Below are 47,490 nucleotides of genomic sequence, written 5' to 3' on the forward strand. Positions count from 1 at the left end.
TGTGTATGTAGTGACATAGGTATTTGGCCATTTACCTGGCTTAAACTAACAGCGTGCTTTATCCATAAAGGGACGAGTATATGCGCAACTTCAAACAGCTAAGATCATTGAAAGCCTGTACTCTAGGTACTCTTTCTGTCTTGCTTCTTTCGTTGTCATTTCCAGCTTCATCTGATAACCAGTGGCATTCATCAACGATAAAGAAAGTTTACCCTTTCCAAAATGGTGCTTTCGCAATCATTTTCGATGAACCTTCCAGGTGCAATAAAGACAACGGCTATCATACTGTTAAAGCGGGGTCAAATGGAGTGACGGAGGAAGCGGTTGATCGCTTTTTGTCAGTGGCCTTAACGGCGGGGTCATTGGGCAATAAGTTGTTCATTTACTACGATGATACTCACCCGAACTGTGCGGTTCGAAGGCTTAATGTTGCATTTTAACATAAATATACACTTTAGTTTAAGAAGGCATTTTGTCACCCTCTTTGCAACTGTCAGACAAATTTGAAAAGAGGATTTCGTTATGCCGATTCGCTGTATTAGATCTCTACGATCGTCACTTAATGAAATTCTAAATGAAAGTTGACGAATTCATTGAGGGTCGGGTTTTGTCAGTAGTAAATAAAATAAAAGTGATCGCAACTGTTCGGCCCGCGGTAACGGGGAAGTTGTTTGTCGAATCTGTTTCAAAAAAAGCTTTTCGGTCATTCTTTATATCTCGATATGAAACTGCTTTATTTATGCCCAAAACGGGCAGATCGTCCGGCTAGGAGGGGGGCGCCCTGTTAGGCCGATGATGAACAAACTCTATGTGGAAGTGCAAATAGATCATGAAAAAGTTTCCAGCGATATTAATAGTTATGCTTACTCCCTTAATTTCGGCATGTGAGAAGGTGGTGGATCTAAGTTCATCTGAAAAAGCCCAAAATGACTATATTAATAAGCTTTTCTGTACAACTAGTAATCTATTTTTGTATGAGGGTAGTACGGCAGGAAGGGACGACAAGAGGCTGGGAAGTCACTACTTAGCTAGCTATCGCGGAGATCCTGAGGAGTCTTTAGATGAACACATTGATCTTGCGTCGAAAGGAGGGGGGTTTGATAAGAGTCGCATAGTTAAGATGATAAAAGAAGGGGCCTACGTGGATATAGAAAAGCTTTTCTTCTATAAAACAATTGGTTGTTGTTCGGGCTATGTTCCTGTTGGGAATGTCGAAGGCTTTGGAAAAGAAAGAGTTGATATGAGTGTTTTGTTTGTGTCTAAACCTAGCTCCTCATCTTCACCGTTCTCTGATTACGGGGTCGAATCGGATTTAAAATATAGCTCCATGTACGTTAGGCCATGCAACTAGAAGAGGAACTTGATTGGTGCTGAATCCACGTACAGTGAACCAGTGAGTTTTTTATGAAAAATGGCGATGATGTAGAATGTTGTTTATGTCTGAAAGTAGAGTGATGTTTTTCATTGCAGCCTTTTGTTTGAGGCGATAACTAATAGTTTGGGGGTGATTTATGTTTTTGGGCACTTTTAAGTGGTTTTTAGTTTTCTGGATCTTTCTTGTAAGTTCAGCTAACGCTACCTCGGAGTACTGGGATGTTCCTAAGCCCGAAGGGTCTGGTCTACCGCTCCCCGATACTATTCAAATTCCAACAAGTGAGACTGGCCTGATCCCCATTTCTGTCGGGTCTGTTATGTTCTTCGTCCCTAAAGCCTATGAAGATGATGGTTCTGTTCGTGGTGGTGATGACGATGGAGACGGTGTAAGGGAGGGGGTTCTGGCTGCTATAAATCGTGAGTATCAGGGTGATCCGGTTAGTAGAAAGCATGCGTTTATTCTCTCTAAAGCTATAGGAGAGCTTCTTTCAGGATCTTATAATTTGCCCGCTCGTAAGCGCCTTCTAGGATATATGGATTCGATCGACAGGTGCATAAACGAGAGGGGTGGCGTCTCTGGAAAGGAGTTTGTGATGCGAGCTCAACTAAATAACTCAGCCCGAATTAGAGCGTTTCTCGAGCTATCATATGCTGCGCTGAAGGGTCCTAATAATGTTCCCAGGTTCTTTCTTGAATGCAAGTAATCGGTAAAGGATACTTTTGTGAAAATTCGATTAATTCTAGTTGTGATGCTTCTTTTATCTAGTGGTTTTTCGGTCGCTCAAATCGAAGGGTATGAGATATATTTTATTAATGGAATGTGGAACACTGAGCCTCAGGCGGAAGCAGCCACTATTAACTTAAGTGATTCAACAGGGCTTCCAGTAACTTGGCTGAGAAATGATAAGCGAGGGTGGTATGGATGGATGGATCTGGTGGATGTTCTCAAAGAGAAAGCTTCAGAAAGCCCCTACACTAGAGTCGATAAGTTTCTTGCCGAACACTTTTGGAGTTTGTACTTTGGAAGAGATGATGCAAAGTACTGGGTGGAGTATTCTGAAACTCTGATGAAGTATAACGACGTTGGAGTTTGGTCTAGAGGGAATTTTCTTTCTATGAGATCTCGAATATTAACTGATATAGGGCAGCAAAAGCGAATTATTCTGGTAGGGCATTCTCAGGGAAATTTTTTTGTAAATAGTCTTTACAATGATCTTTTGAACAGTGACTACTCGTACGAAGCTGATAACTGTATTGGCAGTGTGGGCATAGCCAGCCCTTTATCGAACAAGCCTGGAATGTACTTCTATGTGACAAACACAAAAGACTTAGTGATAAATGCAATTAGGCTACGTTACTCTGTCCTAGGGGCGAATATTAAATTGCCTTATACGAGTGACGATAAAACGGGCCATCAACTGTATACGTACTTGGAGCGATTTGCGGCGTCAAGAGACGCAGTGTCTGCGCATATCTGGGATCATTTGGACTATTTGAATCAGACATGCTTTTACAAATACAATATTGACATTTCCGTTGACCAGAATGACCCTTTTTACTTGAGGGTTGAGAATAATGATGATAGAGACTTGAAGGGGCCCGCGACAATCGAAATAATCCGCCCTGACGGGGAAAAGGATATTTATAATTATCCACGGGATAACTTGATAGTTGATTCAGGTAAAGCCTATGTAATGAACACAGGTGGTTTTGGAAGCACAAAGCTTGATAGTCCCGATACTCATCGAATTACTTTGAGAGTTAGGGATCCAAAAGATAAAAATAAGATATTGGCAGAAGAGACGATCTCTCATGCCCCTGGCGCTGATCCAGATCCTGAGCCGTGCCCAGAACCGCTATCCACTTCCGGGGGTATTGAGGGCTATGATGGCTGGCTTGACTTGGGGGAGGAGTCGGGTTGGGTTTATGGAATGTTTGAAGCGTTTTTAATCCCAGATAATATTGCGGTATTTAGTGAATCCGGTAGAAAGCTTTGGTCAACCGCACAGTTCTTCAGGGGAAGGAAGGAGGTGATGTTTCACCATGATCCAGATGAGGAAGGGAGATATGTGCGCGTTCAAGTGTACGCAAAATATACTAATACTGAATGGGAATTAGAGTTGGATTGTCCTTCAGTCTATTGATTATGGAATCGACAACTTGTGGAGCTGGGGTATCGTGTGTATCTTTAAAGTTATGCTGTTTGTAGGGTTGTTTGGATTGTCTTTTTTTGTTGAGGCAGGATCATACGTAGAGGGGAGGCAGGTTAGGTCGGTCTTTGGATCTGGAGTCATCAAGTTCGGTGTTAATAATCCGCCGTCCGATACATGCGATTATTACAATCGGACGTTTAAGTTTGACTCTAGAACGGAGAACGGAAGGACTATACTAAGCATACTCCTCGCGGCAAAAATGGCCGGAAAAGATGTCAATATTTGGTACTCTCCAAGCCCGAAGCCGGGAACCAGCTCGGAAAATGGCTGCAGTATTGCCGATATGGCGACAATAAATGAAATTGGCATTGATTAAGTTTCTCGGGGAGTTTCTGAATAAAGTTGCTTCAAAGTTTATAAGTTTCGTTTGGTTTTAAAGGATATGTATGAAAAGTTCTCTGATAATTGGTGTGTTCTTTACGGTTCTGTCGGCTGTTGGTTCGGTTTCTGCTGCGCAGTGGACGGATAAGGTAAGTGTTTCAAGTATGACTGGAAGCCGAGTGGATGCTGAGCAGTCGATTAGTATCTCTGGTACCTGCGTTCAGAGTCAGTTAGCGTTTATTAGCCCAAGTCGGTCGAATCATAAGGAAATGGTGTCTTTACTGTTGGCGGCGATGATGGCGGATAAAGAGGTTAAACTGTATTGTGATGATTCCTGCGCAAGCGGCAACCGTTGTAATGTACTAAAGGTAAAGATTTTTAAATAGTCTGAGTGCGCGAATTCGTAGTGTTAAGCTGTAAGAATCGAGTTGGCAAGTTTGGTGTGCGATAGGGAAGGTGCGTAAAAAGCGTAGTGTAAACATTCACTGTTCGCTCCTTTATCGCACGCAAGGGCTTTGCGTCATTTTTTAAATATAGTTATTTTTTAGGCGCGGCAGCATCGCGTTTATCGCGGTGTTGTTGGAGATTAATGGGAAGCCTTATGAGAATCCTTTTAATTTTGCTGTTTCTGTCTTCTGGTACGATGGCAGCGGAAGTAAAAATTCACAGTGCCATTGATTCTATTAAAATTGTTTCTAATGGTAATGTTCACGTTATTTTGTCGGAGCCGACAGGCGCGAATTGCTACAGCAGTGGAAGAAAGTTGAAGATCAACGAAGGCCAAATGGGCGTTACCGCAGAAGGACTGGACCGAATGTTGTCTATACTCCTTACGGCTAAGGCAACGAATAGCCCGGTCAGGTTGTGGTTTGATGATAGCAATCGAAACTGTACGGTAGGCAGTATGGAGCTTTGAATTAGTAGGCATTTTTTCGGTGATTGGCAGTGTTTCCTACGGGCAGAATAGTAGTCGTCTCAGTTGAAATAAGGACGGCCACGGAGTATTACTTTTTAAGAGTGCAGTGCCGCCGTTTTCCGGGGAATTACGTCAATCTAGAGCCTAACTGTAACCTCAAGGGACCGATAAGAAGAGGCGTTATTGCATTCTTGCTTTGGGTGGTTGCAGAACGTCCAGAAGTTATTTAGCCATGTCAATAGGAGCTGGTTTAAAGTTCGCGTAGGGAATCATTTTGGCCTAGAGGGTAGGAGATAATATGAGGTTTACTTTTATGCTGGCTATGCTAGCCGTTTTATACACATCAACCGTTAACGCAGGAACCACCACCGGGTCAATTCAAAGAGTTGATATGCATGGAATGAATGCCAAGGTGTTCTTTACTATTGAATCCTCACAAGAGAATTTCGCAGACTGCGCAACAACAAAACGCTATGTTGTGAATACAGATACCCAACAAGGAAAAAACATAGTTTCTGCAGTTTTAGCTGCAAAGGCTGCAAATCAGTCCGTTACCGTCGAGGGTTACTCGTCCTGCAGTCTTCACGGAGATTCAGAAGATATTAAAGTCTTTAAGGTTCTTTGAGTTAATTAATCAGTGTGCTGGCTAGGTATTATGGTAATTAACCAGCGGGTTTCATGGCGGTTTGTTTTTGTTCTTTCCGGGTTCGGCTTTTCCAGTTCCGGTTTCTTAGTGCATCTTGGTGCTATTGCTGAAGGTTGAGTGCATTAACTGTTGGATTAGTGTCGTTCAAGCCCTTCGGCGTTTTCGGGGTGGCGGCGGAGCCGTTGAGCTAATCCCTTAGCATAGTCTTTTAACGCTTCAATCGTTCTTAACTGGCTCCTCCGCGAAGGAATATTTTCTTACGGCGTGGAGGCTATGTTAAGAAACAATAGTATTCATCAATGAGAGGAACTCTATGAGTATTCGATTTGGTTTTGTGTTAGCCCCGTTATTAGCTGCATCCGTTGCCAATGCGGCGACTAGTATCAATAGCGCAAGGGTGGTTGACGTTGTTCCTGATGTAGATTACGGGGTGGTCTATGTTAAGTTTGATGCCGACCAAGCAGGAAGTACTAGCTGTGTTCAGGATAAATACAAGAGTCAGTACCAGATTTCCAATCTCGGTACCCCTATTGGTGATGCTCTCCTCTCTACGGCGTTAACAGCCTTGGCCATGAATAATGAAGTACGGGCAGTAGGGAGGGGAGTTTGTGATGGACGTGAAGGGATGGAAACGTTGCGATTAATATCATTTCAGCCACAGTAGCTTCCAGGCGACTACCTGCAGTAGCGGTCTGTGATCAATTCTTGGGTATGATCTGATTGGTGGAGAGGACCCAGTGGAATAATTCTGGCGCATTAATGCTCAACAGTGTAGAGGGACCACATGACGATGGTGATACTTTCGACCGCGGAATGCACGTCCAAGCCCCAGCTCACCCCCCCCTCGATGGAATACTCAAAGGCGAACTTTTGCAAGTGCCAGCTAACACCGCCGAGCGGAAAGCTGTCAGAGAACCTGGATCAAAATTAAACGTCTATGTAGGGGGCAAGCGGTCGGACGCAATAGCTATCTACGGAAAGGGACTGTACAGAGACCTTTAGAAAATTAGCCGTCAAAAGGATGTAATGTTGAATGGTGAAGGTTTCAAAAGTAGCTTCTTGGGTAGAAGGTGGCGTGAACCGAATGTGTCTGGCGTCTTAGTTTTTATCCGGGGAGCTTTCATTCAAAAATTCAGTTAATTGGGGTTTTATTGTGTACAAGAGGAAAGTCCTATGAATTATTTTATAAAATTGGTTTTTGGCCTAATGATCACTTGCAACGCTAGCGCTGCGACAATTATTCACACAGGGAAGGTAACTGACATACGCGTGTTCTCGAAAAACTATGGCACATATAGCGTTAGCGATACTGGAATGGCCGTGGTCTACGTTGAAGGGCTCGCTGGTGCTTGCGGAACAAATGAGGGTCGTATAGCGATCACTTCTGATCATCCCTTGTACCAGTCTGTCCTCTCAATAGCTCTTGCAGCGAAAATGTCACAATCAGACGTAGAGGTGGCGTACATTGATAAATGTACTCAACGCCCGAGTGCTTGGGATTTCGCTGTTTTAAGGCTTAAGTAGCTGCGTAAGCAAGCCAATAACGGCGACCGCTAACGCGGCGCGTGTTGGCTGCCGTTAGGCAGCCAAGTACCGCAAGAGAATGACGCTTAAATAACAGTATTGTATTACAATATGGGGTTTCGTAGAATACCTGACTGAATACTACCCCTATAATGACAACGATCTGAAGGTACTGTTTATGACAAGCACCACTCCACTGCGGCGACTGTTCGCCGGGGGGCTGCTGGCAGTCTCCGCCCTGGGCCTGCTGGCCTGCTCCGAGACCGAAGAAGGCGCCCCCTCCGCCGAGCCCCAAGGCGACACCACCTCCGGTTCCGAATATAATGTGCCCCTGGTTGAACACGGCGCCGACCCCTGGATTCATCGTACCGAGGAGGGGACTTACTACTTCATTTCCACTGCGCCTGAGTTTGACCGGATCGAGCTAGTGGCGGCCGATACGCTCAATGGCCTGACCGACGCCGAGCCCAAGGTAATCTGGCAGCGCCCGGAAGAGGGCGAAATGGCCGGAAACGTTTGGGCGCCGGAGCTGCATCGTATTGATGGTGTTTGGTACGTCCACGTGGCGCTGGGCGACGGTGACGAGCCGTTCCGCATGCGCATGCATGTATTGGCCAATGAGAGTGAGGACCCCACAACAGGCGAATGGAGCCATGTGGGTCAGATTGAAACGCCGTGGGACAGCTTTGCGCTGGATGCCACCACGTTTGAACATAACGGCACCCGCTACCTGATATGGGCTCAGGGCGACCAGGAGCAGAAGTACAACTCCGCGCTCTATATGGCGGAAATGGATGGCCCGGCCTCTATTACCGGCCCGGTAATCACCCTGAGCGAGCCGGAGCTGGATTGGGAGCGCGTCGGTCACGAAGTGAACGAAGGGGCCGCCGTGATCAAGCATGAGGGCCGAATCTTTGTCACCTATTCGGCGGCGGCCACCGATCACAATTACGCCATGGGCCTTCTGTGGGCGAACGCCGACGCGGACCTGATGGACCCGGGTAGCTGGAAGAAGTCGCCGGAGCCGGTGTTTTCCTCCAACGCCGAACTTGAGCGTTTTGGCCCCGGCCACAATAGTTTCACCAAGGCCGAAGATGGCGAGACCGACCTGCTGGTTTACCACACCCGCCGCTACAAGGAGCTGAAAGGCTCACCGCTGTCCGACCCCAACCGCCACGCCCGCGTGCGGGTGCTGGAGTGGGACGCCAACGGCTTCCCGGTCTTTCACCAGGACCGCGCCGACAACTACCACCTCGACCAACAGGCGAGCACGGCGAAGGCCGACGACAACTACGGCCCGGCTTATTTGAACAAGCAGCCGTTCGGTGAACTGCCGGATGGTCGCGAAGTGACCCTCTATACCCTGAACAACGGTGAGGGTATGGAAGTGAAGCTGATGAACTACGGCGGCGTTATTACCCATGTATTTACGCCTGACAGCGAAGGCGAACTGGGCAACGTGGTGCTTGGCTTCGATACCCTGGAAGATTATTTGGAGCAGAACCCCCCGTATTTCGGCGCGTTGATCGGGCGTTATGGTAACCGTATCGCGGGCGGTCGTTTTGAGTTGGATGGGACCGTCTACGAGCTGGACCAGAACGATGGCGACAACCACCTGCACGGCGGGGTCGTTGGCTTTGACAAGAAGCTCTGGGACGCGAAGTTTGTGTCCGACGAACGCGGTCTGGCGGTGGAGCTGTTCCTGTTGAGCAAAGACGGGGACCAGGGCTACCCCGGCAACCTGGAAGTGACCACCCGCTATGTGCTGACCGACGAAAATGCGCTACTGACGGATTTCAACGCCGTGACTGACAAGGCCACGCCGGTGAACCTGACCCAGCACACGTATTTCAATCTGTCCGGCAAGGGTTCTATTCTGGACCATGTACTGCAAATCAATGCGGACCGTTATACGCCAGTGGACAGTGGGCTGATTCCGACGGGTGAACTGGCGCCGGTGGAAGGCACGCCCATGGATTTCACCGAACCCAAGCCCATCGGCGAGGATATTGATGCGGACTTTGAGCAACTGGAGCTGGTCGGCGGTGGTTACGATCACAACTATGTGTTGAACCGCTCTGACGAAGAAGGGCGCATTCTGGCCGCCCGTGCAGAGGACCCGAATACCGGTCGAGTGTTGGAGGTGCTGACGGAAGAGCCGGCCATTCAATTCTATTCCGGCAATTTCCTGGATGGGTCCCTGAGCGACGGCGAACGGACGTTCGAGCTGCACGGCGGCTTCTGCCTGGAGCCCCAGCATTACCCGGATTCACCCAATCAACCGGATTTCCCGAGCACGATTTTGGAGCCGGGCGAGGTGTACGAGACGAGCATGAGCTTCCGGTTTAGCGTTCAATAAACCAGAGCGCTTTTAAGCTCCACAAAAAACCGCCCAAGGTTCGGCCTTGGGCGGTTTTTTTGTGGGGGCTTGGTGGCGGGTGCTACGTTTCAAGACGATCAAGGTAAAAGAATGATTTTCACGTAGGGTAGGTCGGTCCGACGCATCGGAGCGAAGCGCCACCTACCAATAAAAGAACACGCACCCGCTCCATGCCATCGGCAGCCTTTGGCATCGGCAGATGCGCTGGCGCTTATTTGCCCTACGTTAACTTCTTTGCCACTCTCCCGGGTGGGCAGCAATGGTAGGTGGCGCTTCGCTTACGCTACCCTACGCGAATCCGAAGCTCTTGGTACGACGGCCTAACCCACTACCTCTAGCTCGGTCTATTTCGGCACAACCGCACTCCAATGCGAAGTAGCTAGCTCTAGTAGGCGATGGAAACACACAAAAAAACGGCCCACCAAAAGGCGGGCCGTTTCGCGATGTCTTGTTGGCATCCTTGCCAAACTATCGATTACCAGAACCGGACGTAGATGAACGCGGTAATCCCGAAGATGATCAGTGTGTGGATGATATCCCACTTGTCGATACCGGCGCGGATTTCCGCCCGTTGTTCTTTGCTGATCGAGCCGTAGGTCAACCCCGCCACCTGCTCGTCACTGGCCTGCTTGGTGAAGAAGCTCACGCCGATCACCAGCATTGAAACAAAGATAAACAGGATAGAGCAGAAGTACAGCCAGTTCAGGTCAACCATGCCCAGCCAGATACTGCCCTCCGGCAGGCTGTCCTCGAAGATGGTGAGCACCAAACGGGTCATGCCGATGACAAAGCCCGCCACCAGACCGGTGAAGCCCGCCGTGGGTGTAATGCGGCGGAAGAACACGCCCAGCAGGAATACCGCGGCAATGCCTGGGGCGATCAACGACTGCACCAGCTGCAAGTACTCGTACAACACATCGGCAATCAGCTGCATCACGGGAATCCAGAGAATACCCAGCGCCACAACCGCGACTGTGGCGTAGCGGCCCACTTTCACCAAGTGCTTTTCACTCGATTCGGGCTTGTACTTTTTATAGAAGTCGATAGTGAACAGGGTGGCCGAGGAGTTAAACAGGGAGGCCAGGGAGCTCATAAGCGCCGCGATCAGACCGCCGATCACAATGCCCTTAATACCCGAGGGCAACAGCTCGGTCACCAGCGTGGCGAATGCCTGGTCCGCGCTGGCCAGGCTGATTTGGCCTTGCTCGTGCAAGGCGTAGGCAATCATGCCCGGGAACAGGAAGATGAACACCGGCAGCAGTTTCAGGTAACCGGCGAAAATGGTACCGCGGCGGGCGGCCTGGATGCCTTTGGCGGTCAATACCCGCTGGACGATGTACTGGTCGGTACACCAGTACCAAAAGCCGATAATCACCGAACCGAACACCACGCCCAGCCAGGGGAAGTTGGGGTCGTCCATGGGGCGGATGAGGCTCATGCGCTCGGCGTTGATGCGCTCAAGCTCGCCCATGCCACCGACTTTATCCATGCCCACAAACAGAATCACCAGTGAGCCGATAATCAGGATGGGGGTTTGAATCACCGAGGTGACCAGAATGGCCTTCATGCCGCCGGCCACTGTGTACAGACCGGTAATCAGCACCAGACTCATGGCGGCGATCCAGAAGAAGTCGATGCCCCAGAGCGAATCGATACCCAGAACGGTTTTTAGGACCACGCCACCGGCGTAGACGGTTACCGAGACTTTTGTCAGAACGTAACTGACCAGGGAAATAAACGAGAGAAAGGTGCGGGAGCTACTGGAATAACGGCGCTCCAGGAACTCCGGCATGGTGTAAACCTTGGCGCTCCAGTAGAAGGGCGCGAAGACCCAGCCGAGGATAATAATAATCCAGGACTGTAGCTCCCAGTGAGCCATGGCCATCCCGGTTTCGGCGCCGGCGCCGGAGAGGCCTACCAGATGTTCTGAGCCAATGTTGGAGGCGAAAATCGAGGCCCCGATGACCAGCCAGCCTGCGTTGCGGCCTGCCAGGAAATAATCGGTCGTGTCTTTTTCCTTCTCCATGAAGGACCAGACGACCACCCCAAGGAGTACCAGGAAGAACAGGCCGAGCACGGCCCAGTCCAGACCACTGAATGGAATCATCGTTTCTACCACCCTGTTATGGCTATATATTAGCGTTATAGGTAAAAAAACGACCCCTTAGAAGGGGCCCTACTTATTAAAGTATTATCATAACATTCAAAAGGCCGCGGTGAGAATCACCTGACGGTAATTGGCTCGTTATCAGGTTATCAGGGGTCGACGCGGAATAGGGCGCTGATGTCCCGAGCGTAGCCCCACTTGAGCACTTCATCCACTTCGTTGTTTAACGCGGTGATGGGGCTCGCCACCTGGTCGTATTGACGGGCCTGCAGAATTTTGTCCAGCAGGCCGCTGATGCGCTTGAGTCGGGGCACCCCGCAGTAGCAGCAACTGCCATAGAGCCGGTGAACCAGCTCTTCCAGCCTTTGGTAGTCTTTTTGCTCGAAGGCCTCGTTAATCTCGTCCCGTTCCACGCCCAGGTTGCTCAGCAGCATCTCGAGCATATCTCTGGCCAGCGCGGGCTTATTGTTGGCCAGCTTCAGGCTTAGGGGAATATCCACGGGCCCCGGCTGTTCCGCGTCTTCCAATTCTATGGCGGGCATTCGAGGTTGTGTCGGGCTGGCTGAGCTGAAGTTTCCCTCCACCGCCTTGCGGCCGCTGAGGTGGACCCAGCGGTTGACGATATGGGCCAGCTGAGCTTCGCTGACCGGCTTGCTCACGCAGTCATCCATACCGGCAATGAGAAGCTCCGCCTTTTGCTCGGTCATGGTGTGCGCGGTTAGGGCGATGATTGGCGTGCGCCGGTCCGGGTGCTCGCTGCGCAGCCGTTTGGTAGTCTCGATGCCGTCCATGCCGGGCATCTGAATGTCCATGAAAATCAGGTCGAAGTCCTGCTCCCGGCATAGGGATAGGGCTTCCTGGCCGTTGTTGGCCTGAATGACGTCGGTGTTCAGCCCCCGAAGCAGCTCGCTGGCCAGCTGCAGGTTTGCGGGGTTGTCATCCACCACCAGAATACGGGCCGCCGGTGGCTCTTCCGCCGCACGGGAGGCCGCTTGGGCCTGGGCCGCCCGAGCAAGGGGAATGTCCATCTGGCTGGCCAGGGTTTCCAGCAAGGTATCGTAGGTGATGGGCTTGTTGACGAAAGTGGTACTGCAGTTGTCCACGCCCTGGCGAAACAGGCGCTGGTGGGCGGGGGTGCAGCAGGCCACCAGGGCGCAATCGAACTCACTGCGCACCTGTTGGGTAAGGTTCTCCAGCAGCGCGGGCTGGAGGGTTTGTTCGCTGGGGGATATGTCCAGCAACAGAAGACGGAACCGCTGATCCCTTTGCTGGGCCTTGCGCAGCTGCGGGAAAATGTCGTGAATCTTGCTGATGGTTTCCGTGTCCGCCTGCCATTGGTGTAGCAGTTCCTGTAGCTGGTGGCAGGAGGGCTGGTTCTCGCCGCAGATAAGAACGCGCTCGCCCAGCAGGAAACGCTCGGCGGGGCTTTCCGGTTGACTCTTGTCGATGCCCAGGCGAGCAGTAAACCAGAAGCGTGCCCCTTGTTCCGGCTGGCTTTCCACGCCGATCTCGCCGCCCATGCGCTCCACCAGGCCTTTGCAGATCACCAGCCCCAGGCCGGTGCCGCCGTACTCGCGGGAGCTGGAGGTATCCGCTTGGTTGAAGGCGCTGAACAGCCGCTCTTTCTGCTCGGCGCTCAGGCCGATGCCGTTGTCGCTGACGCTGATTTTTACGGTGATCTGGGTTTCCTGGCGGTTGATCAGTGCGGCGTGCACCACAATGTTGCCCTGCTGGCTGAACTTGATGGCGTTGCTGACCAGGTTGGTAAGCACCTGCTTGAAGCGCAACGGGTCCCCCAACAGATGCAGGGGCAGGTTGTTGTCAATCAGCGTAATCAGCTGCAAGTTCTTTTCGTGAGCGTCCGGGCCCAGAATGTGGGCGGCCTCTTCGACAACCCGACGCAGGGGCAGAGGCACATACTCAAGGGTCAACTTGCCGGATTCGATTTTCGAGAAGTCCAGAATATCGTTGATGACGGTCAGCAGGTTCTGGGAGGAGTCCCGAATGGTTTGCAGGTACTCTCGCTGCTGCTCGTCCAGCTTGGTTTTCAGGGCCAGGTTGGTGAAGCCCAGAATGCCGTTGAGCGGGGTGCGAATTTCATGGCTGGTGTTGGCCAAAAATTCGGACTTGATGCGGCTGGCTTCCAGGGCCTCTTTGCGGGCCATGTTCAGCTCGATGTTCTGAATTTCGATGGTTTCCAGCGTCTCGCGCAAGTCCTCGGTGGACTGGTCGATATAGACCTGCATATCCCGATGGGCCTGCTCCAGGGACTCGGCCGTGTCATTCACCGCGCAGGCCAGCTCGTTCAGTTCCTTGCTTTCCAGTTCGGGGAGCCGACGGTCCATCTGGCCGCGGGCCATGCCCTCAATGGTGGTTCGAATCTGCTCCAGGGGCGTGGTCAGGCGCCGGTAAAGTCGGGTGGCGAACCAGGTGCATAGGGCGAGACAGACCAGCGTCAGAATCAGTGTAATCAGAACGGTCTGATATCTCAGCACCAGAAAGGGCGCGGCCAGCAATTCCACCTCGATCCAGCCGGGCGAGCTTCCCCCTTCGGTCTCGGGCGGTATCGGGTGAGCGAAACGAATGGATTTGGACGTCTCGCGCTGTTGGGGCTCAGTAAGATCGACGGGCTCGGGGTTGGACAGCGGCAGCATGCGCGGCCCACTGTTCATCACGGTATTGCTTTCCCGTAAGTGCAACTCAACCGCGCGTATATAAGGCTCTTCGAGGGAGGCGCCGATAATGGAGCGCAGCAGGCGGGGCTCATCCCGCGTCAAGGTTTCATGGCTGAGCTGTGCGAGCTTCTCGCTCAGGGCCGCGCCGCGCTGGCTGACGAACTTGTTGAGCTGGTTCAGGTACAAGTAGGTCAAGGTGGCGGCGAGAACGAGGGTAACCCCCAGGGCGGGAAATAGTACCAGTCGCCAGATCTGGGCTTTCAGGTCGGTCAATCTCATGATGTGGTTTTTGTCGTATCCGTTCCATCTGCGGCCTGGCCGCGGGCTGGTTTCACCATAGCATATTCGGCGGTAGAATAGCGGCCTTTCCGGAGGCTGGAAAGGCACCTCAAAGTGTTTGACGGTGCGTGCCGCCTCCTCCCCAACGATCGTAACGGCAGTGTGACTATGGCCTCCTCACGTTTTCCCACCATTGAGTCTTATGTTGGCAACACCCCGCTGGTACGGCTTCAGCGGCTCCCCGGCGACACCACCAATGAAATTCTGGTGAAGCTCGAGGGCAATAACCCCGCCGGCTCGGTGAAAGACCGACCCGCGCTGTGGATGATTCAACAGGCCGAGGCGCAGGGCCTGATCCAGCCCGGCGACACGCTGATCGAAGCCACCAGCGGCAATACCGGCATTGCTTTGGCCATGGTCGCGGCGATCAAGGGCTATGAAATGATCCTGATCATGCCCGCCAGTAGTACCCAGGAGCGCAAAGACGCCATGGCCGCCTACGGCGCGGAGCTAATTCTGGTCACCGAGGAAGAGGGCATGGAAGGGGCCCGGGACTTGGCGCTGAAAATGCAGGCCGACGGCAAGGGCCGGGTACTGGACCAGTTCGGCAACCAGTCCAACCCCACGGCGCATTATGAAACTACCGGGCCGGAAATTTGGCGCCAGACCGAAGGGCGCATTACCCATTTCATCAGCTCCATGGGTACCACCGGCACGATTATGGGTTGCTCGCGCTTTTTCAAAGAACAGAATCCGGAGATCGAAATCGTTGGCCTGCAACCGGAGGAGGGCGCCAGCATTCCAGGCATTCGGCGCTGGCCCGAAGCCTATCTGCCCAAAATTTACGACGCCTCCCGGGTGGACCGAATCGTTAACATGCCGCAAAAGCGCGCCGAGGAAGCCATGCGCGCGCTGGCCCGGGAAGAGGGTATTTTTGCCGGGGTTTCTTCTGGCGGTTCGGTCTCGGCGGCATTGGCGTTGAGCCGGGAAGTGAGCGATGCGGTGATCGTGGCCATTGTCTGTGACCGCGGGGACCGCTACCTCTCTTCCGGCGTTTTTCGCGCGTGAGTCGTCGCTCCCCTCGGCACTCCCAGCGCCGCTCTCACTCAGGCCGCTCGAAACCGCGACCGGGGGGCGCCCGCTTTCAGGCGCGCGCATTGCCGGACCCCCAGACCGTGGAGCGGCTCAGCCACGACGGGCGGGGCATCGTCCGCTGGCAGGGTAAAACCCTATTCGTCGCCGGGGCCTTGCCCGGCGAGACGGTAACCGTTCGCCTGGTGGGCGAGCAAAGCCGCTTCGCCGAAGGGGAGGTTATCGACGTGGTGGATGCCTCTTCCGAGCGTCAGCCGCCCCCCTGCCGGCATTACGGCACCTGTGGTGGCTGCCAACTTCAGCACCTCAACCCGCGCTCCCAACTGGCGGCCAAGGAGCAGGCGCTGCTGGACCAGCTCCAGCGCGGGAGCAAATTGAGCCCGAAGCAGCTGGCCCCGGCGATTGAGTCCTCCGCCGAGGGCTACCGGCAACGGGCGCGCCTGGGCGTCTGGACCGAAAAAGACGGCACCGTCACCCTCGGCTTTCGCCGAAAGCGCGAGCGTGCGCTCACGCCCATTGACTCCTGCGAAGTACTGGTCCCGGCCCTCAATGCCCTGCTCACACCCCTGAAGGAGTGGCTCAAAGGCTTGGAGCGCGCAGGCGCGGTCAGCCATATTGAGCTGCTGCTGGCCGATGAAGGGCCCGCCATGGTGCTGCGGGAGCTCAAGCCCCTCACCCCGCTCGACCTGGAGCGGCTCGGCTCTGCCGAAGCAGGTTTAAAGGGGCTGGAAACCCTGGACGACCGAATCTGGCGGCAAACCGAGGCCCCGGGCCTTCTGGATGTGGCCGGCCAGCCCTGCGACCCGCGGCTCCACTATGGTTTGCCGGATTTCGACCTGGCGCTGGCGTTCCATCCTCAGGACTTTACCCAGGTGAACGCTGGGGTAAACCGGGCGATGGTTCGCCAGGCGTTGGACTGGCTCGCCCCGGCCCCTGGTGAGCAAATTCTGGACCTGTTTTGTGGCATGGGTAACTTTACGCTACCCTTGGCTCGGTCCGGCGCTCGGGTGCGGGGCCTGGAAGGCAGTGATCGCATGGTCGGCCGCGCCCGGGAAAACGCGCGGCGTCACGGGCTGAGCGCCGAGTTCGCCGTCGCCAACCTTGCCCGCCCGGATGCCCGCCTCTGGCCCGACGGCGGCCCCCTGGATGCGGTGCTGCTGGACCCGCCGCGCGAGGGCGCCCGAGCGTTAATGGCGCCCCTGGCCCAGCTGCGGCCCCGGCGGCTGGTCTACGTCTCCTGCAACCCGGCCACCTTGGCCAGGGATGCCGGCGAGCTGGCCGCGGCCGGATACGACTTGCAATCTCTCGGCGTGCTGGATATGTTCCCGCACACCGAGCATGTGGAATCCATGGCGCTGTTTGTGCGCCGTTAATACCAATTGGAATAGGGAGCCCCTAACGGCGGTTCCCCGAGGTTTAAAACGACCAATGGTAAAAGTCCGAGAAGATCATCCGGTAGCCGATGACGGCACCATTGATATCGACGCCTGGATCGAGCGCCTGCCCGGCGCTCCCGAGCGTTCCGAAGAAAGCCGGCAACAACTCAGGCACGCCTGTGAGCTCAGCGCCCGGGCCGATACCGCGCCCGCGAATGAGGATTACGGCTGGGGCGAGTACAGCAGTTGCCTCATTATCGGCCTGGATATGGCCGAACTGCTGGCCGACTTGCAGCTGGACCAGGACACCCTGGTGGCGGCGGTGCTCTACCGCGCCGTGCGCGAGAACAAACTCTCCCTCAGTGAAGTTCAGCAGCACTTTGGTGAAACCGTGGCCAAACTGGTCAAGGGCGTCCGGCGCATGGCCGCCATCAGTTACCAGAGGGGCGATGGCGAGGAGCGCGTCTTCGGCCGCGAATCCGAAGAGCAGGCCGAAAACATTCGCAAAATGTTGGTCGCCATGGTGGACGATGTTCGGGTGGCGCTGATCAAGTTGGCCGAACGGACTTGCGCCATCCGGGCCGTTAAGGTCGCCGGCCCCCAACGCCGGCGTCAGGTGGCTCGGGAAGTGGCGGATGTCTACGCGCCCCTGGCCCATCGCCTGGGAATTGGCCATATCAAATGGGAACTGGAAGACCTCGCCTTCCGCTACCTGGAGCCAACCGACTACAAGCGCATCGCCAAGCTGCTCGACGAGCGCCGCCTGGCCCGCCAGAAGTACATCGACTGCGTGCTCACGGTGTTGCGGAACGAGCTAAAAGAGGCGAACATCGAAGGCGATGTCAGTGGCCGAGCCAAACACATCTACAGCATCTGGCGAAAGATGCAGCGCAAGGGCATCAGCTTCTCCCAAGTATATGATATCCGCGCGGTTCGCATTCTGGTGCCGAGCGTGCGCGAGTGCTACACCGTGCTCGGTATTGTGCACAGCCTGTGGCGGAACATTCCCCACGAGTTTGACGACTACATTGCCTCGCCCAAAGAGAACGGCTACCGCTCCTTACACACGGCGGTGATCGGCCCGGAAAACAAAGTGCTGGAAATCCAGATTCGAACCTTCGCCATGCACGAGGAGGCGGAGCTGGGCGTCTGCGCCCACTGGCGCTACAAGGGGACGGACGCCGACGCCAGTGAAAACAGCTACGAGCAGAAAATCGCCTGGCTGCGGCAGGTGCTGGAGTGGCACGACGAGCTCGGCGGCGACGGCCACTCCCTGAAAGAGGGGCTGCGCGCGGTGGACCAGGACCGCATCTACGTGTTTACCCCCGAAGGCCACGTGGTGGACTTGCCCAAAACCGCCACGCCCCTGGACTTCGCCTACCGCATTCACACCGACGTGGGCCATCGCTGCCGTGGGGCCAAGGTCAACAACCGTATTGTCCCGCTGAACTACCACCTCAATACCGCAGACCAGGTAGAGATTCTCACCGGCAAGCGCGAAGCGCCCAGCCGTGACTGGCTCTCTCCCGCCCTGGGCTACATCAACACGCCCCGGGCCCGGGCCAAGGTGCAACACTGGTTCAAGGTTCAGGCGCGGGACCAGAACATCGCCGAAGGACAGGCGCTGCTCGACCGGGAATTCAAACGCTTGGCCCTGCTCGACCTCGACTTCGAAGAGCTGGCGCAAAAACTCAACATGCACAGCCTGGACGACCTTTACGCGGCCGTGGGTGCCAGCGATATCGGCGTGGGCCAGGTGTTGAGCGCCGCCCAGCGGCTCATCAAGGCGAACCGCCCGGAAGAGCCGGTCATTCCGTTTAAGGCCCGCTCCACCAAGTACAAAAAAGATTCGGACTTGTACATCGAAGGGGTGGGTAACCTGCTCACCCAAATTGCCAGTTGCTGTAACCCGGTGCCCGGCGATGCCATCACCGGCTACATCACCCTGGGCAAGGGGGTATCGATTCACCGGCAGGATTGCAGCAACATATTGCAACTGCAGGCGGACGAGCCGCAGCGCATCATCAAAGTCTCCTGGGGGGAAACGCCCCAGAGCGCCTATTCGGTGGACCTGATTATCGAAGCCTATGACCGCCAAGGCCTGCTGCGGGACATCACTACACTGCTGGACGGCGAGCGCATCAACATCAGCGCGATGCAGACGCTTTCGGACAAACGCAAAAACACCGTGGACATGCTGGTAACGGCGGAAATTCGCAGTATCGACGAGCTCAGTCGCATTCTCACGCGCCTGAACCAGTTGCCCAACATCGCCTCGGCCCGACGCAAGCACTGACTGCCATGACCTATACCATTGATGACCTGTTATACCTGATGGCCCGCCTGCGGGAGCCGGGCACCGGCTGCCCGTGGGATTTGAAACAGTCCTACAAAACCATTGCCCCCTCCACCTTGGAAGAGGCCTATGAGGTGGTGGACACCATCGAGCGGGAAGACTACGACCACCTGCGGGAAGAGCTGGGCGACTTGCTGTTCCAAGTGATTTTCTACAGCCAGTTGGGCAAAGAGGAAGCGCGCTTCGATTTTCCCACCATCGTGGACGGGCTGGTCAGCAAATTGGTGCGCCGCCATCCCCACGTCTTCCCGGACGGCACCCTGGAAAGCCGCATCGGCGATCGGGACGCGAGCCAGGACGAGGGTAACCAGGATGAAGTAAAGGCCCGCTGGGAGGCCATCAAACAGCAGGAACGGGCGGAAAAGGGTGTGAAAGGCGTACTGGATGACGTCCCCGTAACCCTCCCCGCACTCAGCCGCGCCGCCAAGCTGCAAAAGCGCGCCTCCGGTGTGGGCTTTGACTGGCCCGAGGTTTCCGGCCCCATCGCCAAGGTGCGGGAAGAACTGGCGGAGCTGGAAGCGGCAATAGAGCAGGGCGACCACTCCGCTCAGCAGGAAGAGCTGGGGGATTTGCTATTCGCCGCCGCCAATATCGCCCGCCACCTGAAAGTCGACCCGGAAGCCGCGCTACGTGGGGCCAATCGCAAATTCGAACGACGCTTCCGCTACGTGGAGCGCCAGGCCGGCGACCAGCTCGGTAGCGCCTCGCTTACGCAGCTGGATCGGCTCTGGGGTCAGGCCAAGCAACAGGAGTAAAAGACGCCATAGGGCTTTCTTTGAAGTTTGAGTCCTTGTTTATAAATAAATAATAGGTGATTTGACGCCACTTCTCTTGTAACCTTCTCCTAATGTCTACAATGAAAGGTATTGGCCCCCTAAGGAGGTGCAGGCGTGAAGAGGCACCAAGTCCCGCCGGGATTCGTGGACACGAGCACAAGCTCGACCAAAATCCACGTTTCCGACCTGCGAGTCGGTATGTTCGTATCAAAATTGGACCGGGACTGGCTGGAAACCCCCTTTCTGGTCCAGGGGTTTTTGATCGAACGCCCGGAAGACGTCGACACCGTGGCCCAATACGCCGAGCACGTCTGGATTGACGCCGTGCAGTCCCGGTGGGTACCCGCGGAGCCGCACGCCACGCTCAACCCAGCGCTGCGACCCAAAAAAACCTACATCAACAAAGTCTCCGCCCGCGAAGAGCACGGTCATGCCCTCAAAGCCTTTCGCCGCGCCCGCCAACTGACCAAAACCCTGGTGGACGACATCCGCCTGGGCGGCACCATCGATACCGAACAGGCCAAGGCCACCGTCAGAAGTTGTGTCGACAGCATCCTGCGCAACCCCGACGCCCTGTTGTGGATGACCAAAATTCGCAACGAAGATGAATACACTGCCGAGCACTGTTTAAACGTCTGCATTCTCGCCATCGCCTTTGGTCGCTACCTCGGCATGTCGGAAAATGAACTGGAAAAACTAGGCCTGTGCGGCCTGCTGCACGATGTAGGCAAAATGCGCGTACCCCTGCCCATACTAAACAAGCCCGGCGCCCTGACCCCCAAAGAATTCAACATGATCCGTGCCCATACCGTCCACGGCCGGAACCTGCTGCTCTCCACCCCCGGCATTTTCGATGCGGTGGTGGACGTGGCCTACACCCACCACGAGCGCATGGACGGCATGGGCTACCCGCGAAAACTGCCGCAAGAGAAAATATCCCGCTACTCCCGAATCATCGCCCTGGTGGACGCCTACGACGCAATGACTGCAGAGCGCTGCTACGCCCCGGCCGTTCCCACCACCCAGGCCCTGAAGAACATCTACCAATCCCGGGGCACGCACTTTGACGAAAAATTGGCCCTGGAATTCATCAAAAGCGTGGGTCTCTACCCGCCGGGCACCATCGTTCAGCTTCGCAATGAAATGGTAGGCATCGTCCTGGAAGTCAGCCAGCAATACCGCCACCTGCCCAAAGTCATTCTGGTCAAGAAAGGCGAAGAGCCCTTGGCGCAGGAAAAAGTCGTCAACTTGGCCGATGTGGAAAAAGGCCACCTGGAGAAGGAGTTCTTGATCAAACGCGCCCTGAAAGATGGCACCTATGGGATTCGCGTGGCGGAGTATCGGGAGAAGGGGGTGGTGTTTCGGGCAGCGGGGCTGTGAGCCATCTTGATTTGACAATTGGCGCGCAAGATGGCACGGTCGGTTAAAACACCAATAACGGGCAGACAAGTATGTCGACACACAAGGACGCGCAGGCAGAGCGCGTGACCCTATTAGAACTGGTCGCTTACTGGGAAGGCAGGGTCAATACGATTTTGCTCACCCATCACTTCGGAATTTCTCGTCAGTATGTCAGTGCCGACCTAAAACGCTATCGGGAGCTGGCGCCCGATAATCTCTGGTATTGTGCCTCAGCCAAGTCCTGTCTCGCGGGCATCGATTTTCAGCCAATTCTCACCAGCGCTGACGTTGCTCAGTATCTCAATTGGTTGGGTGCCGGCTTTCCCTTGCAAAACGCCAAACTTCAAGTCATCACTCGCGCTTGCCAAGTGCAATACCCACTCAATGAAATGCAGGTAAATACTGAAGTACTGGATGGCATTCCAGAGGCTCAGCGATTGGTACTTGTCAACCAAGCTGACATAAGGGGGGTTGTTTGAAGTATGAAACGGAGCGGGGCAGAAAGGATAAGACAAAAAGAGTTTACCTGTGTTTTTGCGCAGTATTTGTCTTGCTGATCGTAACGGTTAACGTTGTGCGCCCTGAAGCATAATTAGAGTTGAGGTCTTTTTTGGAAGACATATCGCCATCTGATCTAAAAACCATTTTACACTCCAAAAGGGCCAATATTTATTACCTTCAGTATTGCCGGGTGTTGGTCAACGGTGGTCGGGTGGAGTATGTCACCGATCAAAGAAAATAGTCTCTGTACTGGAATATTCCCATAGCCAACACCACCATCATTCTGTTGGGTACAGGCACATCAATCACTCAAGCCGCAATGCGAGAGTTGGCCAAAGCCGGGGTTTTGGTTGGCTTTTGTGGCGGTGGTGGTACAACACCGTTATTTACAGCCAACGAATTAGACGTTGATGTGGTTTGGTTTTCTCCCCAGAGTGAGTGCCGACACACCGAGTATTTAAAAGCCTGGGTCAAATTCTGGTTCGATGATGACTTGCACTTTACGGCTGCGAAAGCTTTGCAGTAGGCCCGGCTGGCCCGCTTAAAGCAGGAGTGGAAAAAAGGGTGTTGCGTGAGGCAAGTTTTACCGTCGATGGGGGCGGCCCCTTTAGGTCAGGATAGTTGTCGCCTCACCCGAAATGAGGACGACAATGAAACATTTCAGGATCATCCTGAACTTCAATAAGAACTTTACCGACTAGGGTGAGGTGTTCAGGGGTCAGGTAATTGCTACGGCGATACTGGACCGACTGTTGCACCACTCGACGACCCTGAATATCAAAGGGGAAAGTTACTGCACTGCCTGAAGAACAAGCGTAAAGCCGGACTGATCGCGGCCAGCTCTGCCAAAGCGGATACCGAAAACCCCAATTTAGAGGAGGAAACGGCTGCCATCAAGTGACGCTAAAATCATTAAAAGCTGGACAATCTAAACCGGTGAGATGCGACAAACTAGGTCGTGGGTGGCACAACAATCAACGCCCTCACTCCTGCGGAGCGTCATGCAGGGAGAGGCGCCACAATATTAACCGAGCCCACGCGTGTGCTTGAGGCGGCTAGGAAAAATACATCGGAGAGGTGGTCAGGCTCTGAAGCAACTGCAGTCCAAAGGTTTCGCCATGTTGAACCAGGCGAAGAGAAAAATGGGATGCCCGTACAGGCGACCTAAAACTTACGCACGGTGTGGCACCTCTCTTGAAAACCATCGGGAGTGGTGATAATCTACTCGCGATTTTTTGATTAGCTGATTAGCTGCTCGGATCTTAATCCTTTAAAAGTTTTTAGTATCTGGAAATTATTTTTTAATAATATTAAGGAAAAATTATGGATATATTGTTTGGTGAAGAAGCCAGGTTGAAATCTAAAACCTCATCAAAGGTAAAACCCTCCGGTTCATGGAGAGATCCTTTAAATCATTTTAAAAGTGCCTTGCGCGACCCGTGGTATAAAGGGATTCATGCTCTAACTTCAAGTGTTAGCTCGGTAACTGCGGAGTTTTATTTAAGTAAAAACATTTCCCCGGCCTTACTTCCTGTAACGACAGGTTCTATATCAAGCCCAATGGGGCTAGGTTCGGACTCCCTGCCCGTTAATATTGAGCTTGGTGGTATACAAACTTACCTGGCCGACTCAATGCAGTTTTTGCTGGAATACTCTTTAAGATTTGAAGACGCAGGTGCGTATTACATAATGCCTTCTTTTCGGGGAGAGGAGCAAGATGAGCGGCATTTAAATCAATTCTACCACTCAGAAGCTGAAATAGCGGGTGGTCTCGATGATGTCATTGCACTGGTTAACGAGTATGTCTCTTTCTTAGCTAAAGGCGTAACGGAGAAGTGTAGTGACTTTCTCGCAACAACTGTTGATGATGCATCGCACATAGAACAGCTTGTACGTTTAGGTAATGATATACCACGAATCCGTCACGACGACGCCGTTAAATTATTGAATAATGAGCCAGAATTTGTTTATAAGCATCCGGACAATTTTCTGGATATTACTAATGCCGGTGAGCGTTGCTTGTTGAAAGAATTTGGCAGCCCAGTTTGGCTGACGCACATGCCACAACTAGCCGTTCCGTTCTATCAAGCCAACGAGCCCGGAACAGAATTTTCTCTTACTGCAGATTTGTTAATGGGCATTGGCGAAACGGTCGGGGCTGGAGAGCGTAACGTTGGTAAAGCCGAAGTACTTAAAAACCTTGAGCAACGTCAGGTTAGTCGATCGGAGTACGAGTGGTATATTGAGATGCGTGATATCGCGCCAATGCGAACAGCAGGATTTGGTATGGGTATCGAGCGTTTTATTCTATGGATGTTAAAACATGACGATATCCGTGATACCCAGATTTTGCCTCGTAAGCATGGGATAAATATCTTGCCTTAATACATAAAGAGAAATTTAGTCATGACTACGAAGGCAGAAAATATTCACGGTGAGTTCCTTGAAAAAGAAAGTGGGGAGAAAATATTTCTTTTACACTCTCCATCAAAGCTAGTAAAGACATATGGGCACGTTATTATCGTGCCTCCTTACGGAAGAAATGCGCATAACTCTGTATTCCTAACGCAATACCTTGTGCAGAATGGTTTTGATGTAACTCGCTTTGATCCACGCTTTAGCGTGGGCCGGAGTACAGGGAACGTAGAAAAGTACAAACTTTCTGTCGTTCAACAGGACTTGATGACCGTCATAGAACATATAGAAGATTCCCTCAACGTACCTCTGTGTATTTTAACCATGAGTTTAAGCTCTCCGGTAGCATGGCGAGTTGCTAACAAGGTTCCAAAAATACAATCCGTAGTCACTACGGTTGGGGTGATTGACATCGTCGATACTGTTGAAAAGGCGGCCAAAGACGAGCTCTTTTTAAGTGAGCGTTGTGAAATGTACAGGCGGGGAGAGTTGTTTGACCCATCACATACGATGATGACAGAAGTCCTAGGCCTCGATATTTATGGACAAGAGTTTGTAGCAGATCTAGTGAATAATGATTTCTGCAACGCGAGTTCAGTTCTGGAAGACATTAAAAGTTTACAGATACCGACTCATATGATTTTCGCTGGTAACGATAAATGGGTCAGACCGGACTTAGTTGAGCAGGCAAAACAGCTTAGTTTAAAAGGGTCTCAAAATATCGTCATCCCGGATTTGCCACATGATTTCGGTGGCAACGCGGTCGCTGCCAAGAGAATCTGCGAAAAGATAGTAAAACTTATTTTGCAAGAGTTTTGTCAGGAATACGAGGTCACACCTTTCTTCCCTAGAGTCGTCGATATCGTCAGGAGCGCCTCAGTAGAGGCTAAATACATTTCAAAAATGATTTGTTGACTCGATTATCATGAGCTATATCGAGTATTATTGGATGCATAATTGTGAGTAAAGAAGCAATAAAAATACCTAAGATAGTCTGCGGAAAAGTTATCTACGATGGTGCCTGCGAGACTATTGAGTACGATAATGGAGTAAAAGTCGAGATTCCAGTTTTCACAGAAGAAGACTTCGAAACAATCACAAAAAATAGGCAGTCGTTACATGATATTCCGCTGAGCGAAGTAACGCTATATCTGGCAAGCGCTGCGCGAAGAATGCTCGATAAAAACTACGAAATACGCAAAAAATCAGTTGAATACGGTAGCCTGGTAACAGGTTTCAGTAAAGAAATGATTGGTCGCGATTTCTTTATAATGGGTGACCATTTGCAGTATCGAAGCAATATGTATGATTTATTGGATTCTGAGCTAGGAAGTCATCACATTGTTGATGAATGGGTGCGAAATCAGGTTGCAAAAGTTCGCGCCTTTCCTATCGGCAGGGTTATGCACATATTGGTTGGCAATATACCCCTAGCATCCTGTTATAGTATCGTGCGCTCAGTGCTAACGAAAAACCACACTGTGGTTAAGTTACCGAGACGCGATATTATTACTAGCTTGTTCTTCTGCCAAGCTTTGATCGCCGAAAACGGTGAAGACCACCCGCTTAGCCGAGCTATTAGTGCAGTATACATCCCAAAAGAAAGTGACCTTCTTCAGAATTTGATATCTTCTTCAGACCTTATCTGTGCTTGGGGTAGAAAGGAATCGCTGGATAAAATTAAAAGTATTGTACCGAGTGGTATACCGCTTCTCGAATTTGGCCCACGAAGAAGCTTCTCCATCGTCGATTTAGATCAATGTGACCCACAGGATGCTGCGCGACGTTTAGCTCATGAGTTTACACTCTACGATCAAGAAGCCTGTTTTAATCCTCAGCGTCTATTTGTAAAGGGAGACGTCGATAAGCTAATACCACACTTATACCGATATATGGACCAACAGCAGCAGAAGTTACCCAAAGGCGAGATCGACTACGATACGCACGCAGCTTTGTCCAGCATATGTATGGAAGCAAATTATCTCGGTTACGATGTGCATCAAAACAACGAAAAGGTATGGACAATTATCAGGTGTCCAGCCGATCATGTCATGGACCACCCACTGAGTCGTACGATGTATCTACACTCTGTAGAAACATGGAAAGAAGTACATAAACACATAGATAATGAAACTCAGACAGTTTCTGTATTCCCCATATCTCTACGTGACCAGGTTGCTGACGAATTTTGTTCGCGTGGCGCAGTAAGAATTTGTGAAACGGGTATGACATCTCACCCTCGCCAAGGTTGGACCCATGATGGTAAACACCCCTTAAAGGACTTTGTCTCGTTAGCCAACATGGATGAAGGTCTTGATTACATCCATAAATATGGTGATTACAAAACGGAAGACATGGAAAACTTTCTGTTTGACATGTTATCGGACTGTTAATAGGGTGCCTGCGATGTCTGAAAAATTATGTGTCGATACTCTGATGTCAGAGTTAAAAAATATATACGAAAATAAACCTGAGACATGGGATCTTACCGCTGCTCTAATTAAGGAAAGTCTACGATATCACGCACAGCACAACGAGCAATACGCTAGCTATCTGGACAATGCCCGCGAAACGGTAGAAGAGGGTGAGTTAGCCAATATTCCTCTAGTTCCAAGTACACTGTTTAAAAATCCTGCCGCCAAAGTGTTGTCTGGCCCCCAAAGCGAGATTCAACAGTACTCCCGAAGCAGTGGCACCCAAGGCGCTGTTAGCTTGGTTCCTAGAGATGAAACCAGCATACTGCGATTTATAGGCGGTATGTCGGCCTCTATGCCAGCTCTTCTCGGGGTTGATCGAATGGGCAACCATGTCGGTATAGTGCTAGGAAAAGACGCTGATAGTGCCGAAAACCTCTGGTTCTCTTATGCACTAGCTTGTATCACGATTGAAATTGAAACCGAATTTATGGAGACTAAAGACGGTTTTGATATCGACAAGACCTTAGACACAATCGGAAAGCTCAAAGCCAGCGGTCGTGATCTTATTATTGTTGGACCTCCATTTCGAGCCCTCGACCTAGCTGAAGCTTATGCTGAAAGAGTAGGCAAAGCGCTTGGTGGCAAGGACTTTATTATTACCGCCGGTGGCTGGAAGGGGGAAAAATCCAAAGCCATTGACAACAAAACCTTCCGTCGGGTTGTCTGCAAGAGCTTTGGTTTAAAGTCGGATAAGCAAATACGTGATTGCTACAACATGGTTGAGTGCAATACCGCATTTTTTGAGTGTGAACACCATGAAAAACATATTCCACCTTGGGTGTACGCCTATTCCGTTGATCCAGTTAATCAAAACAAAAAGACAGACGGTGAAGGTGTTATATGTTTATTGGACGCAAGCGCCAATAGCTACCCCTGCTTTATCAAAACAGATGACGTTGGCATCATAAACCATGAGCAGTGCAGTTGTGGCCGCCATGGGCCAACCATAAGGATTACTCGTCGAATTAACAAAGTAGAGTCACGAGGATGTGCACTAAAGATGGCTGTAGGTAAGAACACCGATAATGCTAATCGCTTCCATCAAAGTATTTATCGTACCCCCGCTTCACATCCTCTACTAAAAGGGGCTGGCAGCGATAATGAATAACAGGTATTCGAAAGTGATTTTCGGACTTACGGCCCCTGGCGAGTTAAGCTCGGGACGTCTGTCGCTAATTGCTCAATACAACCGTCATAGCGATGGTTCCATTTTTATTCCAATCAGCGAAGAGCATATTGATACTGCTAACTCAGTACTTGATATACTCCATGTACCCAATGTACAGCACTGTAATATTACGGATATAGAGCACTTTACTTTCGAGTCAAACACCACACAGAAAGACAGTAAAGACAGCTTTGTTCTATATTCATTTAATGAAACAGATATAGTAGCCGACATATATCATGCCCTGACAGGCTATCAACTAGAAAAAAACTGCCAATTTGATTTTCTAGCAGACATGTTCAGGGCCGGCACCGGACCGAAATATGCGATGCTGTTCGTCGATAGAACGATCAGTACCCAGCAGATAAATACGTTAAATAAATCATTAGTCGACAGCCATAACCAATGCTGCGTCGGCCTGATTGGTCCTGGTGATAAATCATTATGTTGGCTTATGGCAATAAAGTCTTTTCTGTATACCTACTGTGATCACAGGCAAACAGCCCCTGAGTCCACCTATATCAATGCTATATCTTCAGAGCATGAGGAATTAGAGACTTCATCTTACCAATGGTTGCAAGGTATCAAAGACGAAGAAAAAATAAAAAAAGCACTTAGTAATCCCAAAGACCTATTATTAATAATTGCGCATAGCAACGGTGTGGACATGGGCATTAGCAAAGGGGTTGCTCTATGTGCCAAAAAAGATTTTAACAAGGCGGTAGTACCACTCAAAGCAATGGAATGCTTTCATACCGATAGTTGTATACGCTGTCAAAATAAGGATAATAGAATTGCGCCCTCCTCGATAAAAGCTAATACCCTGTTTTTGTACACATGCTGGGGGGCCATGATAGGTGAAAGTGTCTTTGATTTGGATATATCACTGTTCAAAGCACTAATTTCGGCTCCTGGTGTAGGTAGCCTTTTAACAACATATACGATGTCAAATTTCGATCCTCGCCTAGCTTTAGATTTTGGCAAAAAATATGCTGCTGGTGAAGCTCTTGGCTCAATAACCACGGAGCTAAACAGAGTTATTAGCCAATTATTAGATAAAAGCGGAGATCGCGTTTACCCCTTTTTACTTATTGGAGATCCTTCATACTTAAAGTCTCAATATGACGAGCAAGCGCACAGCAAATTCAGTGATCAATTGAGCTGGAAAAACAAAAATTCAGAGCGCTCGACTGATCATAAACTAGCGACTTTATATGACGACATAAAAATAGACGATTTTCAATATACAGACGCATCGATTATGGGGTCGGTAATACTGCCTTCAGATGCGATCAAAGACTCGGTAACACGCTTAAATAACTCCAAAAGAGGTCTGCTAACTTATCTGATCGTCAATAATTATTTCGATACCAACGATTATGCTGAGAGAGGTCAAGCAAGCGATGCAAGGATCATCTGTAAGCATTTTATGAATATCCACAAAGCCTGGATAAAAATGTACTTGGAAATGGTGTCGGCATATGGTGGTTATATCAGGCTTCAGATTGACCGTTTCTACAAAGAGCTACCTGAACAAAAAACAGATAGCGCAGCCTGCCACTACTGCTCCGCTCACGTGATAATTCGTAATCTGGCATTTAAGGATCGCTCAAATGATACCAGTCGCATACTTGGAGAGTGCGTTAACTGCGGTACAGTTTTAGATGCGGCCCTACCCGTTACTCATGCAAAAATTTGCGGCAATAACAAGGTTATAGAAGGAAAAGGTAGTTTTTCTGTTTCCTTAGGTTTCAGCGAAGAGCAAAAAGGCCTAGCGACATTAGTTGGGATTTTGGAACCGTTTGACAAAAAAAATAAGGACGCTGAGATAGTATTTTCTACCACACAAAGTTTTAAGGGCTCTACCTTAGAAAAGAACTTCGAACTGGCGATGGAGAAAGCTAACGCCCCCGTCGGGCATCGTTATCTCAATGTATTAAGCCTTATCAATGGAAAACCTGTATTTCTACGGCGATCGATTTATTTTTGGTCAGCCTAAGGCAGAGAATATGACTATTGAAAGTATCAGCACATTTACTAAAGAAATAGAAAAAAAAACCGGTATTTCGATTATCAATATCGAGAATATACCTGGCTCCAAGAACTTGGTCGCAAAGCTCATCTGTGACGATGGAAGGAACCTATTGCTGAAAGTACTAGTGACGAAGCCGGAGCTATTTAACTCGGACGAAGTAGCCGTATATCAAGCATTGGGACAACAGCCTTGGTTAAAGGAAATAGTGTCTACAGGAACCTTAAGCAACAACTGCCGCTACATATTGACCTCCTATGAAGGCGAGAAAGAGAGCACAATTGATAATAGCGCAAGCTCTCTAATCAAAATTATGGATAGTTTATTCAGTTATCCCACAGACGGATTTGGGCCCCTCGGCTCCGACGAGGATAACTTTAGCGATTGGCACGAGTATCTATCCAGTTACCTCAACACCTTGCGTAGCAAGCTGAACAGAATAGAAAACTGCCCACAAGTTGGCAAACTCATTGAGGTTCACAACTATATTCAGATGCTTGTCGATAGTAATAAACAGGAGCTTATGCAAGTAAGCCCTTCGCTGGTGTTGTGTGATGCAAATATCCAAAACCTGATCGCCGGCAAAGATAATGCCTATCTAGTAGACCTTGAATCGATCGTGCGTGCAGATTGGCGACTAGCCATAGGTGAGCTTTACAACCACTACTATGGCACAGAAACATTTGTTAAAATTTTCACCAAAAGTAAATTCGACTTCACTCCGAGGGATCTCCGCTGGGTACGAGTTTATGCAATGATGGCGGCCCTTGATATCCTAACTTATCTGGCAAAGTTGGGTGAAAATATCAACGATATTAAACCTTGGGGAGCGCCCTATAGTTTCTTCGCACTGATAGAGTGGCATCGTTCGTATATTGAATCCGATCGGTATGTTGTCGATCCTGTTACTCTGCTAGCCAACCCGCTTCTGGATGATACTGGCTCTGGCGACAAAGTCCCTAATATCGAAAGTACTCGATTAACTGACATAAACGAGGCCTTGGTTCGTTTACATGAGGCTGCACCACTAGCCGGAATAACCAGGGTGCCTGACATTACCCATCTTGATGTCACATGTATTCCTGCTTACCAAACGGTGAGGCCGGATGCTGAAATTGATGACGAAACCTTCACAGTGTTTTCCGGCAAAGGTACGACTGTAGAAGCCTGTAAGGCCTCTGCAATTGCGGAAGCGATAGAAAGGTTTTGTGCTGAAAAAAGAAACTATAGTGAGGGCGTCGAAGTAGCCTCATATAATGAGCTCGCGGAAAAAAATAAGGTAGTAGACCCAAGAGACTGGGGCTTTAGAAAACGGGAGCAGTTCGACCCTGATGCTAAGCATGAATGGGTGAAAACTACCAATATTATTAATGGTCAAAGTTGGTTTGTACCAGCCGAGTCAGTATTTTACCCATACAAAAGCGATGTAGGTGAAAGCTGGTTCCGATACTACACTACTGGCTTGGCGGCGGGAAATCAATATTTAGAAGCCGTTTCACACGGTCTCGCTGAGGCTATCGAACGCGATAGCGCAGCGATGAATTTAATAACCAAAGATCGCGTTTTAATTGATAACAACTCTATTGACCATCCGGCGGCGAGAGAGCTGATCGACAAAATAGAAGGTAACAGCCTTGATCTTTACATCAGAGATATCAGTACTGATGATATTGCTATTCCCTGTTTTTCTGTTATTTGCGACGACCCGAACGCTATGGACAATTTATATATTAGTGGTGGATACGGTTGCCACCCCAATAAAGATGTGGCACTGCTAACTGCTATTAACGAATGCGCGCTGTCCAGAGTTACAACGATAAGTGGTGCAAGAGAAGATATCTTAAAATTTGAATATAAACGCGAGTATAGCTACACCGATTTCAAGCAACAAAATAGTTATTGGTTTGACAAATCAGTGGTCAAGTCCTATCAAAAAATAAGCGATTATAAGTATGCTAATATTATGGACGACCTAAGTCTAATGGCTAACCAGCTAAGCCATGTCGGAATAGATAAAATACTTGTTGCCAACATCATGGATTCGAAAATAGGCCTGCCCGTGGTAAAAGTCGTAGTGCCTGGTATCGAGCGATACTCATTCAGAATGGAGTGTGTTGGCCTACGTGCAAGAAGAGCCTATTTACAAAAGAATAAATCAGCACAGGTCAAAAAAACTGCTACCTAGTTAGCCACCACATTATTTTTAAACGTTAATCATTGCTTAGATTGGAGCTAAATATGAAAGGCCAAGAAAAACTCGAAGACCAAAAAAAGGAGTCAGATAACGAGGTAAGAGATATCACAGATATAACTGATGATGAACTGATGGATATGGACCTGGAAATCGAACCTGGCCCTGAAACAGCCTTATTTTGGCAGTAAATCACTATTGGTATATGGAATATTAGTACAGCTATGAATGAAAAAAAGCTAACACAAGGCAGTCTCAGTAAGGATGATATAAGCCGCTATAGCCGACAGCTATTACTCCGGGAGATAGGTATAGATGGCCAGGTTCGTCTGCGGCAATCTTCGGTACTGGTAGTTGGTGCTGGTGGACTCGGATGCCCAGTCGTTCAATATTTGGCAGCCTCCGGCTTAGGTTGCATTGGCATTATTGATTCAGATAGAGTTGATATTAGCAATATTCATAGACAGACAATATTTACCGAATATGATTGTGATGAATATAAAGCAGAAAAAGCCATGGCTTATATAAAAGCTAGAAATTCAGGCTGCCAAGTCAATTGTTACACGGAATTTCTTACTGATCACAATGCACAGCAAATTATTGACAAGCATGAAATCGTCATCGATTGTACAGATAATTTTTCGGTACGATACCTGATAAATGACGTCTGTGTAAAACTAGGTAAGCCTTTAGTTTCTGGCGCTATACAAAAGTTTTCGGGTCAGATTGGCGTTTACAATATCGAGCGCGAAAATGGTGATCGAGGTCCATGCTTTCGCTGTGTATTCCCTGAGGTGCCTCCAGCAGGCTTGATTCAAAACTGCGAAGAAGCTGGTGTGATTGGCGCATTGCCAGGGATTATTGGAGCTATGCAATCGCTGGAAGCAATAAAGCTTATAATTGGCGCTGAATCAGGTATTCACGCAAAAATATTCGAGTTTAATGCGCTTACTTATAACACAAAAAAGTACTCGATTAGGAAATCTTCGTCCTGCCCGGTATGCAGCAAAGATGCTGATGAGATTGCCCTTGAATATGATTTTTACTCATGTGGCACAGATGATCCATCAAATGATATTCCCGATCTAGAACCGGATAAAATTAAAGCATTAATTGATCAGAATCGTATTAGCCTAATCGATGTCCGCCCACGGCATGAACATGAAATCGCAAATATAGGCGGGCGGATAATTGAAATGCAAGATGTCAATGCCAACAAAGAATACTTACTATCAGAAAGCAAAAAGTACGACCATCTTGTAATTTACTGTAAAACGGGAAAGCGGTCGCTTAATTTTGCAAAGCATATAAAGGAAAATCTAGGTATAGATAATGTAGTGCGACTCAAAGGTGGGGTTACACGTTGGGCTCAAGAGATTGATAATAGTATGCCGATTTACTAACGATAGTTTTAACCAAGAGTTATTTAGGGGTAATTTCATGGCCACAGTTCATATTCCAGACGCACTAACTAAATTCACAAATGGCTGTTCTTCAATAAATATTGAAGAAGCTAGCGCGGAAAAAGTATTTTCGAGTTTAGCCGGTAAATATCCAGATTTAGTAGGCCCTGTATTCAATACAGATATAAAACCACAACGTTTTGTCGCTGTTTTTTTGGATGGTGATAGCATTAGTGACATTGACACTAGCACTTATACAGTAAGTGACAGAACTAACATTGAGTTTGTCGCAGCTTTGGCAGGTGGTTAACCAAGTTGTTAAACTAAAGCAGGTTTTAATTTGAAAAACACATTGAACATCTTGCGATGTTGGGATCGTTGTAAATTAGAGTTAAGTAATAATTTTGCTCTTAATCGAATAGAGGAAATAAGTAATGAATGTAAAAGGTATGAGTTTAGAAAGAATACAATCCCTCGATTACTTTGAAATGATAGGTGTTGTCAAAGAAACTAATCGACCGCCTGGTGGTTCCAGCAGTATTCGTGGTGTAGCACTGAACTCCTTTCTTAACGAAAAAAGTAAAGTGTTAGAAGTTGGCACTAGTACTGGAGTAACAGCTATTGAATTAGCGAAGATGGTTAAGTGCAATATTCAAGCTATCGACATCAACGACGAGAGTTTGAAGGAGGCTAGAGCCCGTGCTGAAGCCGCTGCGGTTGGTCAATACATCGATTTTTCTGTAGGTGATGCATCACAAACCAAATTCGATGATGAAAGTTTCGATATGGTTTTCTGTGGTAACGTAACATCCTACTTCGATAGCAAAGAAAAAGTTATCGACGAGTTTAATCGAGTGCTTGTACCTAATGGTCACATTGCTGCGATTCCTATGTACTACATCGATAAGCCTTCTGAAGAATTGGTTAACAAGGTGTCTGAGGCCATCAACGTTGATATTACGCCACTGTATTTAAAAGATTGGGTAAAGTATTATGATATGCCTTGTTTTGAAAATGTTTGGATGGAAAATTACCGTTTCGACCGTGTATCCGATGAAAACGTTGCTCGTTACGTCGATAGCATATTTTCTCAGCCTCATCTAGCTGAGCTTGATGAAGAGCGAAAGGCTGCACTTTATGATAGATACAGATACTTTATGTTCCTATTTAGAGACAATCTTTCACTGATGGGCTACACGCCAATGTTACTGCGTAAAGCTTTGACAAAAGATGAACCGGAGCTATTTGTATCTAGTAAGGTTTAAGTTGCAATGTCAACATATATAGTAACTGCGGCATTTCCGTTTATCCCAGCAGAGCTATGTACTGCCCATATGGCCAGTACATATTTACCTGCTGATATTTACGCTCGTTATTTACGAATGACTGGTGAGAAAGTTAGTTATGTTTGTTCAACAGACGTTCACGGTGTTTGGGTAAAGCGAGAATTGTCAAAAAGAGGGATATCTCACGAGGATCTCATAGAGGAATGGGATTCAACGTATAAAAAACAATTCGAAGCGTTTAATATACAGTTCGACTATTATGATCGCACCGACAGCCCTAGGTTAAGAAAGCTCGTTAAGGATAGCCTGATAGCACTGAAAGCAGAGGGCAAGCTAAAACAAAATGTCGTTGAATGTTTTCGTTGTGATTCTTGTAAAGAGTATTTGCCCAAGCGATTTATGGTAACAACCGACAGAATTTCCAGCACTGGTAAAATGAAGGTCGGTGACAGCGAAGAACATAGATATGCCTGTGGTTATTGTGGCAGTGACAGTATTTCAAAAGAGGAAAACCAAAATTGGTTCGTTCGCCTATCCAGCGAGGACTATACATTAAAGACGTTCGCTCAATCTCAGAATCTAAACAGTGTCAAGAATTACCTACTGTCTACGATTAATCAGGGGGTTAATGATTGGGATATCACTCGCAAGAACTATGTCGGCATTGACATCCCATTCTCCGATGGCGACCAATACGTATATCTTTGGTACGAATCATTATTAGGTTATATTGATTTAGCCCAGACTGTAGCTCCGAATAAGGGTATTAAGTATCGTCATTTCTTTGGAAAAAATATTCTTTATTATCATGGAATTATCTGGCCTTATATACTCGAACATGCGTCAGATCTTGAGCCGAGTGACACACAACTTTTCCCGCGTGGTTTTTTAAACATAGAAAGAACTGATAAACGCTTGATTGATATAATACAAAGCACCGAAACATACGAGGCTGATTATTTAAGAGCTTTTTTTGCTAGTGAAACGCCAGATTCTTTTTCTGATTTCTCTTTCAGGTTTGACGCTTTCGAAAACTTTGTCAACAAAACAATCTGTAATAAATTTGGCTTCTTTTTCGCACACTGTGCAAAATTATTGGAGCAGCATAACATCCAAAGCACACCATCTGATTATCAGGAGTTCGAGCTGATTTCAGAATTTAAAGCTAGAATTAATAAATCTATGCATGGTATGTACATTCGCCAAGCATTTAAAGACGTACAGGAATACATCAAGAAATGTAGCGCTTACATATCTACAAACAAACTACATCAGTCCGAAAAGCTAGAAGATCAATATGTCATCATGGATATTTATTTAAATGGCCTCCATTTTTTAGCACCATTTATGCCTAAGATTATCAACGACTATAATATTTTTGTTGGTTTGGATGTTCACTCACAAAAGCCACTGTCTTCTATAGCCAACACCAAAATTGATTACAATGTAAAGAGGTGGGAAAAAATAAGCTGGTATGAATAGGAAGAGAATAGCAGTAATTGCGACGTCCAATAGTATGGGGGTGATGCCTCAGGACTTAATAGACATCGGCTTGGTAAAGCTTAACGTCCTAGGTTTTGATGTTGTCTTTGGGAAAAATGTCAACAATAATTATTTTGGCATAGCCGGACTGCGTGAAGATCGATTGGCAGATTTAAATTGGGCATTAAACGCCAACGACATCGATATTGTAATGCCAGTATTTGGAGGTTACAACTGCGCTGAACTGCTAGACGGAGTTGACTATTCTGCTATCAAAGAAAAAATGGTGGTTGGTTACAGTGACATTACTTCGTTAATTAATGATATCTATGCTCGTACCGGTCGGACAGCATATCACGGACCGGGATTTGCAAAATTTTGCGACCCCAACATTAGCGAAGAAACAGTTCAATCCTTTATGCAAGCCGTAAATGGCGATCACAACACGCTCATCAGTGCTCCTGAGAAGATGTCCAGCGATCTATGGTTTATTAAAAAGAACTACGGACCCCGTGAGTGGCGTAGCCATCCAACAATGAAGGCGCTGTGTAAAGGCCGAGCTCAAGGCAAGCTTGTTGGCGGCACAATGGAAACACTGCTGTCGCTTAACGCTACTCCTTATCAGGTCAATTACGACGATAAAGTACTATTACTTGAAACCAGCTATAAGACATCAGTATCCATCTTTAAGCAGTGGATGACGCAGTTTAGTCAGCAAGGTGTTTTTGATAGAGTCGCAGGTGTAGTTTTCGGGACATTCAGTCTTTGTTCTGAGCTAGCTGAAGAACAGATTCTTGAAAAGGTATTATCTGAGTATTTCTGCGCATACGATAAGCCCGTTGCGATGCATCTCCCTTCTTCACATGCGGACCCAATCTATACGTTGCCCATAGGTGGTGATGTAGAACTTTACTCAGGAGATCTAGCGTGGTTGAAGATTATTTAAACTCAGTATTGGTCTGTAATGACGACGGTTTTCACTCGCCCAGCCTGCGACCGTTATTACGCTATTTAGAAAGCATGTTTCGTCATGTGGTTGCCGTTGTACCCGACTCTGATCGCAGCGGTGTGGCTTGCTCTATGACAGTAGATCGACCGATTAGGGTTAAGCAGCCCGAGGATGGAATATACACGGTTAACGGTACACCCGTCGACTGTGTTAATTTTGCTGTATCAGAGTTATTTGAGGGAGAAGATTTAGATATGCTGATCTCCGGCATTAATGCTGGTCACAATATGGCCAATAGCCTGCTTTATTCAGGTACGGTAGGGGCTGCGTTACATGCACAGCAATTTGGTATCCGCGGAATATGTTTTTCTGCCAATGATGAGGACCCAAATTGGGTGGAAAATAGCCTGTCACAGATAATGCGGCACGATCTCGTCAAAGGCTTTGTCGATCCAGCTCAGTGTCAAGCCAAAATCTTAAATATCAATCTGCCAGCCTTCGAGACCTCGGCCGAGCAGCAAGTACGCATCACGCGCCCAGCCCAGCGTCAGGGGATTAAAATGACAGCCGCAGTTGACCCTTATGGCAATGCAGTGTATTGGGCTGGCAAGCCAGGGGATATAGTAGAATCTAATACTCTGAGTGATTACAATGTGTTACAGTCGGGAGATGTGTCAGTTACACCAATTGACGCTGACCTTTCAATTGAAATGAATTAGGACTGAACGCTAGATGAGTTACTATCTTATAACCAGCGCCTTACCTTACATCAACGGCATTAAGCACTTAGGTAACTTAGTTGGTTCAATGCTGCCCGCTGACCTCTATGCGCGCCACCTGAGGCAGCAGGGCGAGAGGGTGCTGTACATATGCGGTACGGACGAACACGGTACACCAGCAGAGCTTGCCGCGCGTGCAAAGGGTGTTGAGGTAAAAAGTTTTTGCGAAGACATGTATGCCAGACAGAAAGAGATCTACGAAAGATTTAACTTATCTTTCGATTATTTCGGACGCAGCTCCAATAACACCAACCACAAAATTACGCAAGAAGTTTTTCTCGCGCTTGAGAAAAATGGTTTTATCGAGGAAAAAGAGGTAGAGCAATATTATTCAGAACAAGATGGGCGCTATCTGCCCGATCGCTTTGTTACTGGAATTTGCCCTCATTGTGGAGATACTGGCGCTAGAGGTGATCAGTGCGAAGCTTGTGGCAGATTGCTCGACCCAAAAGATTTGATACAACCACGCTCTTCCATTAGTGGTGCACAAGATTTAGAGTTTCGCAAATCCAAACATCTCTTTTTGAAGCTATCGACATTGCAAGCTCGTCTTGAGCAGTGGGTGAAGACGAAAGAGACCTGGCCAACGACAACAAGAGGCATTGCTAAAAAATGGTTTAAGGAAGGCCTTGAAGATCGCTGTATTACACGCGATACTGCCTGGGGTGTACCGGTTCCGAAACAGGGCTACGAGGGCAAAAGGTTTTACGTCTGGTTTGATGCTCCAATGGCCTATATTGCCATGACAAAGGACTGGGCGGAGGCAACAGGCGAACAGGACCAGTGGCGTAATTGGTGGTGCGGCAACGAAGCCGTTACCTATGACCAGTTTATGGCAAAGGACAATGTCCCCTTCCATGCAATATTTTGGCCCGCTATGGTGTTAGGTTCCGAGCTAGGGTTCAAAATGCCAGATCACATTAACGGCGTAAATTGGCTTACGTACGAGGGTGGAAAGTTCTCTACTAGTAACAACCGTGGCATATTTACCGATCAGGCTCTGGAAGAATTTGATGCTGACTATTGGCGTTATTACCTCGCCTCGGTGATGCCGGAAACCTCCGACTCAGACTTTACGTTTGTTCACTTCGCGCAAACCATTAACGCAGACCTGGTGAACAACCTAGGTAACTTCGTCTCAAGAGCTTGCACGTTGATAGTGAAAAACTTCGATGGAAAACTGGAAAAAATTTCACCCGAGTTCGCCGATTCACATTGCAATGAATTTAACCGCGCAAATGAATTGTTAGACAATATTGACCAGTATCTGCGTAATAAAAAAATACTTAAGGCTGTAACTGAAATTAAAGCGCTATGGTCTTATGGAAATGAGTATATCACTGCCAACCAACCATGGAAGCTGGTTAAAACGGACAAACAAAAAGCTCACGACGTGCTAGCTTTTTGCTTCCATTTAATTAAGATTAGCTTTGTGGCTTCAAATTCGTTGATACCCTCTACCAGCCAGAACATAGTTAATCAAATAGGCTGTGATCTTGAATTAAAAAATACTTCTTTTGAACAGGCTAAGAGTTTTATAAATTTTGACAGGGCAGTAATAGTTAAAAAGCCCAAAAAGCTATTTTCGAAAATTTCCGAAGAGGAAGTTCAAGTATTGAATGATAAGTACGGATGTGGGTGATTATATTCACTTGTGCATAGCAGGCGGATTGCGTTCATCATATGGCGTTTATGTTTAAAGCCAGCGTTGCAATACCTCTGTCAGCTTCTTAAGTTTCGATGTACTGCTAACAGTTGCGCTTACTGACTGATTCAATACTAAGGATGTATAAACATTTCCGTATATGATTTAACCAATTAGCTACGACACATGCCCTTTAAGTAGTGAAGAGCAATTCTTGATTCGCAAAATGGCGGCTCAACGAGTGTTGTGTCGTGAGATAGCTATTGAAGTTAATTGCAGTCTGAATTTACTTGGGCGAATTATGAAAAATGGGTAATAATTTAATGCTAGGGTGACTTTACTGCCCTTGCACCCATCGCCCGTAGCGGACGCAATAGAACGCCAACGGAAATTGAAGAGCAAGAAGTAAAACGTTGGGTAGTACGTTAAAACCCAAGACAGCACTGCTTTAATTTTGGGTTATGGTAAAAATAAATCGTGGCTGATCTAACATTGGATCGCTTTACATAGTGTTGAGCATGTCTTCTGTGGGAAGCCTCTTTCATCGACTTGGTTTAACGTCTCAAAAGCTCTAGTGCCTCGCCTCTCGAAGAGATAATGAAAGAAGTATGTGGAAAGAAACGGAATACTCAAACGTCAAAAAGTGTCGAAGCGGCGGAGTGACGGGTTTTTTGGTTAGACGAAGCCGGTATCGCTCTGATGATAAACTAAAAAAATATGGCCATTAAATGGCGAGACGCTGATAATCAAAAAGTGGTCAACGACAGTCCATTAATACTGTATCAGCGCTATCGAGTACTGGTGTTTTTGGTGCCACATTGTTACAGGCCCATTTAATGTCAATAAATTCATCGAATGCATTAAAAGCATGCTAAAAAGCGGCTTCGTTTTTCGTATTTGATTGTTGAGAGTCACCCGGCGCATAAGTATAAAGATTAACGAGCTTTATAGAGGCTGAGCGTAATCGCATCGCGCTATACGTACTTTCGCCTTATGCGCCAGATTTAAATTCTGGTGAATTGGTTCGGAATCAAGTGAGGCATATGGACACATCGACGGAACCACTACAGAAAGGTGAATCAATAAAGGATCGAGCTCGAAAATGACTTGGAGGCTATCAATTCAAATAAGGCACCTACGCGATCATTTTTCTGAGAACCCAAGGTATCCTTTGCTGCGGCTTCGACAGCAATTTATGTAATGACAAGGTAACTAATAGGTGTGCCTAGGGCTGTTGTGCTTTTTTCTGCATCATATTTTTACGAAAAAGGTTGGCGCATTATTATTTGGCCCACCAAATATTCTTTATCAGTTTGTTAAACGCAAAATATAAGCATGCTAATTTTAATATTGAGAATACAAAGTTATGGTTGATATAATACTATTGCCGTTTGGGTCAGCAGGTGATGTTTACCCGTTTATAGGGCTCGGAAAAGAGCTAGTAAATAGAGGATACTCTGTTGTTGCTTTAACAAGTGGATATTATCGTGAACCCTTGATGCGTGCTGGTATTGAACTTGTCGATGTGTTCAGCGAAGAAAAATATAGAGCGCTCATTGGGCACCCTGATACTTGGGAGCCCGGCTTGAAGAGTTTACGTAAAGCGATTGGTGCAGCGGAGGAAGTTTTACCTCCTCAGTATGAATACTTGACATTACGAAAAGATGATGACGTATTAATAATTTCGGGAGCGTTTTGTTTTGCCGCGAGAATTGCACAGGAAAAGCATGAAATGAAAAATATTACCATGCAAACCTCTCCTGCCTATATAAACAGTGTACAGAAACCACCGTTAATTTCAGGCCTTTATATGCCAGATTGGATGCCAATGTGGGCAAGAAGGCTGCAGTATAGTATTGTCGGCAGATTTGCAGATAAGCTATTTCAGGGCATCAATGACTTTAGAGAAAAGTGTAATCTTGAACCAGTTAAGAAGGTAGGAACGCACTGGGCAAACTCTCCTTTGATGACTGTTGGTCTTTTCCCAAGTTGGTTCTGTCCTCCAGCGGATGATTGGGACAAATTTGTTCACCTAGCTGACTTCCCTACTTACGACGACCCTAAGATATCCTATAAGAGTGACGTTGTAGATGCTTTTATAAAAAAAACTCGCCCCCTTGGAAAACCTATCATCTTCTGTCCTGGCTCCGCAGTAATGAATGACCCAAGCTTTTTCAGGTCTGCAGTTGACGCTTGCATACAACTTAACAAGCCGGGAATTTTGGTGACAAACTTCGAAGATCAAATACCGAGCAATCTTCCTGTCAATGTTATCCACGTTAGATATATCCCTTTTTCCAAGGTGTTAGAACAGGTGGAAACAATGGTTCACCACGGAGGTATAGGTACTGTGGCCAGTTGCTTTTCGTCCGCCACATCGCAAGTCATTATCCCTTCAGCATATGATCAGTTCGATAATGGGCGTCGTGTTGAACAGCTTGGTGTTGGTCGAGTGCTCGGCAAAAAACAAGTGTCGGGAAATAGCTTAGCTTCCACAATTAAAGAGGTTTATGAAGATAGCTCCTTTCAAAAAAAGTGCCAGCAAATCCAAAAGAAAATGCTAGCTTATGATGAAGGCTTAAAAACAGTATGTGACTTAGTGCTTAGTAAAGTTTAGTGGGGAAACATCCTATTTTTTAGGGGTTAATAATGACAAAGCGATCAGTAGACGACACTCAACTAAAACCAAAACCGATTATTGATTACAACTTTATCGTGCCAGTTATTTTTACCCCTGTTATATGCCTTATCATATCAGTCGGCGGCTGGGCGACATATGTTGGTATTGCATTTATTTTCTACGATGCAATAGTTGACTATTTCATTGGTGGCGACTCAAGAAACTATGCCCCAGAAATTGAAAAAGAAGTTGCACAGAAGCAATACTATAGAATTCTCAACTATATGGCTTTTGTTGGCGTGGTCATTCTTGTCATATATTCTACCTATGCCTTTGTTGCCCCTGGTATAACGTTGTTTGAGCAAATAGGAATTCTCATATCATGCGGCGTAGGTACGGCAGCATTAGGCATTATTCGTGCTCACGAAATGATACATAGAAGATCGAAGATCGATAGGATTTTTGGAGGTATATTGTTGTCATTCTTGTGGTACGGAACGTTTAAAGTTGAGCATGTAAGAGGTCACCACGTAGATGTTGCAACAGATAAAGACCCTTCCTCGGCTAAGAAGGGTGAGAATATTTACTTTTTTATCATCAAGTCCATTTTTCTGAACTTTATCAAAGCTTTTCAAATAGAGAGCCAAAGATTAAAATTGCGTGGACGCTCCTACCTAAGCTGGCACAACGAAGCGCTGAACCTTACGGCATTATCTATTATATTTACTTTTTTAGCTGGCTATACTTTTGGCACCACCGGTGCAATATTTTTTGTTGCTCAAGGGTTTTTTGCAATTGCTCTTCTGGAGTTGATTAACTATGTACAGCACTATGGCTTGAGAAGGAAGAAGCTCGAGGATGGTAGATACGAAAAACCTGGCTACAACCATTCTTGGAACTCGAATGCGAAAACAAATAACTTTATTCTACTGAATCTTCTTCGTCACTCTGACCACCATGTTAATCAAGCTCGTCCGTATCAAATATTGCGCCACATACCAGAATCGCCACAGTTACCGACAGGCTATACCGGTATGATTCTGATCGCTTTAGTCCCTCCTCTTTGGTTTAAAATTGTCGATCCAATACTTGAGGAATATCAACAGCGTAGAGCCAAATAAGCTATGAATAAAACGATAGTGTATATCGGTCCAAGTATTGCTGAAGAACCATTCGAAAAATACTTTAAGGGTAATATTGAGTTTCGTGCTCCCGTCAAGCGAGGCGACCTGCTACAGCTAGACGATTCAATTGAGCGAGTTGCCATTGTTGATGGTGTATTTCATAGCTCTTTAGCTGTTAGCATTAGAGAAATTAAAGAGCTAATAAATAAAGGTATAGAGGTTGTTGGCAGTTCCAGTATGGGGGCATTGAGAGCAGCCGAACTATACAACCACGGCATGAAAGGTATCGGGAAAGTGTTCGAGCTATATAGGGATGGTATAATCGATTCGGACGCAGATGTTGCACTCATGTTCGACCCAAAAACCTTCAGAAATATCACCACCCCTAGGATTAGCTTCAAAAGCCTTCTCAATGACATGAGAGTTCAGGGCTTAATTGACAAAGATGAAATGGAGGAGTGTTTCACCATTATAGATACGGTCCACTATATGGAATTGACTCGATCAGGGATGTTAAAAAAACTAAAGAACTTCCCCAAGTATAGCACTTTAATTAACGACTTTATTCAAGCAGATGAAAGCCTTTTTGATGTCAAAAAGGCTGATGCAATAAAGCTTGCTGATTATCTTATCGCTTCTGATCAGGCTTGTTAACGGAATATTGTTCTGCCTATATCTAGTTTAAGGGAAGGGAGAAGTAATGAAGATTGGCAAGCGCTCAACGGTGATGATAACCGGATCGACAGGTTTTGCTGGAGCGTCAGTAATTGAAAAGTTTGTTAAAGAGGGGCATAAGGTAATCGCTGTGCTGCGCATACCGGACGTTCAGGATCTAAAGTTAAAAAATAGTATTCTTGAGCAGAACGTAAATCGACTTAGAGGTATTGGCAATCACTCAGAAAATATTCGAATTTTTACTGCCAACATTAATGATGGTAGTAAAATAAAGAGTATATTGCTGGAAAACAATGTCGACTGTATTATCCACTTGGCTGGCCAGTCAAGTGTTGTTGAGGCTGAGAAAAACAAAAAGGCTACGTATAGGGTCAATGCTAATCTCACTGAAAAACTTGCTAAAATTTCTGTTGATGTTGGCAATAAAATGAACAAGCATATCGAGTTTATATATATCAGTAGCATACGTGTTGTTCGTTGTCTTGAAACTCTAGATCTGAAGAGAATTGTTGACGTAAACGCAGTCTATGATGCGAGTAAAATTTTAGCAGAAAAAAAGCTGAGAAGCATTGCCAACTTAAACGCAACTATAATTTATTCTCCAGGACTTTTTGGTTCAGGAGAGGCACACACTCTAGTTGCTACGTGGGTAAAGAATGGCCTGAACAGAAAAAATATTATTATTCTTGGTGACCCTTCAACAAAGATACCCCTATGCTCGCTCGGGGCATTTGTCGAGCAACTTCATATTACCATGTTAGATAATATCGGGAAGTCGGGCATCAAAAAGGATCTTGTTGTCATTGAATATAACTATTCTCTTTATCAAATCGCTAATACAATTTGCGACTGCCTTGACAGAATAGCCGTCGACAATGTTGGTGGAGGAAACGTGAAATACAAGAAAGTTATAAATAGTCACAGGGAGCTAGTTAGCTATGAAAGATCTAGAGAGTTTTGAGTTTGCAATTGAAGAGGTTATAAGCTATTTTCATCGACAAAAGAGTTCAAGAATCAACAGCCGACGCCATTCAATTATTTGTTCCGATATCAAAGATCTAGAAAAAGTTAAACACTATTTGCAAGTTGATGACTCAAATATTTTGGCGGTTTTCTTGACCGAAGGGTTGGGTGGTATATATGAAAAACATGACAAACGCTTCCCAATTTACCGAAATTACCGATCATTTTTGAAAGCATCCGACACGGAGGAAATATATATTTCCGAGTCAGCCTATAATATAAATCTAATCATGATAGCAAAAGAGCTGAATAAAACTATTCGGCCCTTTAGTGATTACGCGGAAATGGCTTAGCACACTGCAGAATATGATAGCTAAATTGTTTTTTGTAGATCCGCTAAATTAATCAGAGTACATCTATGTTTGTAAAAAGTGTTACTATTGGAATGGTATGCCCTGGCCAAACTGGCCACATGACCCCCGCTCTATCATTGTCGATTGAGTTAAGACGTCGAGGTTACAAAGTTTGTTTCTTTCAGCACGTAGATGCGTCAGAAAGAGTGCGTGAGCTGGGGTTTGAATGTATAGACTATGGTCTGGATTTTTTCCCCGAAGGCAGATTAAACGAAATTGAACTAAAAGCGAGTGAGCTAGAGGGCATCCAAGCCCTTAGGTATGCAGGTCAGTTCTACAGCGATTGTATTAAGGCCGACCTGAAGGACTTACCCAAGCTGTTTAGCGAGTTAAAAATCGATTTTGTTATTGCTGATCAAGCAAATCCTGGCGCGGCAGCGGTTGCAGCGGTATTAGGTTTACCCTATATCACTCTTAGCGCTGGTCTGCCCTTTAATCAAGAGGCTGGATTGCCACCGTATTTCACACCCATGAAATACAGCAAATCGATTTTCTTTCGCGCAATGTATGCTATATCTAATTATTTCTTTAACAAGGGGGCTGGTGAGGCACTTGCAACGATAAATAATTACCTTGTGAATAATAGACAAAAACCTTTTGAAAAAGAGCTGGTTGGTGTTTCTAAGCTAGGACAGCTGTGCCAAATGAACAAAGGCTTCGATTTTCCAAGGTGCGCAGCATATACTGAAAAGCTTTACTACTGTGGTCTACTACATGATTCGGCTCTAACTAAGGATGTCTCATTTCCATTTCAAAGGCTTAACGAGTTGCCTCTCGTATATTGCGGTTTGGGCACTCGGCAAAATGGGATTGTTGAAAAATATGAGCGAATAATAGAGGCGGTATCCGGCTTAGATGTTCAACTCGTTATATCTCTTGGTGGGGCCAAGCATGAAAGTTTGATTGCAAAGCAATCGGAAAAGTTAATCGTTGTTGAATATGCTCCTCAGTTAGAATTGCTTAAAAGGGCATCTCTCTTTATATCACATTGTGGACTTGGAAGTACCATGCAAAGCTTAAGCCAAGGTACTCCTATTCTTGCTATGCCAGTTACTAACGATCAACCTGGCGTTGCTGCCAGAGTCCGCCATCATAAAGTAGGACGTCTAACCTACGCAAGAAGTCCTGACATTATCCGTAAAGAAGTACAAACCATTCTGGAGGACTCAGCATATAAGCGCGGGGCCATGACCCAAAAAGATGATATGGCGCGAAATTGCGGTGTCCAGTATGCTGTTGACCATATTGAAAGTATATTGTCTGAAGTGATTCGTTCTTGAGAATGATAGTTTAGGAAGAACTTTGAGTAGCAGGGAGCTCTATAGGTCAGGATAGTTGTCGCCTCACTTGAAATGGGGACGACAATGAAAAATACTCTTAAGAGGGCAAGGTCTGGCAAGCCCCCGAGTGTTAATGGCCATTTAAACTTTAACCGTTCATTCAGAGGCGTGTTTGACGGCCCTGTAGAGGTCTGATCGGAGCGGCTGATCGGCGAAGGTCTTCTTCCACACTCTGGGCGTGAGCTCTTCTGGCCGGGTGCTCGCTGATGCGAAGCAGCCGGTATCTGTCAACATAGTTGTCGCGTAAGTGATTCGTAACCGTTCATTCAGAGGCGTGGTTGACGGCCCTGTAGAGGTCTGATCGGAGCGGCTGATCGGCGAAGGTGTCTTTCCACGCCCGGGGCGTCAGCTCTTCCACCCGGCTGGCCGGGTGCTCACTGATGCGAAGCAGCACAGTAACCGTTCATTCAGAGGCGTGGTTGACGGCCCTGTAGAGGTCTGATCGGAGCGGCTGATCGGCGAAGGTGTCTTTCCACGCCCGGGGCGTCAGCTCTTCCACCCGGCTGGCCGGGTGCTCACTGATGCGAAGCAGCACATCGGTCAAGTAGGTGTAGGTATTGATCCCATGCAGCTTACAGGTGCTGATCAAGC

39 protein-coding genes and 2 pseudogenes are annotated in these 47,490 nt (G+C 47.9%); 37 read left to right on the forward strand and 4 right to left on the reverse strand.

The annotated features are described in order from the left end of the window. The first annotated feature begins 80 nt into the window (after positions 1–80). The 9 genes from AAE514_RS13880 (at position 81) to AAE514_RS13920 (ending at position 9,353) form a co-directional block, all read left to right on the forward strand. Positions 81–440 carry a response regulator receiver protein gene (locus tag AAE514_RS13880; protein ID WP_347332153.1) on the forward strand — a complete coding sequence of 120 codons (360 nt, stop codon included), beginning with the start codon at positions 81–83 and terminating at the stop codon, positions 438–440. Positions 441–829: 389 nt separating this feature from the next. Continuing rightward, complete coding sequence (locus tag AAE514_RS13885; RefSeq protein WP_347332154.1) at positions 830–1,351, forward strand: hypothetical protein; 522 nt, start codon at positions 830–832, stop codon at positions 1,349–1,351. Positions 1,352–1,511: 160 nt separating this feature from the next. Continuing rightward, positions 1,512–2,078, forward strand: a complete 567-nt coding sequence (locus tag AAE514_RS13890; protein WP_347332155.1) for a hypothetical protein — start codon at positions 1,512–1,514, stop codon at positions 2,076–2,078. An 18-nt stretch (positions 2,079–2,096) separates the two neighbouring features. Further along, the gene (locus AAE514_RS13895; protein ID WP_347332156.1) at positions 2,097–3,518 is read left to right on the forward strand and encodes a hypothetical protein; all 1,422 of its coding nucleotides are present in this window, start codon (positions 2,097–2,099) and stop codon (positions 3,516–3,518) included. A gap of 455 nt (positions 3,519–3,973) precedes the next feature. Then, entirely contained in the window at positions 3,974–4,294 is a 321-nt protein-coding gene (locus AAE514_RS13900) for a hypothetical protein (protein ID WP_347332157.1), read from the forward strand. A gap of 215 nt (positions 4,295–4,509) precedes the next feature. Continuing rightward, on the forward strand, positions 4,510–4,824 hold the full coding sequence (locus AAE514_RS13905) for a hypothetical protein (RefSeq protein WP_347332158.1): 315 nt from the start codon (positions 4,510–4,512) through the stop codon (positions 4,822–4,824). 298 nt (positions 4,825–5,122) lie between these two features. Next, positions 5,123–5,449: a hypothetical protein gene (locus AAE514_RS13910; protein WP_347332159.1), complete on the forward strand. Its 327-nt coding sequence runs from the start codon at positions 5,123–5,125 to the stop codon at positions 5,447–5,449. 334 nt (positions 5,450–5,783) lie between these two features. After that, positions 5,784–6,134 (forward strand): hypothetical protein, encoded by a 351-nt coding sequence (locus AAE514_RS13915; protein WP_347332160.1) that lies wholly within the window; start codon positions 5,784–5,786, stop codon positions 6,132–6,134. Positions 6,135–7,172: 1,038 nt separating this feature from the next. Further along, positions 7,173–9,353 (forward strand): galactose-1-epimerase, encoded by a 2,181-nt coding sequence (locus AAE514_RS13920; protein ID WP_347332161.1) that lies wholly within the window; start codon positions 7,173–7,175, stop codon positions 9,351–9,353. A gap of 496 nt (positions 9,354–9,849) precedes the next feature. Here AAE514_RS13920 and AAE514_RS13925 read toward each other — a convergent pair whose 3' ends face one another. After that, on the reverse strand, positions 9,850–11,481 hold the full coding sequence (locus AAE514_RS13925; RefSeq protein ID WP_347332162.1) for a sodium:solute symporter: 1,632 nt from the start codon (positions 11,479–11,481) through the stop codon (positions 9,850–9,852). Positions 11,482–11,630: 149 nt separating this feature from the next. Then, positions 11,631–14,435 (reverse strand): response regulator, encoded by a 2,805-nt coding sequence (locus tag AAE514_RS13930; protein WP_347332163.1) that lies wholly within the window; start codon positions 14,433–14,435, stop codon positions 11,631–11,633. A 168-nt stretch (positions 14,436–14,603) separates the two neighbouring features. Between AAE514_RS13930 and cysM the strand changes: the two genes are divergently transcribed. From cysM to AAE514_RS14070, 28 genes and pseudogenes are all read left to right on the forward strand, one after another. Next, the gene (gene cysM, locus AAE514_RS13935) at positions 14,604–15,503 is read left to right on the forward strand and encodes a cysteine synthase CysM (RefSeq protein WP_347332164.1); all 900 of its coding nucleotides are present in this window, start codon (positions 14,604–14,606) and stop codon (positions 15,501–15,503) included. Positions 15,504–15,592: 89 nt separating this feature from the next. Beyond that, positions 15,593–16,900 carry a 23S rRNA (uracil(1939)-C(5))-methyltransferase RlmD gene (gene rlmD, locus AAE514_RS13940; RefSeq protein WP_347332165.1) on the forward strand — a complete coding sequence of 436 codons (1,308 nt, stop codon included), beginning with the start codon at positions 15,593–15,595 and terminating at the stop codon, positions 16,898–16,900. A 55-nt stretch (positions 16,901–16,955) separates the two neighbouring features. Then, complete coding sequence (relA, locus tag AAE514_RS13945) at positions 16,956–19,199, forward strand: GTP diphosphokinase (protein WP_347332166.1); 2,244 nt, start codon at positions 16,956–16,958, stop codon at positions 19,197–19,199. A 5-nt stretch (positions 19,200–19,204) separates the two neighbouring features. Further along, positions 19,205–20,014, forward strand: a complete 810-nt coding sequence (gene mazG / locus AAE514_RS13950; RefSeq protein ID WP_347332167.1) for a nucleoside triphosphate pyrophosphohydrolase — start codon at positions 19,205–19,207, stop codon at positions 20,012–20,014. A gap of 165 nt (positions 20,015–20,179) precedes the next feature. Next, positions 20,180–21,415, forward strand: coding sequence for an HD-GYP domain-containing protein (locus AAE514_RS13955; RefSeq protein WP_347332190.1), 1,236 nt, complete (start codon positions 20,180–20,182; stop codon positions 21,413–21,415). 71 nt (positions 21,416–21,486) lie between these two features. Then, on the forward strand, positions 21,487–21,915 hold the full coding sequence (locus tag AAE514_RS13960) for a BrxR family helix-turn-helix transcriptional regulator (protein WP_347332168.1): 429 nt from the start codon (positions 21,487–21,489) through the stop codon (positions 21,913–21,915). 266 nt (positions 21,916–22,181) lie between these two features. Further along, positions 22,182–22,463 carry a type I-F CRISPR-associated endonuclease Cas1f gene (gene cas1f / locus AAE514_RS13965; protein ID WP_347332191.1) on the forward strand — a complete coding sequence of 94 codons (282 nt, stop codon included), beginning with the start codon at positions 22,182–22,184 and terminating at the stop codon, positions 22,461–22,463. A gap of 139 nt (positions 22,464–22,602) precedes the next feature. Continuing rightward, positions 22,603–22,838, forward strand: a pseudogene (locus AAE514_RS13970) (ATP-binding protein); the annotation flags it as partial. A gap of 422 nt (positions 22,839–23,260) precedes the next feature. Further along, positions 23,261–24,322, forward strand: coding sequence for an asparagine synthetase A (locus AAE514_RS13975; RefSeq protein WP_347332169.1), 1,062 nt, complete (start codon positions 23,261–23,263; stop codon positions 24,320–24,322). A 21-nt stretch (positions 24,323–24,343) separates the two neighbouring features. Next, entirely contained in the window at positions 24,344–25,267 is a 924-nt protein-coding gene (locus AAE514_RS13980) for an alpha/beta hydrolase family protein (RefSeq protein WP_347332170.1), read from the forward strand. Between the two features lie 44 nt (positions 25,268–25,311). Next, positions 25,312–26,745, forward strand: a complete 1,434-nt coding sequence (locus AAE514_RS13985; RefSeq protein WP_347332171.1) for an aldehyde dehydrogenase family protein — start codon at positions 25,312–25,314, stop codon at positions 26,743–26,745. A 13-nt stretch (positions 26,746–26,758) separates the two neighbouring features. Continuing rightward, complete coding sequence (locus AAE514_RS13990; protein WP_347332172.1) at positions 26,759–27,937, forward strand: LuxE/PaaK family acyltransferase; 1,179 nt, start codon at positions 26,759–26,761, stop codon at positions 27,935–27,937. Then, on the forward strand, positions 27,930–29,996 hold the full coding sequence (locus AAE514_RS13995) for a hypothetical protein (RefSeq protein WP_347332173.1): 2,067 nt from the start codon (positions 27,930–27,932) through the stop codon (positions 29,994–29,996). Before AAE514_RS13990 ends, AAE514_RS13995 begins: the two co-directional genes overlap by 8 nt. Then, entirely contained in the window at positions 29,947–32,214 is a 2,268-nt protein-coding gene (locus tag AAE514_RS14000) for a YcaO-like family protein (protein WP_347332174.1), read from the forward strand. The genes AAE514_RS13995 and AAE514_RS14000 overlap by 50 nt, the downstream gene beginning before the upstream one ends. A gap of 53 nt (positions 32,215–32,267) precedes the next feature. Beyond that, complete coding sequence (locus tag AAE514_RS14005; RefSeq protein WP_347332175.1) at positions 32,268–32,411, forward strand: hypothetical protein; 144 nt, start codon at positions 32,268–32,270, stop codon at positions 32,409–32,411. A gap of 33 nt (positions 32,412–32,444) precedes the next feature. Then, a complete protein-coding gene (moeB, locus tag AAE514_RS14010) occupies positions 32,445–33,623 on the forward strand; it encodes a molybdopterin-synthase adenylyltransferase MoeB (protein ID WP_347332176.1) in 1,179 nt (392 codons plus the stop codon). Positions 33,624–33,660: 37 nt separating this feature from the next. Then, complete coding sequence (locus AAE514_RS14015) at positions 33,661–33,933, forward strand: MoaD/ThiS family protein (protein WP_347332177.1); 273 nt, start codon at positions 33,661–33,663, stop codon at positions 33,931–33,933. Between the two features lie 124 nt (positions 33,934–34,057). Beyond that, entirely contained in the window at positions 34,058–34,888 is an 831-nt protein-coding gene (locus AAE514_RS14020) for a class I SAM-dependent methyltransferase (RefSeq protein WP_347332178.1), read from the forward strand. Between the two features lie 6 nt (positions 34,889–34,894). Then, a complete protein-coding gene (locus tag AAE514_RS14025) occupies positions 34,895–36,391 on the forward strand; it encodes a class I tRNA ligase family protein (protein WP_347332179.1) in 1,497 nt (498 codons plus the stop codon). Next, positions 36,384–37,337, forward strand: coding sequence for a S66 peptidase family protein (locus tag AAE514_RS14030; protein ID WP_347332180.1), 954 nt, complete (start codon positions 36,384–36,386; stop codon positions 37,335–37,337). Before AAE514_RS14025 ends, AAE514_RS14030 begins: the two co-directional genes overlap by 8 nt. Continuing rightward, positions 37,319–38,059 carry a 5'/3'-nucleotidase SurE gene (gene surE, locus AAE514_RS14035; RefSeq protein ID WP_347332181.1) on the forward strand — a complete coding sequence of 247 codons (741 nt, stop codon included), beginning with the start codon at positions 37,319–37,321 and terminating at the stop codon, positions 38,057–38,059. The genes AAE514_RS14030 and surE overlap by 19 nt, the downstream gene beginning before the upstream one ends. Positions 38,060–38,072: 13 nt before the next feature. Then, entirely contained in the window at positions 38,073–39,761 is a 1,689-nt protein-coding gene (metG, locus tag AAE514_RS14040; protein WP_347332182.1) for a methionine--tRNA ligase, read from the forward strand. Between the two features lie 1,369 nt (positions 39,762–41,130). Beyond that, complete coding sequence (locus tag AAE514_RS14045) at positions 41,131–42,381, forward strand: glycosyltransferase (protein ID WP_347332183.1); 1,251 nt, start codon at positions 41,131–41,133, stop codon at positions 42,379–42,381. A gap of 32 nt (positions 42,382–42,413) precedes the next feature. Continuing rightward, a complete protein-coding gene (locus tag AAE514_RS14050) occupies positions 42,414–43,505 on the forward strand; it encodes an alkane 1-monooxygenase (protein WP_347332184.1) in 1,092 nt (363 codons plus the stop codon). A 3-nt stretch (positions 43,506–43,508) separates the two neighbouring features. Further along, a complete protein-coding gene (locus tag AAE514_RS14055) occupies positions 43,509–44,162 on the forward strand; it encodes a TfuA-like protein (RefSeq protein ID WP_347332185.1) in 654 nt (217 codons plus the stop codon). A gap of 46 nt (positions 44,163–44,208) precedes the next feature. Continuing rightward, positions 44,209–45,144, forward strand: a complete 936-nt coding sequence (locus AAE514_RS14060; RefSeq protein WP_347332186.1) for an NAD-dependent epimerase/dehydratase family protein — start codon at positions 44,209–44,211, stop codon at positions 45,142–45,144. Beyond that, complete coding sequence (locus AAE514_RS14065; RefSeq protein ID WP_347332187.1) at positions 45,122–45,499, forward strand: hypothetical protein; 378 nt, start codon at positions 45,122–45,124, stop codon at positions 45,497–45,499. Before AAE514_RS14060 ends, AAE514_RS14065 begins: the two co-directional genes overlap by 23 nt. 65 nt (positions 45,500–45,564) lie before the next feature. Further along, positions 45,565–46,839, forward strand: coding sequence for a glycosyltransferase (locus tag AAE514_RS14070; RefSeq protein WP_347332188.1), 1,275 nt, complete (start codon positions 45,565–45,567; stop codon positions 46,837–46,839). 322 nt (positions 46,840–47,161) lie between these two features. Here the strand turns inward: AAE514_RS14070 and AAE514_RS14075 are convergent. Next, positions 47,162–47,293: pseudogene (locus AAE514_RS14075) on the reverse strand (hypothetical protein); the annotation flags it as partial. 9 nt (positions 47,294–47,302) lie between these two features. Next, positions 47,303–47,490, reverse strand: a 188-nt coding sequence (locus tag AAE514_RS14080; protein ID WP_347329433.1) for a transposase domain-containing protein, incomplete at its 5' end; no start/stop codon positions are given.

The organism is Marinimicrobium locisalis (assembly GCF_039822625.1).
GTDB lineage: Bacteria > Pseudomonadota > Gammaproteobacteria > Pseudomonadales > Cellvibrionaceae > Marinimicrobium > Marinimicrobium locisalis.

Bases quoted from the DNA above. Each gene is read 5' to 3' on its own strand.
- AAE514_RS13880 (WP_347332153.1), top strand. From the start codon at position 81: ATGCGCAACTTCAAACAGCTAAGATCATTGAAAGCCTGTACTCTAGGT.
- AAE514_RS13885 (WP_347332154.1), top strand. From the start codon at position 830: ATGAAAAAGTTTCCAGCGATATTAATAGTTATGCTTACTCCCTTAATT.
- AAE514_RS13890 (WP_347332155.1), top strand. From the start codon at position 1,512: ATGTTTTTGGGCACTTTTAAGTGGTTTTTAGTTTTCTGGATCTTTCTT.
- AAE514_RS13900 (WP_347332157.1), top strand. From the start codon at position 3,974: ATGAAAAGTTCTCTGATAATTGGTGTGTTCTTTACGGTTCTGTCGGCT.
- AAE514_RS13905 (WP_347332158.1), top strand. From the start codon at position 4,510: ATGAGAATCCTTTTAATTTTGCTGTTTCTGTCTTCTGGTACGATGGCA.
- AAE514_RS13910 (WP_347332159.1), top strand. From the start codon at position 5,123: ATGAGGTTTACTTTTATGCTGGCTATGCTAGCCGTTTTATACACATCA.
- AAE514_RS13915 (WP_347332160.1), top strand. From the start codon at position 5,784: ATGAGTATTCGATTTGGTTTTGTGTTAGCCCCGTTATTAGCTGCATCC.
- AAE514_RS13920 (WP_347332161.1), top strand. From the start codon at position 7,173: ATGACAAGCACCACTCCACTGCGGCGACTGTTCGCCGGGGGGCTGCTG.
- AAE514_RS13925 (WP_347332162.1), bottom strand. From the start codon at position 11,481: ATGATTCCATTCAGTGGTCTGGACTGGGCCGTGCTCGGCCTGTTCTTC.
- AAE514_RS13930 (WP_347332163.1), bottom strand. From the start codon at position 14,435: ATGAGATTGACCGACCTGAAAGCCCAGATCTGGCGACTGGTACTATTT.
- cysM (WP_347332164.1), top strand. From the start codon at position 14,604: ATGGCCTCCTCACGTTTTCCCACCATTGAGTCTTATGTTGGCAACACC.
- relA (WP_347332166.1), top strand. From the start codon at position 16,956: ATGGTAAAAGTCCGAGAAGATCATCCGGTAGCCGATGACGGCACCATT.
- mazG (WP_347332167.1), top strand. From the start codon at position 19,205: ATGACCTATACCATTGATGACCTGTTATACCTGATGGCCCGCCTGCGG.
- AAE514_RS13960 (WP_347332168.1), top strand. From the start codon at position 21,487: ATGTCGACACACAAGGACGCGCAGGCAGAGCGCGTGACCCTATTAGAA.
- AAE514_RS13975 (WP_347332169.1), top strand. From the start codon at position 23,261: ATGGATATATTGTTTGGTGAAGAAGCCAGGTTGAAATCTAAAACCTCA.
- AAE514_RS13980 (WP_347332170.1), top strand. From the start codon at position 24,344: ATGACTACGAAGGCAGAAAATATTCACGGTGAGTTCCTTGAAAAAGAA.
- AAE514_RS13990 (WP_347332172.1), top strand. From the start codon at position 26,759: ATGTCTGAAAAATTATGTGTCGATACTCTGATGTCAGAGTTAAAAAAT.
- AAE514_RS13995 (WP_347332173.1), top strand. From the start codon at position 27,930: ATGAATAACAGGTATTCGAAAGTGATTTTCGGACTTACGGCCCCTGGC.
- AAE514_RS14000 (WP_347332174.1), top strand. From the start codon at position 29,947: ATGGAAAACCTGTATTTCTACGGCGATCGATTTATTTTTGGTCAGCCT.
- AAE514_RS14005 (WP_347332175.1), top strand. From the start codon at position 32,268: ATGAAAGGCCAAGAAAAACTCGAAGACCAAAAAAAGGAGTCAGATAAC.
- moeB (WP_347332176.1), top strand. From the start codon at position 32,445: ATGAATGAAAAAAAGCTAACACAAGGCAGTCTCAGTAAGGATGATATA.
- AAE514_RS14015 (WP_347332177.1), top strand. From the start codon at position 33,661: ATGGCCACAGTTCATATTCCAGACGCACTAACTAAATTCACAAATGGC.
- AAE514_RS14020 (WP_347332178.1), top strand. From the start codon at position 34,058: ATGAATGTAAAAGGTATGAGTTTAGAAAGAATACAATCCCTCGATTAC.
- AAE514_RS14025 (WP_347332179.1), top strand. From the start codon at position 34,895: ATGTCAACATATATAGTAACTGCGGCATTTCCGTTTATCCCAGCAGAG.
- AAE514_RS14030 (WP_347332180.1), top strand. From the start codon at position 36,384: ATGAATAGGAAGAGAATAGCAGTAATTGCGACGTCCAATAGTATGGGG.
- metG (WP_347332182.1), top strand. From the start codon at position 38,073: ATGAGTTACTATCTTATAACCAGCGCCTTACCTTACATCAACGGCATT.
- AAE514_RS14045 (WP_347332183.1), top strand. From the start codon at position 41,131: ATGGTTGATATAATACTATTGCCGTTTGGGTCAGCAGGTGATGTTTAC.
- AAE514_RS14050 (WP_347332184.1), top strand. From the start codon at position 42,414: ATGACAAAGCGATCAGTAGACGACACTCAACTAAAACCAAAACCGATT.
- AAE514_RS14055 (WP_347332185.1), top strand. From the start codon at position 43,509: ATGAATAAAACGATAGTGTATATCGGTCCAAGTATTGCTGAAGAACCA.
- AAE514_RS14060 (WP_347332186.1), top strand. From the start codon at position 44,209: ATGAAGATTGGCAAGCGCTCAACGGTGATGATAACCGGATCGACAGGT.
- AAE514_RS14065 (WP_347332187.1), top strand. From the start codon at position 45,122: ATGAAAGATCTAGAGAGTTTTGAGTTTGCAATTGAAGAGGTTATAAGC.
- AAE514_RS14070 (WP_347332188.1), top strand. From the start codon at position 45,565: ATGTTTGTAAAAAGTGTTACTATTGGAATGGTATGCCCTGGCCAAACT.